The organism is Paraburkholderia guartelaensis (genome assembly GCF_004353905.1).
In the GTDB taxonomy this organism is placed as follows: Bacteria; Pseudomonadota; Gammaproteobacteria; order Burkholderiales; family Burkholderiaceae; genus Paraburkholderia; species Paraburkholderia guartelaensis.
This window is the reverse complement of the sequence record NZ_SMOD01000037.1, coordinates 1-55,351: the sequence shown is the minus strand read 5'-3', so window position 1 is coordinate 55,351 and position 55,351 is coordinate 1. Positions and strand designations below refer to the sequence as shown.

The 55,351-nt window shown below is 63.1% G+C and carries 55 protein-coding genes, 2 tRNA genes and 1 pseudogene (1 of these 58 cut by a window edge); 18 read left to right on the top strand and 40 right to left on the bottom strand.

Annotated features, from left to right (window positions below; all coding sequences use genetic code 11):
• The 3 genes in view from gpM to E1N52_RS33445 are tightly spaced (at most 52 nt apart) and all read right to left on the bottom strand, a layout consistent with a single transcriptional unit that may run on beyond the window.
• Window positions 1-663 carry the 5' portion of a phage terminase small subunit gene (gpM, locus tag E1N52_RS33455; protein ID WP_133187945.1) on the bottom strand. Its footprint begins 60 nt before the window's first position, so the window shows 663 of its 723 coding nt (coding positions 1-663); it begins with the start codon at window positions 661-663; the stop codon falls past the left edge of the window.
• Complete coding sequence (locus tag E1N52_RS33450; RefSeq protein WP_133187943.1) at window positions 660-1,673, bottom strand: phage major capsid protein, P2 family; 1,014 nt, start codon at window positions 1,671-1,673, stop codon at window positions 660-662. The genes gpM and E1N52_RS33450 overlap by 4 nt, the downstream gene beginning before the upstream one ends.
• Before the next feature lie 52 nt (window positions 1,674-1,725).
• Entirely contained in the window at window positions 1,726-2,793 is a 1,068-nt protein-coding gene (locus E1N52_RS33445) for a GPO family capsid scaffolding protein (RefSeq protein WP_342777924.1), read from the bottom strand.
• Between the two features lie 160 nt (window positions 2,794-2,953).
• On the opposite strand from E1N52_RS33445, the gene E1N52_RS33440 reads away from it, so the two are divergent.
• The 6 genes from E1N52_RS33440 to E1N52_RS33415 all read left to right on the top strand — a co-directional run bounded on the left by E1N52_RS33440 (window position 2,954) and on the right by E1N52_RS33415 (window position 8,230).
• Window positions 2,954-4,720, top strand: coding sequence for a terminase ATPase subunit family protein (locus tag E1N52_RS33440; RefSeq protein WP_133187941.1), 1,767 nt, complete (start codon window positions 2,954-2,956; stop codon window positions 4,718-4,720).
• On the top strand, window positions 4,717-5,787 hold the full coding sequence (locus E1N52_RS33435; protein ID WP_133187939.1) for a phage portal protein: 1,071 nt from the start codon (window positions 4,717-4,719) through the stop codon (window positions 5,785-5,787). Before E1N52_RS33440 ends, E1N52_RS33435 begins: the two co-directional genes overlap by 4 nt.
• Before the next feature lie 453 nt (window positions 5,788-6,240).
• Window positions 6,241-6,537 carry a hypothetical protein gene (locus E1N52_RS33430; RefSeq protein ID WP_133187937.1) on the top strand — a complete coding sequence of 99 codons (297 nt, stop codon included), beginning with the start codon at window positions 6,241-6,243 and terminating at the stop codon, window positions 6,535-6,537.
• A gap of 65 nt (window positions 6,538-6,602) precedes the next feature.
• Window positions 6,603-6,857 carry a type II toxin-antitoxin system HicA family toxin gene (locus tag E1N52_RS33425; protein WP_133187935.1) on the top strand — a complete coding sequence of 85 codons (255 nt, stop codon included), beginning with the start codon at window positions 6,603-6,605 and terminating at the stop codon, window positions 6,855-6,857.
• Window positions 6,854-7,213, top strand: a complete 360-nt coding sequence (locus tag E1N52_RS33420; protein WP_133187933.1) for a type II toxin-antitoxin system HicB family antitoxin — start codon at window positions 6,854-6,856, stop codon at window positions 7,211-7,213. The genes E1N52_RS33425 and E1N52_RS33420 overlap by 4 nt, the downstream gene beginning before the upstream one ends.
• 150 nt (window positions 7,214-7,363) lie before the next feature.
• The gene (locus tag E1N52_RS33415; protein ID WP_165979496.1) at window positions 7,364-8,230 is read left to right on the top strand and encodes a S1 family peptidase; all 867 of its coding nucleotides are present in this window, start codon (window positions 7,364-7,366) and stop codon (window positions 8,228-8,230) included.
• A 54-nt stretch (window positions 8,231-8,284) separates the two neighbouring features.
• Here E1N52_RS33415 and E1N52_RS33410 read toward each other — a convergent pair whose 3' ends face one another.
• From E1N52_RS33410 to E1N52_RS33380, 7 genes are all read right to left on the bottom strand, one after another.
• Window positions 8,285-8,524, bottom strand: coding sequence for a ribbon-helix-helix protein, CopG family (locus E1N52_RS33410; protein WP_133187929.1), 240 nt, complete (start codon window positions 8,522-8,524; stop codon window positions 8,285-8,287).
• A gap of 95 nt (window positions 8,525-8,619) precedes the next feature.
• Window positions 8,620-9,261 (bottom strand): AAA family ATPase, encoded by a 642-nt coding sequence (locus tag E1N52_RS33405; RefSeq protein WP_133187927.1) that lies wholly within the window; start codon window positions 9,259-9,261, stop codon window positions 8,620-8,622.
• A gap of 75 nt (window positions 9,262-9,336) precedes the next feature.
• Window positions 9,337-9,549 (bottom strand): Ogr/Delta-like zinc finger protein, encoded by a 213-nt coding sequence (locus tag E1N52_RS33400; protein WP_124261711.1) that lies wholly within the window; start codon window positions 9,547-9,549, stop codon window positions 9,337-9,339.
• Window positions 9,546-9,809 (bottom strand): ogr/Delta-like zinc finger family protein, encoded by a 264-nt coding sequence (locus tag E1N52_RS33395; protein ID WP_165979495.1) that lies wholly within the window; start codon window positions 9,807-9,809, stop codon window positions 9,546-9,548. The genes E1N52_RS33400 and E1N52_RS33395 overlap by 4 nt, the downstream gene beginning before the upstream one ends.
• Window positions 9,806-11,272 carry a replication endonuclease gene (locus E1N52_RS33390; RefSeq protein ID WP_425468179.1) on the bottom strand — a complete coding sequence of 489 codons (1,467 nt, stop codon included), beginning with the start codon at window positions 11,270-11,272 and terminating at the stop codon, window positions 9,806-9,808. Before E1N52_RS33390 ends, E1N52_RS33395 begins: the two co-directional genes overlap by 4 nt.
• Before the next feature lie 561 nt (window positions 11,273-11,833).
• Window positions 11,834-12,118, bottom strand: coding sequence for a hypothetical protein (locus E1N52_RS33385; RefSeq protein ID WP_133187925.1), 285 nt, complete (start codon window positions 12,116-12,118; stop codon window positions 11,834-11,836).
• Window positions 12,119-12,123: 5 nt separating this feature from the next.
• The gene (locus E1N52_RS33380) at window positions 12,124-12,387 is read right to left on the bottom strand and encodes a hypothetical protein (protein WP_133187923.1); all 264 of its coding nucleotides are present in this window, start codon (window positions 12,385-12,387) and stop codon (window positions 12,124-12,126) included.
• A gap of 238 nt (window positions 12,388-12,625) precedes the next feature.
• Between E1N52_RS33380 and E1N52_RS33375 the strand changes: the two genes are divergently transcribed.
• The 3 genes from E1N52_RS33375 to E1N52_RS45360 all read left to right on the top strand — a co-directional run bounded on the left by E1N52_RS33375 (window position 12,626) and on the right by E1N52_RS45360 (window position 13,939).
• Window positions 12,626-12,955, top strand: coding sequence for a helix-turn-helix domain-containing protein (locus tag E1N52_RS33375; RefSeq protein WP_133187921.1), 330 nt, complete (start codon window positions 12,626-12,628; stop codon window positions 12,953-12,955).
• A gap of 115 nt (window positions 12,956-13,070) precedes the next feature.
• On the top strand, window positions 13,071-13,505 hold the full coding sequence (locus E1N52_RS33370; RefSeq protein ID WP_133187919.1) for a hypothetical protein: 435 nt from the start codon (window positions 13,071-13,073) through the stop codon (window positions 13,503-13,505).
• Window positions 13,506-13,810: 305 nt separating this feature from the next.
• Window positions 13,811-13,939, top strand: a complete 129-nt coding sequence (locus E1N52_RS45360) for a hypothetical protein (RefSeq protein WP_281282793.1) — start codon at window positions 13,811-13,813, stop codon at window positions 13,937-13,939.
• Between the two features lie 35 nt (window positions 13,940-13,974).
• On the opposite strand, the gene E1N52_RS33365 is transcribed toward E1N52_RS45360, so the two are convergent.
• From E1N52_RS33365 to E1N52_RS33350, 4 genes are all read right to left on the bottom strand, one after another.
• On the bottom strand, window positions 13,975-15,618 hold the full coding sequence (locus tag E1N52_RS33365; protein WP_133187917.1) for an ABC-F family ATP-binding cassette domain-containing protein: 1,644 nt from the start codon (window positions 15,616-15,618) through the stop codon (window positions 13,975-13,977).
• A gap of 162 nt (window positions 15,619-15,780) precedes the next feature.
• Entirely contained in the window at window positions 15,781-16,818 is a 1,038-nt protein-coding gene (locus E1N52_RS33360) for a porin (RefSeq protein WP_133187915.1), read from the bottom strand.
• 139 nt (window positions 16,819-16,957) lie between these two features.
• Window positions 16,958-19,489, bottom strand: a complete 2,532-nt coding sequence (locus E1N52_RS33355; protein WP_133187913.1) for a glucose/quinate/shikimate family membrane-bound PQQ-dependent dehydrogenase — start codon at window positions 19,487-19,489, stop codon at window positions 16,958-16,960.
• A 54-nt stretch (window positions 19,490-19,543) separates the two neighbouring features.
• Window positions 19,544-20,647 carry a porin gene (locus tag E1N52_RS33350; protein WP_133187911.1) on the bottom strand — a complete coding sequence of 368 codons (1,104 nt, stop codon included), beginning with the start codon at window positions 20,645-20,647 and terminating at the stop codon, window positions 19,544-19,546.
• A gap of 133 nt (window positions 20,648-20,780) precedes the next feature.
• Here E1N52_RS33350 and E1N52_RS33345 point away from each other — a divergent pair, with 133 nt between their 5' ends.
• On the top strand, window positions 20,781-20,990 hold the full coding sequence (locus E1N52_RS33345) for a hypothetical protein (protein WP_133187909.1): 210 nt from the start codon (window positions 20,781-20,783) through the stop codon (window positions 20,988-20,990).
• A 42-nt stretch (window positions 20,991-21,032) separates the two neighbouring features.
• On the opposite strand, the gene E1N52_RS33340 is transcribed toward E1N52_RS33345, so the two are convergent.
• The 12 genes from E1N52_RS33340 to E1N52_RS33285 all read right to left on the bottom strand — a co-directional run bounded on the left by E1N52_RS33340 (window position 21,033) and on the right by E1N52_RS33285 (window position 32,429).
• Entirely contained in the window at window positions 21,033-21,719 is a 687-nt protein-coding gene (locus tag E1N52_RS33340) for a trimeric intracellular cation channel family protein (protein WP_133187997.1), read from the bottom strand.
• Window positions 21,720-21,751: 32 nt separating this feature from the next.
• Window positions 21,752-23,020: a M20 family metallopeptidase gene (locus tag E1N52_RS33335; RefSeq protein ID WP_133187907.1), complete on the bottom strand. Its 1,269-nt coding sequence runs from the start codon at window positions 23,018-23,020 to the stop codon at window positions 21,752-21,754.
• A 56-nt stretch (window positions 23,021-23,076) separates the two neighbouring features.
• The gene (locus E1N52_RS33330; protein ID WP_133187905.1) at window positions 23,077-23,505 is read right to left on the bottom strand and encodes a MarR family winged helix-turn-helix transcriptional regulator; all 429 of its coding nucleotides are present in this window, start codon (window positions 23,503-23,505) and stop codon (window positions 23,077-23,079) included.
• 202 nt (window positions 23,506-23,707) lie between these two features.
• Window positions 23,708-24,868: a porin gene (locus E1N52_RS33325; RefSeq protein ID WP_133187903.1), complete on the bottom strand. Its 1,161-nt coding sequence runs from the start codon at window positions 24,866-24,868 to the stop codon at window positions 23,708-23,710.
• Between the two features lie 488 nt (window positions 24,869-25,356).
• Window positions 25,357-26,091 (bottom strand): ABC transporter substrate-binding protein, encoded by a 735-nt coding sequence (locus tag E1N52_RS33320; protein WP_133187901.1) that lies wholly within the window; start codon window positions 26,089-26,091, stop codon window positions 25,357-25,359.
• A gap of 83 nt (window positions 26,092-26,174) precedes the next feature.
• The gene (benD, locus tag E1N52_RS33315) at window positions 26,175-26,951 is read right to left on the bottom strand and encodes a benzoate diol dehydrogenase BenD (protein ID WP_133187899.1); all 777 of its coding nucleotides are present in this window, start codon (window positions 26,949-26,951) and stop codon (window positions 26,175-26,177) included.
• Window positions 26,948-27,970, bottom strand: coding sequence for a benzoate 1,2-dioxygenase electron transfer component BenC (gene benC / locus E1N52_RS33310; RefSeq protein WP_133187897.1), 1,023 nt, complete (start codon window positions 27,968-27,970; stop codon window positions 26,948-26,950). The genes benD and benC overlap by 4 nt, the downstream gene beginning before the upstream one ends.
• Before the next feature lie 52 nt (window positions 27,971-28,022).
• Window positions 28,023-28,511, bottom strand: a complete 489-nt coding sequence (benB, locus tag E1N52_RS33305) for a benzoate 1,2-dioxygenase small subunit (protein WP_133187895.1) — start codon at window positions 28,509-28,511, stop codon at window positions 28,023-28,025.
• A complete protein-coding gene (locus tag E1N52_RS33300; protein WP_133187893.1) occupies window positions 28,508-29,878 on the bottom strand; it encodes a Rieske 2Fe-2S domain-containing protein in 1,371 nt (456 codons plus the stop codon). The genes benB and E1N52_RS33300 overlap by 4 nt, the downstream gene beginning before the upstream one ends.
• 114 nt (window positions 29,879-29,992) lie before the next feature.
• A complete protein-coding gene (gene catA / locus E1N52_RS33295; protein ID WP_133187891.1) occupies window positions 29,993-30,928 on the bottom strand; it encodes a catechol 1,2-dioxygenase in 936 nt (311 codons plus the stop codon).
• A gap of 44 nt (window positions 30,929-30,972) precedes the next feature.
• Complete coding sequence (catC, locus tag E1N52_RS33290) at window positions 30,973-31,263, bottom strand: muconolactone Delta-isomerase (RefSeq protein WP_069268896.1); 291 nt, start codon at window positions 31,261-31,263, stop codon at window positions 30,973-30,975.
• A gap of 29 nt (window positions 31,264-31,292) precedes the next feature.
• Window positions 31,293-32,429: a muconate/chloromuconate family cycloisomerase gene (locus E1N52_RS33285; protein ID WP_133187889.1), complete on the bottom strand. Its 1,137-nt coding sequence runs from the start codon at window positions 32,427-32,429 to the stop codon at window positions 31,293-31,295.
• Window positions 32,430-32,623: 194 nt separating this feature from the next.
• Here E1N52_RS33285 and E1N52_RS33280 point away from each other — a divergent pair, with 194 nt between their 5' ends.
• Window positions 32,624-33,544 carry a LysR family transcriptional regulator gene (locus E1N52_RS33280; protein ID WP_133187887.1) on the top strand — a complete coding sequence of 307 codons (921 nt, stop codon included), beginning with the start codon at window positions 32,624-32,626 and terminating at the stop codon, window positions 33,542-33,544.
• A gap of 13 nt (window positions 33,545-33,557) precedes the next feature.
• Here the strand turns inward: E1N52_RS33280 and E1N52_RS33275 are convergent, their stop codons facing one another.
• On the bottom strand, window positions 33,558-34,454 hold the full coding sequence (locus E1N52_RS33275) for a haloalkane dehalogenase (RefSeq protein ID WP_133187885.1): 897 nt from the start codon (window positions 34,452-34,454) through the stop codon (window positions 33,558-33,560).
• Window positions 34,455-34,537: 83 nt separating this feature from the next.
• Between E1N52_RS33275 and pdxR the strand changes: the two genes are divergently transcribed.
• Window positions 34,538-36,004, top strand: a complete 1,467-nt coding sequence (gene pdxR / locus E1N52_RS33270; RefSeq protein ID WP_133187883.1) for a MocR-like pyridoxine biosynthesis transcription factor PdxR — start codon at window positions 34,538-34,540, stop codon at window positions 36,002-36,004.
• Window positions 36,005-36,013: 9 nt separating this feature from the next.
• Here the strand turns inward: pdxR and E1N52_RS33265 are convergent, their stop codons facing one another.
• The 3 genes from E1N52_RS33265 to ssuD form a co-directional block, all read right to left on the bottom strand.
• The gene (locus E1N52_RS33265) at window positions 36,014-37,339 is read right to left on the bottom strand and encodes a type II toxin-antitoxin system HipA family toxin (protein ID WP_133187881.1); all 1,326 of its coding nucleotides are present in this window, start codon (window positions 37,337-37,339) and stop codon (window positions 36,014-36,016) included.
• A gap of 2 nt (window positions 37,340-37,341) precedes the next feature.
• Entirely contained in the window at window positions 37,342-37,587 is a 246-nt protein-coding gene (locus E1N52_RS33260; RefSeq protein WP_133187879.1) for a helix-turn-helix domain-containing protein, read from the bottom strand.
• A 150-nt stretch (window positions 37,588-37,737) separates the two neighbouring features.
• Entirely contained in the window at window positions 37,738-38,883 is a 1,146-nt protein-coding gene (ssuD, locus tag E1N52_RS33255; RefSeq protein ID WP_133187877.1) for an FMNH2-dependent alkanesulfonate monooxygenase, read from the bottom strand.
• A 218-nt stretch (window positions 38,884-39,101) separates the two neighbouring features.
• On the opposite strand from ssuD, the gene E1N52_RS33250 reads away from it, so the two are divergent.
• Window positions 39,102-39,479: a DUF427 domain-containing protein gene (locus E1N52_RS33250; RefSeq protein WP_133187875.1), complete on the top strand. Its 378-nt coding sequence runs from the start codon at window positions 39,102-39,104 to the stop codon at window positions 39,477-39,479.
• Between the two features lie 235 nt (window positions 39,480-39,714).
• Window positions 39,715-41,217 carry a sensor domain-containing diguanylate cyclase gene (locus tag E1N52_RS33245; protein ID WP_165979493.1) on the top strand — a complete coding sequence of 501 codons (1,503 nt, stop codon included), beginning with the start codon at window positions 39,715-39,717 and terminating at the stop codon, window positions 41,215-41,217.
• Window positions 41,218-41,446: 229 nt separating this feature from the next.
• On the opposite strand, the gene E1N52_RS33240 is transcribed toward E1N52_RS33245, so the two are convergent.
• The 7 genes from E1N52_RS33240 to E1N52_RS33210 all read right to left on the bottom strand — a co-directional run bounded on the left by E1N52_RS33240 (window position 41,447) and on the right by E1N52_RS33210 (window position 47,109).
• Window positions 41,447-41,725 carry an HU family DNA-binding protein gene (locus E1N52_RS33240; RefSeq protein WP_028207645.1) on the bottom strand — a complete coding sequence of 93 codons (279 nt, stop codon included), beginning with the start codon at window positions 41,723-41,725 and terminating at the stop codon, window positions 41,447-41,449.
• A 622-nt stretch (window positions 41,726-42,347) separates the two neighbouring features.
• The gene (locus E1N52_RS33235) at window positions 42,348-42,905 is read right to left on the bottom strand and encodes a helix-turn-helix domain-containing protein (RefSeq protein WP_133187873.1); all 558 of its coding nucleotides are present in this window, start codon (window positions 42,903-42,905) and stop codon (window positions 42,348-42,350) included.
• A gap of 13 nt (window positions 42,906-42,918) precedes the next feature.
• Window positions 42,919-44,214 (bottom strand): NAD(P)/FAD-dependent oxidoreductase, encoded by a 1,296-nt coding sequence (locus E1N52_RS33230; protein WP_133187871.1) that lies wholly within the window; start codon window positions 44,212-44,214, stop codon window positions 42,919-42,921.
• A gap of 182 nt (window positions 44,215-44,396) precedes the next feature.
• Window positions 44,397-44,723 carry a DUF4148 domain-containing protein gene (locus E1N52_RS33225; RefSeq protein WP_133187993.1) on the bottom strand — a complete coding sequence of 109 codons (327 nt, stop codon included), beginning with the start codon at window positions 44,721-44,723 and terminating at the stop codon, window positions 44,397-44,399.
• A gap of 124 nt (window positions 44,724-44,847) precedes the next feature.
• Window positions 44,848-45,492, bottom strand: coding sequence for an amino acid ABC transporter permease (locus E1N52_RS33220; protein WP_425468180.1), 645 nt, complete (start codon window positions 45,490-45,492; stop codon window positions 44,848-44,850).
• A 35-nt stretch (window positions 45,493-45,527) separates the two neighbouring features.
• Window positions 45,528-46,259, bottom strand: a complete 732-nt coding sequence (locus E1N52_RS33215) for an amino acid ABC transporter permease (RefSeq protein ID WP_133187867.1) — start codon at window positions 46,257-46,259, stop codon at window positions 45,528-45,530.
• Between the two features lie 16 nt (window positions 46,260-46,275).
• Window positions 46,276-47,109: an ABC transporter substrate-binding protein gene (locus E1N52_RS33210; RefSeq protein ID WP_133187865.1), complete on the bottom strand. Its 834-nt coding sequence runs from the start codon at window positions 47,107-47,109 to the stop codon at window positions 46,276-46,278.
• A gap of 498 nt (window positions 47,110-47,607) precedes the next feature.
• On the opposite strand from E1N52_RS33210, the gene E1N52_RS33205 reads away from it, so the two are divergent.
• Both E1N52_RS33205 and E1N52_RS33200 read left to right on the top strand, forming a co-directional pair.
• The gene (locus tag E1N52_RS33205) at window positions 47,608-48,027 is read left to right on the top strand and encodes a hypothetical protein (RefSeq protein ID WP_133187863.1); all 420 of its coding nucleotides are present in this window, start codon (window positions 47,608-47,610) and stop codon (window positions 48,025-48,027) included.
• A gap of 377 nt (window positions 48,028-48,404) precedes the next feature.
• On the top strand, window positions 48,405-49,613 hold the full coding sequence (locus tag E1N52_RS33200; protein WP_133187861.1) for a GNAT family N-acetyltransferase: 1,209 nt from the start codon (window positions 48,405-48,407) through the stop codon (window positions 49,611-49,613).
• A 16-nt stretch (window positions 49,614-49,629) separates the two neighbouring features.
• On the opposite strand, the gene E1N52_RS33195 is transcribed toward E1N52_RS33200, so the two are convergent.
• Window positions 49,630-50,385: a pyridoxamine 5'-phosphate oxidase family protein gene (locus tag E1N52_RS33195; protein ID WP_425468178.1), complete on the bottom strand. Its 756-nt coding sequence runs from the start codon at window positions 50,383-50,385 to the stop codon at window positions 49,630-49,632.
• 182 nt (window positions 50,386-50,567) lie between these two features.
• On the opposite strand from E1N52_RS33195, the gene E1N52_RS33190 reads away from it, so the two are divergent.
• Together E1N52_RS33190 and E1N52_RS33185 are read left to right on the top strand one after the other, a co-directional pair.
• Window positions 50,568-50,643, top strand: a tRNA-Asn gene (locus tag E1N52_RS33190).
• A gap of 5 nt (window positions 50,644-50,648) precedes the next feature.
• A tRNA-Gly gene (locus tag E1N52_RS33185) sits at window positions 50,649-50,724 on the top strand.
• A gap of 27 nt (window positions 50,725-50,751) precedes the next feature.
• On the opposite strand, the gene E1N52_RS33180 is transcribed toward E1N52_RS33185, so the two are convergent.
• Window positions 50,752-55,029: an AAA family ATPase gene (locus E1N52_RS33180; protein WP_281282794.1), complete on the bottom strand. Its 4,278-nt coding sequence runs from the start codon at window positions 55,027-55,029 to the stop codon at window positions 50,752-50,754.
• A gap of 72 nt (window positions 55,030-55,101) precedes the next feature.
• A pseudogene (locus E1N52_RS33175) lies at window positions 55,102-55,351 on the bottom strand (IS5/IS1182 family transposase); the annotation flags it as partial.

Here is a 55,351-nt window from a genome sequence, read left to right as displayed (position 1 = left end):
GTTCTGTTTCACTCCGGCGCGTGCGTCGAGCTTCAAAGCCGTTTCGAGGCATTGCAGGGCAGCACGCGCGCGGCCGTAGTCGGTCAGATCGTCGAGGCTGTCGTCGCCGATTGCCTTCATGAATGCGAGGCCAAGCGCCTTGTGCAGCTTCGCGCGAATCTGGTCGTGCATGTCGGTGCCTTCGGTCAGCTCGCGCACTTCGTTGAGCTGGTCGGCGTCGAACGTGCCGCCGTCGCGCAGCGCAGTGAGCGCAGCGTCGGCGAACTGTTCGGCGAGCACGGCGGCCGTGCTGCGGTCGTAGCGCGCGGGCAGCGACAGCCCGTGTTGCAGCGCGTAGCGAGCGATTTCGAGCGCGCCGACGTAGTCGCCTGCGTCAATACGCCAGATCATCACCGTGGTGAGCACTTCGTCTTGCGCGCCCCGCCCGCCCTTGAGCGAGCCGGTCACATAGTCGGCGTACTCGGGCAGCACTTCGCGTTTCACGTCGATCTTGCGGGCGACAGACTGAATCGCGTGCAGGCGGCGAATGTCGGTGAGCAGCTTCGCAAGCATGAGCTCGTAGTGGCTCGCGCCTGCCAGCGACTCGCCGGGCGCCGCCGATGCGGCCGCGCGTTCGGCGCGAATGCGTGCCTGGTGTCGGCGTGCGGGGCTCGTCATGCTCAGGCCGCCTCAGCCATTTCGATGTTCTCGACAACCGCGCCGCAGCCGTAGTCCTCCACGACATAGGCTTCGTTGCTCGACTCGTAGTTCTCGACCTGGTCGCGCTTCGGGTTGTCGATCACCGAACGACGGCGGCCGCCGTTCTGGAAATAGATCGACAGGTTGTCGAGGCGCGTAATGAGCATCTTGTCGGCGGGCATGAACGGGGCGCTCACGGCCTGCTTGCCGCCGATGCGCTTGCCGCTGATGACGAGATCGAGCGCAGCCTGTTCGGTCGCGACGTTGGCGTTGCTCACGATCGGGAAATACTTGTCGTGCAGCAGCGAACTGCCGAGCACGACGACGACGGACGGATCGTCGCGATACCACTCGTCGAGCAGTTGCAGCGCGTCGAGCACGAGCGCGTCGAGGTTTTCGAAGTCAGCGCCCTTGCCGATGGTGATCTTGTTCGAATCCTTCGTGACTTCGTGCAGCACGCGATCGGGCGCGTTATCGCGGAACTTCTGGAGCCAGCCCTTGTTCACGTCCTGCAAGAGCGGATTCTTTGCGCGGTCCGACGTTGCGGCGCGGCTCGTGCCGTTAAAGCCGATGCAGATGCGATCGAGCGCGGTGCGCTTGAGAATCGCGTCGCGGATCAGGGTCTGAAAATCCGGCTTGTGCGCCCACGCATCGAGACGCGCATAGGACAGCGCCGTGTCGAAATTCGTCTGCGTGCAGAAGTAGCCGTTGTCGTCGAGGCTCGCCGGATCGACCGGCGTGCGGTCTTTCGTGCTCGTGTCGGTCGTGCTCGCGATCGGTGCGCCGATGCCGAGGCCGATTTTTGAGCCTGCCTGCGCGTCGACGCCGATCATGCTGATGCGTTTCAGAAACTCGCTCGACGCCTGAATGCGGCCTTCGAGCGTCTGCTGTACGGACGGATCGACCGTGAATTTCACGGCGGCATTCGGCACGCCGTTGAGCTTCGCGATGTCGCCGAGATAGGCGTCGAACTTCGCGCGGGTATCGTTGCGCATGAGGGTGATTCTCCGATTCGTTGAGGGGTGAGCCAGCCGGTAATGGCCGCGATCAGCAGTCCGTTTTGTGGCCTTCGCTCGTGCCGGTGGCGGTCGGTCGCGTCGTGCCGCCCGGTTCCGTCGAGAGCTTCGTCGTCAGCTTTTCGAGCGCCTGCGCGGTCGCGGTGTGTGCCTTGCGCTCGGCGTCGAGCTCAGTTTCGAGCTTCGTGAGGCGTTCGGCGAAGGTGTCGGCGCGCGTGGCCTGCTCGCGCGAGAACGTCGCGAGCATTTCGACGGCCTGCGTGATATCGCCGAAGCGCTTTTCGTCGGCGGCGCCCTTCTCTTTCGTGATGCCGAGCAGTTCGCCCACGCGCTTGAACAGGGCCACGCCCGCGCCGATCGGCGTCTGCGTCGTGGCTTCGAATTCGAGCGTGGTTTCTTCGCTGGCCGTGAACAGGTTGCCCGGAGACTGTTTGCGGTGCGCAAGCGGATTGTTGTCGCCCTGCGTTGCAGCGAACGACAACATCTCAGTGCCGAGGCTGGCCGGGCTATCCGTGATGGCGAGGCCGATCAGATACGCCTGCTCCGTGTCGGCGAATGACGGGTTGATTTCGATCGACGTGTACACCTTCTGGCGCGCCTTTGCGAGGTTGATCAGCGCTTGTGTCGGCGCAACCTGCGCATACAGCCCGAGCTTGCCCTTGAGCGGGCCGTCTGCGATTTCTTCCGCGCTGAGCCCGATAACATCGCCATACGAACCGAAGGGGCTCGAATTGGCGTTGTCGGTCATAGGCGCCATTCCGCGAATGTGTTCGCAGTTGACGCGTGCGCCGTACAGTTCAGCGCTGTACTGCGCGGCCATCTGCTGAATCCACGCCCGTTCGATCTTGCGACCGTCCGTCGTAGCGCCTTCAACCGCAACGCGGAACTTCTTCGACGTGATGGCGTGATTGCCACCCGTCGCTGCGATCTGGCCGACGCCAAGCGCACCCGCTGCTGCGGTGCTGGCTGCACCGATCACATCGGCGTGCTGCATGCCTGCCGTGATCGTGGTCGTGGCTGCATGTGCGTCGATCGCAAACAGCGAAGCGATCGAGCCGACTGCGGCCGCGAGGAAAGTCAGCTTGCGCTTGAACATCATAAGCACTCCAATGGAAAGTTTCAAATCGTCGATACGGCGTAAATCGTGTAACTGAATGTTGCCGGTGATGGCGCGTGGCGGCAATCAATTGAAAACGTGATGCGGCCGGGTACAAACCGAACTTCTGCGCGCGCGCGCGTTGGCCGGTTACGCTTCGGCCATGCTTGAAATCACGGATAACGCGGCCACGAATGCCGACCCAAGAAAGGCAGCGCGCGCCCTGTACTGGCAGGGGTGGCGCGTGTCATCTATTGCGCGTCATCTTGAGTTGAATCGTTCGACGGTCGAGACGTGGAAACAGCGCGAGAACTGGGATAAGGCATCGCCCATTGATACGGTCGAAATGACCATCGAAATGCGCGTGAATGCGCTCGTGGCGAAAGAGAAAAAGGAGCCCGGCGATTACAAGGAAATCGACCTGCTCATGCGGCAGCTCGAACGCTCCGCGCGCGTGCGAAAGTATTCCGAGACGGGCAAGGAATCGGACCTGAATCCGAACGTCGAGGCACGCAGCGCGGCGCCGAAGAAAAAAGCCGCGCGCAATGAGTTTTCCGACGCGCAGGTTGCGAGGCTGCACGAGGCGTTTCTCGATTGCCAGTTCGACTATCAGAAGGTCTGGTATCGAAACGGGCATCACCGTACGCGCAATATTCTCAAGTCACGCCAGATCGGCGCAACGTTCTATTTCGGGCGCGAAGCGCTGGACGATGCGCTACAGACTGGCCGCAACCAGATTTTTCTTTCTGCGAGCAAAGCACAGGCGCACGTATTCAAGCAGTACATCACGCAGTTCGCGCGTGAGGCCGCCGACGTTGATTTGACGGGCGACCCCATTGTCTTGCCGAACGACGCCACGCTCTATTTTCTCGGCACGAACGCACGCACAGCACAGAGCTATCACGGCAATCTGTACGTCGACGAGTATTTCTGGATCGCGCGATTCAAGGAACTCCAGGCGGTCGCGTCAGGCATGGCGATGCACAAGAAATGGCGTGAGACATATTTTTCTACGCCATCCAGTCTCGCGCACCAGGCTTACACGTTCTGGAACGGGCAGCACATCAATCGCGGCCGCGCGAAGGCCGATCACGTCCACTTCGATGTAACGCATGAGGCACTTGCGCGCGGTCGGCTTTGCGAGGATGGCCAGTGGCGCCAGATCGTGACGGTTGAGGATGCTTTGCGCGGCGGGTGTTCGCTTTTCGATCTTGAAGAGCTACGGCGCAAGTACAGCCCCGAGGATTTCGCGAACCTGCTGATGTGCCAGTTTATCGACGATACCGCGTCGGTTTTCACCCTGGCCAATCTACAGCGCTGCATGGTGGATTCGTGGGAGGTCTGGACCGACTTCGAGCCGCTGCTGCTGCGTCCGTTCGGCTATCGCGGTGTGTGGGTCGGGTATGACCCGGCGCTTACGGGCGACTCCGCGGCGCTCTCCGTCGTCGCGCCGCCTGTGGTTCCCGGCGGCCCGTTTCGCGTGCTGGAAAAGCACCAGTTTCGCGGGATGGATTTCGAGGCGCAGGCCGCGAAGATCAAGGAAATCACGCAGCGCTACCAAGTCACGTACATGGCGATCGACACGACCGGCATGGGTCAGGGTGTCTATCAGCTCGTGCGCCAGTTTTACCCCGGTGCCGTCGCGCTCAATTACTCGCCCGAGGTCAAGGGCATGCTCGTGCTCAAAGGCCTTTCTGTCGTCAACGGCGGCCGGCTGCAATTTGACGCGGGCTGGACCGATATGGCCGCCGCCTTCATGGCGATCAAAAAGACCGTCACGGCAAGCGGCCGGCAAGTCACCTACACGGCGGGCCGTAGCGAGGAAACCGGACACGCGGACCTTGCGTGGTCGGTCCTGCACGCGATTTCAAACGAGCCGCTGGAAGGCATGGCGGCCCGCAATTCTGGATTTATGGAGATTTCTACATGAAAGCGAGCCACAGGCGCGCAGCGCGCCACGAGCGCGGCACGGTAGCGGCCGCAGAGCCGAAAAGCACGGCGGGCGCGAGTGCGTTCACGTTCGGCGATCCCACGCCGGTGATGAATCGCGCCGAGCTGCTGGATTACGCCGAGCTCGTCACCTACAACGGCTGGTATGAGCCGCCGATTAGCTGGTCGGCGCTCGCGAAGTCGTTCCGCGCCGGTACGCACCACGCGTCCGCGCTTTACTTCAAACGCAACGTGCTCGCGTCCACGTTCATTCCGCACAGGCTCATGTCACGCGACACGTTCCGCCGCTGGGCGCTCGATTTCCTGATGTTCGGCAATGGCTACATGGAACGCCAGCGAAACCGGCTCGGCGACACGCTGCGATTCGAGGCGGCGCCCGGCAAATACATGCGCCGCCGCACCGACATGGTCAGCTACGCGCAGACGAACGGCTGGCAGGTCGTTCACGAATTCGAGGCGGGCGACGTGCATCACCTCATCGAGCCCGACGTAAATCAGGAGGTGTACGGCTTGCCCGAATATCTCGGCGCCCTGCATGCCGCCTGGCTCAATGAGAGCTCGACGCTGTTTCGCCGCCGCTACTACGAGAACGGCAGCCATGCGGGCTTCATCCTGTACCTGACGGACCCGGCCGCCGATCAGGACGACATTGATTCACTGCGCGAAGCGCTCAAGAGCGCCAAGGGGCCGGGCAATTTCCGCAACCTGTTCTACTACTCGCCACAGGGCAAGAAAGACGGCCTGCAACTCATTCCGGTGAGTGAGGTCGCGGCAAAGGACGAGTTTTTCAACATCAAGAACATCACGCGCGACGACCTGCTCGCCGCCCATCGCGTGCCGCCGCAGCTACTCGGCATCGTTCCGAGCAACACGGGCGGCTTTGGCGCCGCCGACACGGCAGCCAAGGTGTTCGGGCGCAACGAAATCACCCCGCTCCAGACGCAGTTTCTCGCCTTCAACGAATGGGCTGGCGACGAAATCGTGCGATTCGCACCGTACAGCATCGACCCGATCGAGCCGTCCGGGAAAAAATCGGTCGTTTCCTGACGCGCGGGCGCGCGATTTTGCAAATTTTGCGCGCCGCCCTGCTCTACACGCTCGCCCGCAAGTAAACGTTGCATCAAAACGCCGTTTTTTTGCGTTTACGTGCGTTAACCGCGAGCCGCCCGAAAACCGCCGAGCCCCGCCAGTGGCGGGACTTGCGCGCCGCTCGCCGTCTGCATCAAAACGAGCCCTTTTAGAAACGGGCAGGCGGGGAGGGGGACTGCGTTTTTTGGGGCTGCGTCATGGTGCGCGCGCGCCCGAGCCCCGGCCCTGTTTTCGCCCCGCCCGGCCGCCTGCCAGCCCCGACACACCCTTGCCGCGACTGCGCCGAGCCCCGCCGCACCGTGTTCACGCGCGGCCGCTCTGGAGCCCTCTGGCGCGCCCGGCCGCCGCCCCGCGTTGTGTCACGCGGCGCTATACTGTATATCCATACAGTGTTTGCTTTGAGTCAATGCCATGCCGCACCGCCCGCCGCTCACCGCCGCCCGCCTTGCTGAAATATGGGAGGAACGCCCAGACGCGCTCGTGCTGGAGCTGCTTTGGGAGATTCACCGGCTTCGCTCGACCATCACGCGCGCGCAGCAGATACGCAGCCTGCTCGGCTCCGGCGGCTCGGGCGTCGTGCCTTCTACGGTCTGGAGTTGCTTCGAGCGCGAGCTGGACAATGAGCCGTGTTTGACGGACAAGCCCACGCCGCGCCAACAAGCCGTAATCGACCGCATCGTGAGCCGTCGAGGCGCATCGAAAGAATGAAGCAATACGCGAGTGATATCACTTTCTGATTGCATATTGATATCACTTTTTGCTATCATAAAGGCATGAAAACGAAACACGCCCGCACCCTCGCCGCGATCTACACGAAGCCGACTTTGGGCGCGATCGTGTTTTCGGACATTGAATCGCTTGTCGTCGCCCTGGGCGGCGAAATCCACGAAGGCGCCGGGTCGCGCATCGCCTTCGAGCTGAACGGCCAGCGCCGCTACCATCACCGCCCGCATCCGGGCAAAGAGGCAAAGCGGTATCAGGTTGAAGACTTGCGCGACTGGTTTAGCGAAATGGGGATAAAGCCATGAGCAATGCAATGAGCTACAAGGGATATTTCGCCCGCATCGACTTCGACGGGCGCGACAACATTTTCGTCGGCCATGTGCTCGGCGTTGACGACAAGATCAGCTTTCACGGCTCGACCGTCGAGGAGCTGATGACCGACTTTCACGCGGCCGTCGATCACTACCTGACGGACTGCGAGCAAGCCGGGCGCAAGCCGCAAAAGCCCGCATCGGGCAAGCTGATGCTCCGCATTGATCCCGACGTGCATGCGCGCGTTGGCATCGCGGCGGCCGTCTCGGGCGAGAGCGTGAATCAGTGGTCAGAGGAAGTGCTGGGCCGCGCCGCGCGCGAAGTGCTGGAGCGTGCCGCGCACGCATGAAGCGCGGCTGCCCACCCAGACGCGTCTCGCGCCTTGCAACGTGGCGGCCCTACTGTGGTCGAGCGAAACGCTTGAAATTAACGCCATCATTTCATCGCAATGTCGATTCCCCAAAAATCAACTTTCGCAAAAGAGCCAGCAGACACACTGATGTCTGAATTCGCCCTACGGGTCTTGGTCGAATTTGGAGGCGGTGAAACTTACGTCATTGGTACAGCCACACTCATCGCGCCATACGTTGTTCTAACCGCGAAGCACGTTCTCGATGAAATTACGACAAGGTTCGGCACCGAAACAGACGAGGATGGCACGCCCGTGATCGCGGACTACTCGATTCGACTGTATCAATGCTTGCCCGGCCCAACCTATATCATCTACCAAGTTGTGAAGGCATGGAGTCACCCCGACACAGACATATCCGTCTTGCATCTCGCTCTATTTCGAAGCAGCTCACGAGAGTTGTTGCGCAATTCTGGCGCGAAGATGAAGTGGCGGCACCCTCCGCTAGCGTTTGGTCCGCCGCGTCTTGGCGAAAGACTCGCAGCCTTCGGTTACCACAGCTCGAAGGTCGACACACGACCCGCGGAGAATGGGAACTATCATTTGGAACTGACCGACGCGCCCACGACCTCTACAGGTTTGGTGGAAGAAATCTTGCCGCAAGGTCAGCCTGCCGGAAATTTCACGTTTCCCTGCTACCGAATCGCGGCCCGATTTGACGGGGGAATGAGTGGAGGCCCCGTTTTCGACCAAGAAGGTGCGCTGTGCGGCATCATTTCCGGGTCGCTTTCTCCGGGCGATGACCAAGACGAGCCGATCAGCTACGTATGCATGCTATGGCCGATACTGCGGCTTACTATTTCAGTAAATCGTGGTCCGAAGTTTCCGAGGAACGTGAAATATCCGATGGCCCATCTCGTCAGAGACGGACAGCTTCACGTCATGCCACATAGCTTCAATGGCATTGATCCCAAATTGATTTGGGCCTGGTACAGCGGCACAGTAAGCGACTCTTAACACGACCGTCCGTCTTATCCATGAAAAAAGCCGCACCCAAGTGCGGCTTTTTTACTATTCGTGAAGAAAACGCGCGATCGCGAGATTGATCGCAGCAGCGCGCGAAAGACCGAGCTTGGTGGCTCGCTCGTCGATTCGTTTCAGCAGCTCGCCATCGACACCGAGGCTAATCACCTCCTTCCTGCGTCGCGCCGGTTCGGCTTCTTGCTCGTGCGCCGCGTCGGGCGCACCCGCGATAAAGGCATTGGCGCTTTGCGCCTGGCTTCCGACTGCCGGCCGTTTCGTGATCGTCATCTTTTCGCCCTTCCCTTTTCGATATCGATTCGATATCGACTTGCTACTAACTTGATATCAAACCGATATCTAATAGATGGCAAGTCGATATTGCATTACACGCCGAACACCGCCGCAGTGAGCCGGTCGATTTCGGCGCAAGCCACGGTGTCACGTCGCGGCATTTCTTCGACGTGTAGCCCTGCACCGCTCGCGTTCGCGTAGGCTTTGCGGCGGCCGAGTCGGAACGGCAGAAGCTCGACCTGTTTGAAATCCGCGATGGCGGCCGCCGCGTCGCGGTTGTCGGCGCCGTTGGCGTCTGCTGAATTGAGGAAGGCGAACGCCTTGAGGTCATGGACGGCGCGCGCATCGTCAACAAGCTGCACCATATCCTGCATCGCCCACACGTCGAACGTGCGCGGCAGGCAGGGAATTACGACGGCGTCGCAGACGGTGAGCGCGGCGCGCAGCGCGCTCGAATCGCGGCCGCCCGCGTCGATCACGACGAAATCGTATGCGTCACGCTGCTGGAGTACCTGGGCGCGCAGCGTGGCGCCGTTAGCGTAGGCCGACGCAGCAATCGGCGCCCGTCCGCTTTGAGCCCGCATGGTGATTGCAGTCACGCTCGTTTCCTGCCGGTCGCCGTCAACCAGCCACACGCGCGCGCCTTCGCGCGCGAGCCCGATCGAGAACTGCAACGAGCTCGTCGATTTGCCCGTGCCGCCCTTCGAATTTCCGATCACTACGATTTTTGACATTTGCTCCCCCGAGCATGATGAAACAGACCGCCGATATCGACCCGATATCAGCCTGATTGCAATGAGGCGGGCCGCCTATTCGTCGAACTGGAGCGCGCCCGTCTCGCGCCGCTCGCGGCGCGGTATCGGCGTCTCAGGCGGATACATGTCGAGCTGCGTGCGGTACGTGTGGCCGCACGTCACGTCGTCGCACTGGAAATCGAGCAGCCACGACGTTGGCGAGACCTTTTCAATCGACCGCGCGATGCCGCGCGCGCCGCAGTGCGGGCATTTGATGGTGAACCTCATGCCGCCCTCGCGAGTGCGACGGTCGTGCGCGCGTTGACGCCGCCGCGCAACATCGGCGACGGCCGCACTTCGAGCGCAATGTCGGCGCGCGGTTTCGCCGACGCCGACAGCGAGTACAGGATTTCGAATCCGGCGGGCGTGCGATAGCCGCAGTCGTCGCAGACGAAGTACATACGGCGCATCGTGTCGGACAGGCCTTCCGTGTGCCGCGCGTCGATTTCACCATCGCAGCAAGGACACTCGATTTTCATGGTCGTCATTCCGGTCTCCGGTCAGTACGAATAGCGCCGCCCCCGGCGAAATTCAGGGCCGCGCCGTCGAAATCTGCGTCGATCGGTGCGGCCGCGTGGTGGTCAAATACCGGCTCTGCGGCCGGTCGCGTACAGTTATTCACACAGGTCCGAGGCGCGCGCTGCGCGCGCTCAAAACCAAACTCCCAATCCCGAGCCGCGTCGGGATACTTTGCGGCCCATTTAGCGTAGGCGTCGCCCGACAGCCACAGGTCAGGCTGTTCGATGCCTGCCATGTCCGTCGCGCCGCCGCCTTGCATCACGCGGCCGTCGAACGTACCGCGAACGGTCGCACCGGCCGATTGCGCCACGCGAACGACTTCCCACCGATAGCGTTTCGACTCGATCGTGACGGTGCGCGGCATCACGTCAATCCAGTTACCGATCGCGTCGCGAATCTTCGCGACTTCGAAATACTCAATGCCGACCGGCTTCGCGGCGGCTTCTTCGCCGTAGGCCGTGCGCGAGCCGTCGCGGAATGTCGCGAGACGCACGAGGTAATCACGGCCGCAATGCACGCCGCCTTGCGCGTTGACGTAGTGATCCCAAGCAACAGACGCGTTTTCGCGCCCTTCGAGCTTCGCGACGCGGTTCACGGCGTTGTGCGCCGCCCGCACATGTGCGGGCGCATCGGCCGGAACAGATTCGACGCGGCGCAGCTCGCGCCAGATCGTCACCGGCGGCCCGCCAATCTGCTGGAACTGGCGAATGCGCCAGCGCGACGCCCACGCTTCCACACGCGCCGACGTTTCGAGCGCATCGTTTCCAATCAGATCTTTGTCGAGCTTGTAGCCGTCGATGTTTTTCGCGACGTACTTCGCGATGTAGGCAGCGGCCGTGCCGAGTGCGGCGTCCATGCGCTTGAAATCGCAGCGCTTCTTTTGCGCGCCGAGCTCATCACCGTCCATTGCGAGCGCGTAGCGGCGCACCGTCGATTCGACGGTCGCATCGTGCTGCGGCGGGTAGAAAACGAGCAGGTGCCAGTGCGGCGTACCGTCGTGTTGTGGCTCGGCGATACGGAAGCCATAGAGTTTGATTCCGCGTCGCGCGAGAGCCGCGCGGATACAAGCCCAAACGCCGCGCAGATAGGCTTGTGCGTCGTCGGGTTTCGTGCCGTCGTACCTCGTGTTTCGAATTGCCTTTTCGCGGCCTTCCGGGCCGACGAGCTTGAACGCGTGCATTTTCGACGGACAAGTGATCGTCAGGAACAGGCCCGCATGGCCCGAGGCGATGGCGATGCGCTCGAAACCGGCGATGCGCGTCATGAGCTCCGCACGGCGCACGGCCTTGTTGGCCGGTCCCTTCGCCGACAGCTCGGCAAGCGTAAATTCTTGGTCGGTGTCGAGGTTGTGCGCGATCGTTGTTTCGAGCATCGCCGCGTTGCGCGTTCTGCGCTTCGCGCGCCGCGAGCCCTTCGTTAGACACGTACACATCGCGCAGGCGGTTGACGAGCCCGAAGTCGATAGCGGCCGCCTCAACGGCGCGGGCGTGCGCGCGGCGCATGCGCATCGTCCACCACTTCGGCGCAATCATCCGGCGCACGGCGCCTTCGTCGTCAATTCGGCCAGTCGCGGGCGCGACGCCGCGCGACACGCAGAAGTCGGCGAGCATCACGCGCGCTTCGAGGACTTCGAGCGGCGCCAGCTCCAGCGCCGAAATTCCCGCGGCTCGCGCTGCGCATCGCCCTGCTTCCTGCCATGCCTCAAGCGAAAGCGTGCGCACGCGTGCCTGTTCAGCGCATTCGCGTGCGTGCGTAATCACGTCATGGTCGAGCGCATCGAGCGGCAGCTCGTCGCTCACGGCGTGGCTCGCAAGCGACGCGACAGCATCACGCAATGCGACGTTAGCCGCGCGCTGCGCGTCGTTCTCTCCCGTGACTTTCTTCGGGTTGAACGCTGCGCGGCGGCGATCCCATTCGCGCATCATGTTCGCCTGCCAGCGACGCGGGAACGGCGCGACCAGCCCAGCGGCCCATACGTCGTTTCTGCCGAGCATTACGCGAAGCCCCGCACTGTGCGAGAGATTGCCGCCCAATAGGCGTCAGGCGTCACGTCCACGCGGCGCGGCGTCGTGCTCTGCCCCGCGCTGCGCGTTGCCTTCGTCGTGGTGAGAATGGACTTGATGCGGGAGAGCTCCGCGTCGCCGCGCGCGGTTGCGCGGATATGCGCGACGCTCGGCGCGGTCTGCGGCTTGAACGACAGGTGCGTACTGCCCGCATATCCGATATCGCCATCATCGACGCGATACCCGATTTCCCCGAACGCGGTTGACGAGCGCATAGCAGTTACGCGCCGAGCCAGTAGAAAAAACGATCGAGCGCACGGGCGATGCGCGACGGGCGGCGATTGAACGGACCTTCGATGGTGTAGCCGCCGAGCGCCGAGGGATGAATGGGCGAGACGGTTTTAAGGGAGGGTTTGCGATGGGATTCGGCTTGCTTGCCAGTCGAGTGATCGGCGCCGAAGTGGCTGATTGCGCCCTTTTCAAGCGTTGCCAGCCGTTGCAAATCGGTGAGACCTGTAACGATATGTTGCTGAGAAACAGCCATTTTTGCACCCCCTGTTCAACCCCGAGAACGATGTTTTTGAGAAACATCGCCCCGGTGGCCGGGTAGCAAGTCCAGCACTGGCGGGGTTGAGAGCCAGTTACCGGGGCGACAGCCGGACTATAGTTCGACCCCACCGAACATGTCAATATGGGTCGAACGTTCGGACCGTCCGATCGTTGCGAGGGGTCGAGCGTTCGGATACCCTTGACATCGGGTTGAATTAACAGGGGTTTTCTCAATGAAAACAACGATCGAATGGCTCGACGCCGTCAAGATCAAGCTTGATCTGCCGTCGGATTACGCTGCCGCCAAAGTGTTGAACGTCACCCGCTCTACCGTGAGCGCGTACCGAAATGGGAAGTCGACGTTTGATGAGGACACTTGTTTTCGTGTCGCTGAAATCTTGGGAGTGCGGGCGTTTGAAGTCGTCGCCGCGACGCATGCCGAACGTGCGCGAGACGATCGTCACCGCGCGTTTTGGGTAGACGCCCTGGAAAATTTTTCCAAGGGTTTTCGGTGGCTGGCGCTACCCACTAACGCTTGCGGGGCTTGGTTCCCGCAGGTGTAACGCCAGCTAAAGTTAGTGCACTGTCGTGCTAGTTTTTATGTTATGTAAAATCAAATAACATCAACCAGGCACACCTCCTGCGCCGCGAACCCATGCCGCTTCAAAGGAGGAACCGATGACGTCCGCCCCGACATCCGGGCAACCAACCGGCGCCGGCTCGCAGCCGACGCGCGCACAGCGCGTCGCCGCCTGGCTCGGTCTGTGCGCGGTGCCGCTCATCTGGCTGCTGCATCTGGCGCTCGGCGTCACGCTGGTTTCCACGGCGTGCGCCGACGCCGTCACGCAAGATCCGCTGCCAGGCTGGCACGGCACACAGTGGATCCTCGGCATCGCCTCGGTCTGCGCGCTAGTGCTCGCGCTCGCCATTACCTACGCCGCGGGCCGGGCCTGGCGCAAGATTGCCTACGTCGCGCACGAAAAGCGCGACGCCAGGCGCTTCATCGCTTGGTGCGGAGCGACGACTTCCGTAGCCTTCACCTTCGGGCTCGCTTTTTCGATCTGCATACTGATCGCCGTGCCGATCGAGCGCCTCTGCACGGCCTTCGATTAGCCATCCGCGATTAACTCCACCCAACCGTTGCGACTGCACCAAGTGCATCGCCGCAACGGATCATCCGCTTCTCGAACGCGCGCCAATTCGCAGATTCCCTCTTGAATAACGGACTAATCCGCTCGGAGCGTAGTCTGAGGAAACACAGGCGAAGCAAGTTTTACCGGGTTTTGGCAGCCGCAGCGTCAGGGTCGAAGCGGCATAAAGCAACGGAGCAATTTAGCCGTGCAAGGCCCCGTATCTCGCCCAACGGCTTCGCGGCCGACCTCGGCGTTGCCTATGGCCGCCCTCACCTCACGTATAACGTGCCCGAGATCTATCAGCTTTTCGTCGGACCGGATGACATTCAGGACGAGGAGCAAAAGCTCACAGAGAAGATCGAACGGTATCGCTGGTATCCCGTGGCGCAGGTGGCGTTGACGTATCGCTTCTAGGCGCGCCTCCGTTAATCGATTCGTTACCCGATGGATCAGATGACGGGATCGTAGCGCCATCCGTCGCGGCTCCACTGCATCGTATGCGTCGGCGCGAGCGCGGCGATGAAATCTGCGTCGTGCGACGCCACGACCAGTGCGCCCGGGAAGTCTGCCAGCGCCCCTTCGATCGCGCGCACGGATTCCAGATCGAGGTGGTTGGTAGGCTCGTCGAGCAGCAGCAACTGCGCCGGCGCGCCGCGCCAGAGCGCACAGGCGAGCGCGGCCTTCAACCGCTCCCCTCCGCTCAGGTGGCGCGACGGTTGAGTCACGCGCGCGGCATCAAGTTGCAATAGCGCGAGCCGGCTGCGCAACTCCCCTTCTGCGAGCGGTGTGTCGAGCAACCCGAGTTGTTCGACGATCGAGCGGTCGGGATCGAGCTGCGCGAGTTTCTGGTCGATGTATGCGCTGCGGACATGCGTCACGCTGCGCCCCGCGTCGGGCGCGAACTGTCCCGCAAGCAGGCGCAGCAGTGTCGACTTCCCGCATCCGTTCGGGCCCGTCAGCGCCACGCGAACAGGGCCGCTGCACGACCAGTTGAGCGTGGCGGCGGGATCGTCGTGCGCGAGCCATGGCAGCCTCGCCTCTTCAAGCGTGAAGACCTGGCGGCGCGCGCTAATCTCGGCGCCAGGCAGCGCCACCAGCACGGGCGCGTCGGGTTCGACGCGTGCGACAGCTTCGGTCACGCGCTCATCGAGCGCCTCCTTGCGCTCGCGCTGCTCGGCCCTGACCTGCCCCATCACATTGCGCGCACCGCCCTTGATCCCCTCTTTCGCCATCGAGGATAGATTGGCCGTCTTCGCGTAACGCAATGTGCCGGCGGCATGTCTTTGTATCGTGTCGTGTTCGCGCTGAAGCCTGCGCGCGGCTCGCTCGCGTTCAGTGCGCGCATGGCTGAGCGCGCTTTTTGCCGCTTCGTGTTCTGCATCGCGCTGCGTGCGGTAGCTGGCATAGTTGCCGCCATAGGCTCGCAGGCCCTTGGGCGTGACCTCGATAATGCGCTGCATTTGCGCAAGCAGCGCACGGTCATGGCTCACGACGACGAGGCCACCGCGCCATCCCTCAAGCGCCCCGCGCAGCCACGCGCGGCCAGCGGCGTCGAGGTGATTGGTCGGCTCGTCGAGCACGAGCAAGCCGGCGTCCGCCAGCAGCGCGCCGATCAAGGTAACGCGCGCAAGTTCGCCACCACTAAGCGTGCGCGCCAATGCATCGGACTCCAGATGATCGAGCCCTGCCGCATCAAGCGCCATACGCAGGCGCTCAGCGAGATCCCAGCGCTCGCCGATCAAGTCGAAATCGCCGGTGTCGGCCACGCCGTTTGCTAGCCGCGCCAGGGCCGCGAGCGGCGCATCGAGCCCCGCGACTTGCGCAACAGTCTGGCTATCGTGCGATGCGTCGACATGTTGCTGGGCCGCGAACGCGACCCTGACGTGCCGGTCGATCGAACCGGACGTCGGCTCGATTCGCCCGGCGATCAGTTGCGCGAGCATGCTTTTGCCGACGCCGTTGCGGCCGACAATGCCAGTGGGCACGCGATCGAGAACGAGGTCTAGCGAGTCGAATAGCGTAACGCCGCTATCGAACCGGAACGAAATATGATGGAGTGCGACAAGCGTCGCGGCTGGCGTGACTCGAGCCATAAGCTTCTCCCGAATGTATGAAACCACTCGCGCAGCGTGTATGACGCTGGCGCGAAAACATTTATTGGGGAAAGCTTAGTTGTCCACTTTGGCTGGAGTCCGGTGTGCAGGTATGGAAGGCGCATGATAACAACGCGCGATGCCTGGCACAAGCCGTACGCTTCAAAAGCGGTCGATCATGCCAAACTGCACGCCGCGCACTGGCGCGCCCGGCCATGACGGCGGCAGGCCGGTGACGTTCACGCCGCGCAGCGTGAAGGTCGCCTCATTACGATTGCGCAGCCACCCTGCGCTCGCGTAGAGCAGCACGCGCTTCGAGAGGTCGTATTCGCACGCGGCGCTGAACTGGTCGGCGTCGTTATCGGCGCCCGAGAGGTCGTGCACCCACGCGTAACCGAGCGAAGCGCGAAACCGCGAGGTGATCGCATAGCGCGCCGAGACCGAGACGCCGTTGTTGTGGTTGCGCGGCGTGCCGCCATCGCCGTTGAAATACGCGAGAAATCCGGTCACCTGGCCGAGGACGTACGACACGCCTCCCAGATTGGCTCGCAACGCGCCATCGCCGTTTTGCTGTTGATGCGCATATGAAATGCGAAACGGTCCGTGCCGCCACTCGACGGTTTCGATGTTGCCGGCCAGCCCGTTGCTGCCCGCGGACGGATCGCGCAGCGAGGCCATCAGCGTGGTCGAGAAACCGTAGATGTCGGGAGACAGATAAGTGATCGCGTTGCTTTCGTATGGCGTGATCTTCGATAGATTGTTGAGGCCCGAAGCGATGGTGCCCGCGCCGAACGCGTCGAGTTGTCCCTTGAACGGAATATAGATAGGCGAGTATTGCCGCCCTACGCGCACCGTGCCCCATTGCGTGCCGAGGCCTATCCATGCCTGGCGGTTGAAGATCGTGTTGGCTACGGCAAAGGTCCCGTCGTTGGAGCCGAAGCCGTTTTCCAGCTCGAACAATATCTTGATGCCGTCGCCGATATCCTCCACGCCGCGCAACCCGAAGCGCGAGCCGCGATACGCGCCCGAGTCCATGCGCGCGACCCAGCCCGCGCCCGGATTCGTCACCTCGATGCTCGTGTCGAGCGCCCCGTACAGCGTGACCGAGCTTTGCGCGTGTGCGCTTATCGTGTGCAACGTGGCGAATGTTGCCGCGGACAACACCGCCCAGGCGCGCGCCGCGCGCAATGTTCGACTCATGAGGGAAAAGCGGGTGAGGCGCACGAGCGGTGCGTCGCATGCTGCGTGAGGGGCGGCAGGTGCTGTGCTTCTTGCCTGCCGCCGCGTGGAAAACGCACAAACCGCGGCCGCCCGGTGTTGCCAGGCGACCGCGCCTTGCTCATTGCTTCGGCAGCGCGTAGGCAATCACGTAGTCGCCGAGCTTCGTGCCGAACGAGCCGTGCCCGCCTGCCGCGATCACGACGAACTGACGGCCATTCACCGCGTACGTCATCGGCGTGGCTTGACCGCCGGCGGGCAGCCGCGCTTGCCAGAGCCGATTGCCGTTGTTGACGTCGAAGGCGCGCAGGTAGTTGTCTGCCGTCGCGCCGATGAAGATCACGCCGCCTGCCGTCACCATCGGACCGCCCAGCATCGGCATCCCCGTGCGGAAGGCCACGGGAATCGGCGAACTGTCACGCGTCGTGCCGATGCGCTTTTTCCAGACGATCTTGTTGGTCTTGAGGTCGACCACGGAGATGTAACCCCACGCCGGCTGCTTGCAAGGCAGCCCGATCGGCGACATGAACGGATTGAGCGTCACGCCATAAGGCACGCCGTATTGCGGCTGGATGCCCGCCTCCGTGCCGCTGCCCTTCGCGCCCGGCTGCGGTTCCATCGGATTGCCCGGTCCGCGCGGAATGAGCCGCGAGACGAACGGCAGTGCGATGGGGTTCGCCACCGCGATCTGCCGGTCGGTGTCGATGGCGAGGCCACCCCACTCGAACATGCCGAGGTTGCCCGGGAAGATCAGCGAGCCCTGCAGCGAAGGCGGCGTGAACGTGCCTTCATAGCGCAGCTTGTGGAACATCACGCGACAGATGAGCTGGTCGTACATCGTGGCGCCCCACATGTCGGCGTCGGTGAGATTCTTCGACGGCCGGAACGTGAGTTCCGAGAACGGCTGTGTGGGCGAGACGTGGTCGCCGGGCGCCGCGCCCTGCGGCACCGGCATTTCGGGTGCGGGCACGACGAGCTCGCCGGTGCGGCGGTCCAGCACGAACAGGTTGCCCGTCTTCGCGGGCGCATACACCACCGGCACGGTCTTGCCGTCCTTGTCGGTGATGTCGGCGAGCGTGGGCTGCGAGGGCTGATCCATGTCCCACAGGTCGTGGTGTACCGTCTGGTAGAACCAGGCGAGTTTGCCGGTCGAGGCGTGCAGCGCGAGCAGGCCCGTTGCGTAACGCTCCAGGTCGGGCGTGCGGTCGCCGCCCCAGATGTCCGGCGTCTTCACGCCCATCGGCAGATAAACGATATCGAGCTTCGCATCGTAGGCGGCCGGCGCCCACGAGTTCGGTGAATTCCACACGTAGTGCTCGCCGGGGCCCGGAATCTTGTTCGGGTCTGCCGCGCCCGGATCGAACGCCCACAGCAGTTCGCCCGTGCGCACGTCGAAGCCGCGAATCACGCCCGAAGGCTCGCGCGTCGAGAAGTTGTCTTCCACCGCGCCCGCCACGATGATCACCTTGTTCGTGACGATGGGCGGCGAGGTGGGCTCGTACATGCCCGGTGTCGTGACCGGCATGGCGTGCTGCAGGTCGAGGTCGCCGTTGTTGCCGAAGCCCGCGCAACGCTCGCCCGTCAGCGCATCGAGTGCATAGAGATGGCCGTCGTTCACGGGCAGCAGGATGCGGCGCATGCAGGTGCCGTTCGTGGCGGCAGGCGTTGCTGCGGCCGCGGGTGCGCTCGCGGGCGCGGCGGCTTCCGTTGCTGACGCAGGATCACTGGCTGGCGCAGCCGCTTCGGTTCCCGAAGCCGCCGCGGCGTCCGATGCGGCCGCGGGCGTCGTCGCTGTCGCTCCCAGGTCCGCCGCCGCGGCGTTCACGGACGCCGCCGAAAGATCCACGAACGACACGCCCCGGCAGGTCACGTGCTGGAACGAGGGATCGGCCTGAAGCTTCGGATCGAACTTCCATTTGAGCTCGCCGGTTTGCGCGTCGAGCGCGAACAGGATCTGGTGCGGCGAGCACAGGTAAAGCAGATCGCCGATCTTGATCGGCGTGACTTCGTTGGTGATCTCGACCGGATCGTTGGGGCCTTTCGTGTCGCCGGTGCGGAAGGTCCAGGCCACCTGGAGGTTATGCACGTTCTCGGGCGTGATCTGCTGCAGCGGCGAATAGCGCGTGCCTTGCTGGTCGCGTCCATAAGCGGGCCATTCGGACGGCTCGATGCCGTCGACGTTCGGCGCGGGCGTGGCCCTCACCGCCGCGAGCGAGCCGTTGATCTGCTGCGGGTCGTTGAAATGCGCATACGCGAGCACGCCGCCCCATACGAGCAGCCCGACCACGAGTGAAAGCACGCCGAACTGGCGCGGGCGCTCCAGGTGCCAGCTCATGAGCACGAGCAGCCAGATGCCGAACACCACCAGCACGCCCGAGCGCGGCACGAGCGCCCAGAAGTCCGGCCCTGACTCCCAGAGGCCCCAAATCGCGGTGCCGATCAGCACGATCGCATAGAGCACGAACGCGGAGGGGCTCGCGCGCCATAGCAGCCAGGCGAAGACGAGCAGCAGCACGCCCGTCACGACGTAGTACGGCGAGCCGCCGAGAGAAATGAGCCACGCGCCGCCAGCCAGCAGATACACCGCCGTGAGCAATGTGAACAGTACGGAGATGACTCCGATGAAGCCCAGCGGTTTCGATAGTCTGGCCATGATCTCAACCTTCCTCGAAGAATGCCGTCTGCGATGGCGGAAAATAGCGTGGCGTCAGAACACGTGCATCATCCCGACGTAGGCGCCCGTTTGCGATTGGCCAGCCATGGGGCTGGTCGGCGTGCTCGAGTCGCGCGGCGTGGCGAACACGGAGAACGTACCGTTCTTGCTGTTGTCCACATAAGCGACCGTGCCATACAGGAACGTGCGCGCACTCAGGTTGTACGTCGCGCCGAGCACGTAGAGCATGGCGTGGCTCGCGGGGTCGTGCGCGGCGTCGCCGCCGCCCTCGCCTACGTGAATATAGAAACCCGCGGTGGTCACCGCCCATTTCGGTGTGGCCTGCCAGGTCGCGCCCAGCCAGTAGTGATCGGCGGTATCGGAAATGCCTGGCGGCGAATCGGGTGCGGAGTAATGCGTGTACGCAGCCTGGATCTTGAACTTCTGCACGCGCAGGTTGCCGCCCACGAAGTACTCGCGCGAGGCCGTGAAGATGTTGGAAAAGCGGCCGCTCGAATCGCGCAGTTCGTCGTAGATGCCGCGCAAATCGAAGAGCGGCGAGTGATACGAGAGCATGATGCCGTCCGAGCGGCCGAACTCGCCTTCGGCGCCGGCGTTGAAGTTGCCTGGCTGGTTGCCGAACGAATACTGCCCTTGTACATCGAGGCCGTTCCACACCGGGCTGTGATATTCGATGTTGTTGCTCGTTTGCTGCCAGTTGCGCCCTCGCACAAGTGAGGCCGACGACACTGCCTGCTGCACGAACGGATCGAATGCCCACACGCCGTCGCTGTCGATGAAGAGGTTACGGCCGGCTTGCAGTTGGCCCCATGTGTCGTTCTTCAACCCCACAAACGCGCGGCGCGACCAGAGCCGGCCGCCGCCCGTCGTGCCGTTCATGATCTGCACGGCGGTCTCGAGGTTGAAGATCGCGGCGCTGCCGCCGCCCAGGTCCTCAGTGCCCTTGAGGCCGAACATGCTGGTACCCCAGTCGCCGCCTTCGGCGCTCCAGCGGCTCGAACTGCCGCCGTTGCCATTCGCGATGTGATTGAGGTATTCGATGCCGCCATCCACGCGGCCATACATCGTGACACTCGATTGCGCGCACGCGGCCGAACTGGCGGCGAGCAGCACCACTGCGCCCAGAGTCGCTTTCACGTTGGCTCCCTCGTGGAGTCTTCTTTCTTGGTCCGGTCCATGCCGGGGCGGATAGCGTGATTGAACGTGCGGACAGCCGGCGCGCGTGGTCTCATGCCGGCCAGCCACATCGCGCACTAAAAAAGCATAGCGCGTGGTGAAAAAAGCCGTATTTTGGCTGGACGGCGAACAGTTGCAGGCGCGCGACGGCGCCGGTGGCAGAGCATATTGCGTGCCGCGCCGCACCATGCGCGGCGCATCGCGGGGCGAAAGCCGCGCGCAAACGCAGCGTCGATCCGCGCGAATCACAAACGCGACGCTTTCGAATATCCAGCTTCGCCCCGAAGATCAGCGCGGTGTGTAACGCCGAAATCGCTTTCGATCCAGCGGTGTAATGCGGCTGACGCTAGCGCGCGTCGTGCCGCGAATCTGCTTTCGTGACGTCACCACTCTGGGCAGGCTGCGGCTGAGTCGCGCGCACAGCGTGAAAAACCGGCAAACGCCAGCCGAAATAGAGCGCGGCCAGCCGCAACGCCACGCACGAAACCACGGCCACCCAGGGCGTCCAGAACGTCGACCAGCCCGCGTACGTGAGCCCCACCTGCACGGCGGCCCCAAGCAGCGCCGCCGAAGCATAGATCTCGCGCTCGAGAATGGCGGGCACGCGTGAGAGCAGCACATCGCGCATCACGCCGCCGCCTACCGCGCTCACGATGCCGAGGATGATGGCCGGCTCCGCGCTCTGGCTGTACGCAAGCGCCTTCTGCGCGCCCGCCACCGCAAAGAGCCCGAGACCGATCGCATCGAACAACAGCACGGGATGACGCAGCCGCCGAACCTGCGGGTACGCAGCAATGGTCAGCCCCGTAGCCAGCAGCGTGACTGCGAGATAGGCCCAGTTCGCGAGCCCAGCAGGCGGGACTGCGCCGATGCACAGGTCGCGGATGATGCCGCCGCCGCAAGCCACCATGAAGCTCACGACGACGATGCCGAACAGATCGAGCCGCCGCTGCCGCGCGGCCACAGCGCCGGAGATTGCGAATGCGAACGTACCGATCAGGTCGAGTACCGTATAGGCCGTGTGAGCGTTGATATGCGCGCCCACGTGCGCCCCGAGTGCCACGCTCACGCCGCCTCGCTTTCGCGGCCGAGCCACGCGGCGGCCGCGCACAGCATCGCTTCGAGGCCGGCGCGCAACGTAGGGTCGAGCACCGGCGCGAACTTCGGCGAGTGATTGCTCGGGATTTCGTTGAGCTTCTTCGCGGCCCTGGCTTGCGCGTAGACCTCGGGGTCGGTGCCGCCCACGAACCAGAACGCGTACGGCACGCCCCATTCGCGGCCGAACACGCTGAAGTCCTCGCTGGCGGCGGCCGGCTGCGTTTCATAGGCGCGCTCGCCGAACCACGCTTCGAAGGCCTTGCGCAGGCGCGCCGTGGTGGCGTCGTCGTTCACCGTGAGCGGGTAGCTCGACAGCGTCGTGAATTCCGGCTCACGCGGCGCATTCGAGGCCGTGCATTCAGCGCAACAGATGCGGCGGATCGCGCCCAGCATGTACTCGCGCACGTCGTCGTCGAAGGTGCGCATGTTGAGCTTGAGCGTGGCGTCGTCGGGGATGATGTTTTCCTTCGTACCCGCCTGCAGCGAGCCCACCGTGAGCACGGCCGCCTCGCGCGGCGAGATTTCGCGCGAGACGATCGTCTGCAAACGCAGCGTGGTAGAAGCCGCCATGATCACCGGGTCGATCGAGGTTTGCGGCTGCGAGCCGTGCGAACCACGGCCGAACAGCTTCACCTTGAGGCTGTCGCCGGCCGAGAGGATCGTGCCGCTGCGATAGCCCACGGTGCCCGCCGGGCCCACCATCACGTGCTGGCCGAGGATCACGTCGGGCCTCGGAAAGCGCTCGATCATGCCGTCGTCCATCATGCTGCGCGCGCCGCGCCCCACTTCCTCGCCGGGCTGGAACACGGCAAGCAGCGTGCCGCTCCATGCGGCGCGATGCGCGGCCATCAACTGCGCCACGCCAAGGAGCCATGTCACGTGCAGGTCGTGGCCGCACGAGTGCGCCACGCCCACCTGCACGCCCTCTTCGTCTTTGGCGGTCACGGTGCTCGCATACGGCAGGCCGGTGGCTTCGGCCATGGGCAGCGCGTCCATGTCGGCGCGCAGCATCACGACCGGGCCCTCGCCGTTGCGCAGCAGGGCCACGACGCCCGTCACGCCCACTTCGCGGGAGACCTCGTAACCGAGCTTTTCCATGCGCTCCGCCACGAGCGCCGCCGTGCGGAACTCCTGCATCGAGAGTTCAGGATGCTGGTGCAGATCTTTGTAGAGCGCTTCGAGCTCGGGCAGCAGCGCGCCAATGGCGGGCGCCACGGTTTCGACCAGATTGGGCATGGACGACTCCTTCATGCGTATTTCATTGTGCAACGTGCGGCGTGTGGGCCGCGATCTCAAACACCGTCGATCAGGCTCTGCGCAAGCTTGGCGAGCAACTGGTCGAGCGTTTTGCGTTCGTTTTCGGTGAGCACGGCAGCGAGTTCGGATTCGAGCTTCGAGCCGGCTTTTTCCGAGGCATTCGCCACTTTCGCGCCTTCGGGCGTGACGCGCAGCACGACGCTGCGCCGGTCCTGCGCATGCGTGCCGCGCCCAATCAGGCCACGCGACTCGAGTTCGCCGAGCGTTTTGGAAAGCAGCGTTTTTTCGATGAGCGCGCGCTGCGAAACGGCCTTGGGCGTGATGCCCGGCTCGGCACGGATGATGCGCAGCACGCGCATGGCGCGCACGTCGAGATCCCAGCGCTCGCGGTAGACCGCGTTGGCGCGATCCATCAGCAGTGCGCTCGTTTGATCGAGCCTGAAGGTGAGGAAATCTGAATACAAATGCGTGCTCCCATCCGTACGCTAGCTGGACGGCAGTATAGCCAAATAGTTGAAAATTTCAACTATCTGAATTCAGAGGAGACACGATTGAGCAGGCGCAGATATGACAGCGCGGCGGGTCCCCTTTTTACAGGAAGCCCGCCGCGCAGAAGGAAACGTCCGGCGGGGACAGATGCCCCGCCGACGTCATTGCCGAATTGACTTAGAACGCGTGACGCATACCCACCGTCACGGCGACCTGCGTATCGGTCGACGAAGGCGAGAGCGTATTGATCATGGCGTGCGAAAGCACCGAGCCTTGCGGTGCGCCGTGCACGTTCTGGTACACGCCTTCGAGGTAGAAGTCGGTGCGCTTGCTGATGGCGTAATCCGTTTGCAGCATTGCCGTGTTCCAGCCCGGATTCGTACCGTTGTAGGCGCCGTGCGTGTACGTGTACGCACCCGAGACGCTCCATGCCGGCGTGAGCGCGTATTTCACGTTTGCTTCGAAGTTGTCGAGGCGCAGCGAACCGGCGAGCGAGCCAGCCGAGTCGTCGTTCGAGCCAAGATAGGTGCCCGTGCCGAACGAGTAGACGCCGGAGGCGTTGTCGATCTGCGAATGGCTCCAGACCAGACCCACCGTGGCGGGACCGTACGTGTAGTTGCCGCCGAGCGACCAGACGCGTTGACGCTCCGCCAGGAAGTTCGCGCTCGTGTCGCTGGAGGTGACCGCGCCGCTGCTGTTGCCCGCATTGTTGAACTGCAGGTAGCCGGCTGCGAGGTTCAGCGGGCCCTGGGTGTACGAAACGGCGAAGCCGTACGAGCGGTTGTTCGCGAAGTCGCCGGCTTTGTTGCTGAACGAGTACATCGTCTCGAACGTCACGCCGTACCAGGTCGGGCTTGCGTACTTGACGGAGTTGTTGATGACCACCGAGTTCGCGGCGAGGTTGTCGTTCTCGAACGGGTGAGCCGCGAGGCTGCCGCCCCACGTGTTGAATTCCGCCGTGAGCGGGCCCACGAGGTCGTTCATCACGTCGAACTGGCGGCCGAACGTCAGCGTGCCGTACGGATCGCTTTGCAGGCCCACCCACGCTTGCGAACCGAAGCCGAGACCCGAGAACGCCTGCGCGCCGTTGTTGAGGAGGAAGCCTTGTTCGAGCTTGAAGATTGCATGCAGACCGCCGCCCAGATCTTCCGAACCCTTGAGGCCGAACACCGTGTTCTGCGTGGAGCTGCTGTTCAGCTGCCAGTTGCTGTGGCCGAACTGGTTGTTCGTGTAGACGAGACCGGTGTCGATCAGGCCGTAGAGGGTCACGCTGCTTTGCGCGTGCGCCGAAATAGCAAAGGCGCTCAGAAGTGCCGCGGCGAGTAGCGATTTTTTCATGTTTTCAAGCTCCGGATTGGGCGGTGGGTCAATGCATCGAATTCAGGCAGCCGGCACCATCGACGTGCAATCTCATAGGCGTGCATTCCATTTCGGTGCGGATTCAAAATCGAAAAGCTATCCATCGACGATTATTGCGAATTGCGCAATTCATCGGTGTTGAAAATGCAATGCCAAAATGGGAGTCGTGCGGTGAGTGCGGCGCGAATCGAACACCGGCATCATAGGGTGTCGAAAATAAAAATGGTGTCGAAATTCGAGTGACGTGGCGTCGATGGCACAACCGCGCCGGGCAAGGGTCGACGCGCGTCGTGGAATGTGCGGGGCGTGAATATCGCCGAGCAAATTACATAACGCTTTCGAAGTGATGCATTAAGCCAGGTGAGAAAGGCCGATTATCCACATCGAGAATCTCTGAAGTAATCGGCCCTCGGAGCCTGTTGATTGTTCTATTAATCCGCTTTCTCTTTTGGCTTGACGTGATTCGTTTAGGCGGCCGGCGCAACCGATGCGCCCGCTATTGCGTGGCGCTCCAAAGCCTCTGCGACGAATCCCGATGCCTTCATCGTTTCGACAAACGCACCGAGCGCTTCGGCGGCCTGCGGACCGCGGCTCTTCGCGACGCCCATGGCCTGGCGAATCACCATGAAGCGTTCGTCGAGCAGACGCAAGCCGCTGGCTTTAGCGGCATCGGCTTCGAGTTGTTGCTTCACGCCCGCAGCGACTTCGAGCCCTTGTTCGAGGAACGTTTGCACGACGGTGGGCGAAGTCGGTGCTCGCACGATTTGCGCTTGCTTCAACTCGCGCGTGAGAAAGAGATCGTACGCACTGCCCTTGCCCACGGCCACGCGATTATGCGGTTGATCGACATCGGCATTGGTACGCACCGGAGAGTCGTTGCGAACCAGATAGAAGCCTTCGATCAACACATAAGGCGCGGTGAACGCGATCGTCTCGCCTCGCTTGGGATCGACGGCAAAGAAGCCGAAGTCCGCGCGTTCGTCGCTCACGGCTTCGACGGATTTGCCCGCTGCGTCGAATACGACAAGTTCGAGCGGTACGCCCAAATGCTGCGCGAAGGCGCGCGCGAGATCGACGGAAACGCCGAACGGTTCGCCCGACGCCGCGTCGCGATTCGCGAGTATCGGATTGCCGAGATTGATGGAGGCGCGCAACGTGCCCGTGGGCGCGAAGGCTTTGACGACAGCGGGATCGATGTTCATGGGGAGCGCGGGGCGAAATCGGGTCTTTCGAGCATATCATCCCGCTCGCCTGTGCGCGCCCACCATCACCATGCGTTCATCGCTCAGCCCGTGTCCCCACCGGCGACTGGCAAGATCGAGCCGGTGATATAGCTCGCCTCGTCCGAAGCGAGAAACAGGATCGGCGCGACCTGCTCGTCAAGGCTACCGTAGCGCTTGAAGAAGGTCGATGCGGTGACCTGGCGCACGGCCTCGCCCATCCACGACTTTTCCTGCTCGCTGTCGCCCGCGGCATTGCGCGGAATGCGGCGCGGCGGTGCTTCGGTGCCGCCCGGCGCCGTCGCGACCACGCGGATATTATGTTCAGCGTATTCCATAGCCAACGATTGCGTCATCGCATTGACGCCGCCCTTCGCTGCCGAATACGGCACGCGGCGAATACCGCGCGTGGCGTTCGACGATACGTTGACGATGGTTCCGCGTCCGCGCTCGAGCAAATGTGGCAGCACGGCATGGCACGTGTATAGCGTGGGCATCAGCGAGCGGCGGATTTCCGCGTCGATCTGCGCAGGCTCGAATTCCGCGAACGGCCGCATGCGGATCGCACCGCCCACGCCGTTGATGAGAATGTCGATGCCGCCGAACTTTTGCGCGGCGAAATCCATTGCCGCTTTTGCGCCCTCATACGTCTCGAGGTCGGCGACGAATCCCGCTGTTTCCGCGCCCTGCGCTTCGGCCGCGACTTCGGCTACGAAATCCGCGCGATCGACGAACACCACCCTGCCGCCTTCGGCCGCCGCACGCAACGCCACACCGCGGCCAATTCCCTGCGCCGCCCCGGTGACGACGACGACTTTGCCTGCGAATCGTTGCATGATCATGCCGCCTTCGGGACTACGTTGGGAGTGAACTTCTCGTAGTGGAAGCTGTTGGGCTTCACGCCTTCGTCGTCGAAGTACTTGCGTACGGCGTCCACCATTGGCGGCGGGCCGCACAGATACACGTCGACGTCGCCATCGTTCAAGGCGTCGGCGGGAATATGCTGCGTGACCCAGCCCTTGCGCGGGTGATTCGAATCCGCATCGGCGATAACGGTAGCAAAGCTGAAGTTCGGCAGCTTCGCCGCGTAGGCTTCGACGGCTTCGACCAGCACCAGGTCGAGGTCGCGCGTCACGCCGTAAATCAGATGCACCTTCTGCTGCGCGTTGTTGCGCGCGAGTACTTCCAGCATGGAGAGGAATGGCGCCAGACCCGTGCCGCCCGCGAGGAACAGCAGCGGCCGCTGCACGTCGCGCAGATAGAAGCTGCCGAGCGGTCCCGTCAATTCGAGCTTCGTGCCCGCCTGCGCGGCTTCGAGCCACGTGCTCATCACGCCGCCCGGAATCTTCTTGATCAGGAAGCTGATTTTCGATTCGCCCGGCGCGGAAGATAAGGAATACGAACGATGCTGGCCGCTGCCCGGTACGTCGATGTTGACGTACTGGCCCGGCAGGAATACGGGGCCCGCTGCGTCGACGTCCAGTTCGAGCACAACGGCGGCGTCGTTGTGCTGTTCGACCTTCGTGACCGTCGCCGCAAACTTGCCATGCGCTGTTTTGCACACCGTGGAAGACGCGGGAATCGCGATCACGCAATCGCTTTCCGGCACCATCTGGCAGGTGAGCACGAGACCGCCGTCCTTTTCGTCTTCGGTCAGCGCGTCCTCGATATAGTCTTCGCCCAGGTCGTAGCTGCCGCTTTCCGCACGGCACTTGCAGGTGCCGCACACGCCGTCTGAGCAATCCATCGGCAGGTTGATCCGCGCGCGAAAGGCCGCATCGAGGACTTTTTCGCCCGCCTTGCATTCGATGAAGCGCGTTACGCCGTCTTCGAAATTGAGTGCAATCTTGTAGCTGGACATGGTGTCTCCTTCTATCCCATGTTGAAACTGAGGCTCGATGTCAAACGTGATTTCACACGTGATAAACGTCGAGCACCTGCCGGATGTAGTCGTTCTTCAGCACGATCTTTTTGTAGGCAATCAGGAAGTCGTCGCCGGATCGGCGCAAGGTGACGAACATCGTGCCGAAGAAATGATCCGTGGTCCGGTAGCGGTGACTGAGTGTGTGGAAGTTGTAGCGCAACTCCACTTCTTCGCCGCGGTCCGCCAGCACTTCCACGTTCGTGACGTTGTGGCTCGTGCGCGGCTCTGGCATCGAAGCGCCGCTGCGTTCGGTCTTGATGCGAAACACGCGGTCTTCGAGGCCGCCGCGATCCGGGTAGTACATCAGCGAGATCTGCGATTCGTGGTCGTCGGTGAGCTGGTCATCGTCGTCCCACGCGGGCATCCAGTACGTGACGTCTTCTGCGTAGCAGGCGAGCCATTCTTCCCACTGGCGATCGTCGAGCAGGCGCGCTTCGCGGTAGAGCGCGGCGCAGATTTTCTGGTAATCGTTGCTCATGCCTGCGCTCCCGCTTGTTCGTGATTCAGTTCCTGCTTGAGGGCGTCGCGCATGGCGTGCACCCAGTACTCGTGCTGAACCACGAACAACCCTTCGTCTTCGCTGCGTTCGCCGGAAATGACGGGTTTGAGGCCCATCTTCTTCGCGTTTTCGTCCGCACCTTCGACCCACAGCGGCGCGCCGCGCGAGAGATCGTTCCACATCGCCGTGGTGCCGGCGTAGCCCGCCTGGCAGGCGCGGAACTCTTCCAGGTCGTCGGCGGTGCCCATGCCCGAGACGTTGAAGAAGTCCTCGTACTGGCGAATACGCGTCGCACGATCTTCCGCGCTCTCACCCTTCGGCCCGAAGCAGAAAATGTTCACCTCGGTCTTGTCCACGCTGATGGGGCGCACGACGCGAATCTGCGTGCTGAACTGGTCCATCAGGAACACGTTCGGGTAGAGGCACAAGTTTCTCGTCTGATTGACGATGAAGTCGGCCTGCACTTCACCCACGCGCGTCTTGATTTCGTCGCGATGCTTGTAGACCGGCCGCACTTCCGGGTTCATCGTGTTGGTCCATAGCAGGATGTGGCCATGGTCGAATCCGTAGACACCCGCCACCGACTTGCTCCAGCTATTGGCGTCTACTGCCTGGGTGCCGTCTTCCTTGCGGCGGCCCATCGTCGCGGCGTAATTCCAGTGCACGGTGCTGACGTGGTAGCCGTCGCAGCCGTTCTCCATCTGCATCTTCCAGTTGCCGTCGTAGACATACGAGGAGTTGCCGCGCAGCACTTCGAGCCCGTTGGGCGACTGGTCGACGATCTGGTCGATGATGATCTTCGCTTCGCCGAGGTAGTCTTCCAGCGGCTGCACGTCGGCATTGAGGCTGCCGAACAGAAAGCCCCGGTAGTTCTCGAAGCGTGCGATCTTCTTCAGGTCATGCGAGCCCTGCTTGTTGAATTGCACCGGGTATTCCGTGGTCTTTTCATCCTTCACCTTGAGCAGCTTGCCGGTGTTGGAGAACGTCCAGCCGTGGAACGGACAGGTGAAGCTCCCCTTGTTGCCGTGCTTACGCCGGCACAGCATGGCGCCTTTGTGCGCGCAGGCGTTGATCACGGCGTTGAGCGTGCCGGTCTTGTCGCGCGTAATGACTACCGGTTGACGACCCAGCCACGTGGTGTAGTAGTCGTTGTTTTCGGGAATCTGGCTTTCGTGCGCGAGGTATACCCAGTTCTTCTCGAAGATGTATTTCATCTCCAGTTCGAACAGGTCGGCATTGGTGAAGATGTCGCGTCGGCAACGGAACACACCGTTTTGCTTGTCGTCCTGCACGGCGGTGGACAGCAGGTGATCCAGGTCACTGGCTTTGTCGATGATGGCTGACATATTAGCTCTCCTATGCATACTCCACACGCGGTACGGAGTTCCTGCATCGGTGTCGATTGATGATCGCGGGGAAACGGGGGGCGGCGGCAACATGCCGCCGCCATGCTGGGGCGGTTACGCCGTCGCTGCGGCGCGCAGGCGGTGAACGAGCTGGTTGTCCTTACCCTGGACCAGCGGCGTGAGCGTGAAGTTGAACTCGATGTCCTTGTACGTGTCGGCTTTCAGGCCGAGCGCGGTGCCACCGGTCTTTTCTGCCACATGCGGAATCAGTTCTTCACGCGTCGCGTAGGCGAAGTCATCCCAGATCAGCGGGTCGCCTTCAATATTGAACTGCGTGGTGAGCTTGCGGCTGTTGTCGGCGGTGACGAAGAAGTGCACGTGCGCCGGGCGGTTGCCGTGGCGGCCAAGGCCGTCCAGCAGGCGCTGGGTCGAGCCCTGCGGCGGGCAGCCGTAGCCCACCGGCATCAGCGTGCGGAATTCGTACTTGCCGTCTGCGCCAGTCTTGACGGCGCCGCGCAGGTTGAAGTCGTCCTGCGCGCCGGTCGGGTCGAAGTGCGAATAGAAGCCCTTCGAATTGGCGTGCCAGCATTCGACCAGGGCGCCGGCGAGCGGCTTGCCATCGAGGCCGGTCACCGTGCCGTGAATGACGAGCGGACCCGCATCGGCGTCGGCGTTGAGGTCGATGCGCGAAACGCTCTCGCGCACCGGTGCGCCTGCCACATACAGCGGCCCTTCGATCGTGCGCGGCGTGCCGCCTTCGAGACCCACCGCCTTGTCTGCGGCGTCCATGCGGATGTCGAGGTACTTCTCGAGGCCGAGGCCGGCGGCGAGCAGCGCCGCTTCGCCGTCCTGGCCGAGCTTGTTCAGATAGTTCACGCCGGCCCAGACTTCATCGGGCGTGATGTCGAGATCGTCGATGGCCTTGAACAGGTCGCCCAGCAGCCGATAGACGACCTGCTGGAAACGCGCGTTGCCGCTGCCGCCGTTGAGATTCGCAGCGGCCTTCAGCAGGTCCTGCACTTCCTTCGTGTCGAATACTTTTGCGCTCATGGTCTTTGTCTCCTGGTGCTTGCTGGTATTGAGGGGGAATCAGCTCAAGCGTCGTTGGCCCTGACGGAGGACGGGTGGCGACACAACGGCGTGACCGTTATCTTCATGTACGGAAAAAGCGGCAAGGCGGTGAGAATGTCGTGCAGCTCTGCATTACTCTCCACATCGAAGATGCTGTAGTTCGCGTACTCGCCCACCAGTCGCCAGATATGGCGCCACTTGCCGCTGCGCTGCAGCTCCTGCGAGTACTCCTTTTCGCGCGCCTTGATTTCGTTGGCGACATTGGCCGGCATGTCGGCCGGGATGTTCACATCCATGCGTACGTGGAAAAGCATCGTCAAATTCCGTTTATCAGGTGTCCGGATTACTTCGTGACTTTCATCAGGCCATCGCGGGTGAAGCGCTTGACCTTCGCTTCGTCCAGCTCGATGCCGAGACCCGGGCCGTTCGGCACCGTCAGCTCGAAGTTGCTGTAGTCCAGCGGGGTAGTCAGAATTTCTTCGGTGATCAGCAGCGGCCCGAAAAGTTCGGTGCCCCACTGCAGGTTGGCGAAGCTCGCGAACAGGTGCGCCGACGCCACCGTGCTGAACGCGCCTTCGAGCATCGTGCCGCCGTACAGCTCGATGCCCGCGGCGTCCGCAATCGTGGCCACGCGCTGCGCCGCGAACAGTCCGCCGCTTTGTTCGATCTTGATGGCGAATACATCGGCGCCCTCGTTCTTCGCGATCTCAAACGCGCTTTCCGGTCCCTGCAGGATTTCGTCGGCCATCAACGCGACCGGGAAGCGGCGCATGAGGCGCGCAAGCGCTGCGGGCGAAGCCACCGGTTGCTCGACCAGTTCGCAGCCGGCTTCCGCCAGCGCCGGAATCGCCCATGCCGCCTGCGTCTCGCTCCAGGCCATGTTGACGTCCACGCGCACGGCGGCACGATCACCCACCGCCTTCTTGATGTCGGCAACGTGCTTGATGTCGGTCTTGAGGTCTTTCGCGCCGATCTTCAGCTTGAAGATCTTGTGGCGGCGCACTTCGAGCATCGCCTCGGCTTCGGCGATGTCTTTGGCGGTATCGCCCGAAGCGAGCGTCCATGCCACCGGCAGGCGCTCGCGGCGGCGGCCACCCAGCAGTTCGCTCACCGGCACGCCAAGGCGCTTGCCCTGCGCATCGAGCAGCGCGGTTTCCAGCGCGCACTTGGCGAAGTGATTGACCTTCACGAGCTTGCCCAGGTGCGCCATGAGCGCCTGGATTCGCGTGGCGTCCTGGCCGATCATCGCCGGGGCGAAGTAGGCGTCGATCGAGAGCTTCATCGCTTCCGGGCTTTCGGGGCCGTAGGCCATGCCGGCAATCGTCGTACCTTCACCGATGCCGGTTACGCCATCGCTGCAATACACCTTCACCAGCATCAGGGTTTGCCCGTACATCGTGGCGACGGACAGCTTGTGAGGGCGAATCGTCGGCAGATCGACGAGGCGGGTTTCGATACGTTCGATCGTGGCGGAAGTCATGTCGAATGCTGCGTAAGTGAGGAAGGTATGGTGGATTTATACACGCCGCGCCTGAGCCCGATCCAATACTATTTGCGTCCAATTCCATACCTTTATAATATGGAAACCCCGCAATCCCCCATAAATAGGCGGATATTGCGGCGCATCATATTCTCAGAGTATTGATAATTTGATGCTTCATTTGGGAACAGACCATGGATCTTCGCCAGCTTCGCTACTTCGTTGCCGTCGTGCGCGAGCGCAATTTCACGCGCGCCGCGGAACAGCTTTGCATTGCCCAACCGCCGCTGAGCCGGCAGATTCAGTTGCTCGAACAAGAGATTGGCGTGCCCCTTCTGATTCGCAATACGCGACCGGTGCGCACGACCGATGCGGGGCGTCTCGTCTATGAGCAGGCCATGCAGATTCTTGGGCGTGTCGAACAGCTGCAGGCGACCGCCAAACACGTGGGACTGCATCACCGGACTGTGTTGTCGATCGGCTTCGTCGCTTCCGTTCTGTATTCGGGGCTGCCGCCATTGATGCGCAAGCTGCGCCAGAATGCGCCGGAACTCGACATCCAGATGGTCGAACTCATGTCGGTGCAGCAGATCGAGGCGTTGAAGGAAGGCCGCATCGACATCGGCTTCGGACGCGTGCGCCACAGCGACCCGAACGTGGCCGGCATCGTCCTGCGCGAAGAGCCGCTGGCGGTGGTAGTGCCGATCGGCAGCGAGATGGCGCAGGAATCCACGCCCATCCCCATCGAGCAACTGGCCGGGCAGAAACTGATTGTTTATCCCAAGGAGCCGCGCCCCAGTTTCGCCGATCAGGTATTGAACGTGTTGCACGGCGACGGCGTGCAACCGGGTGAAGTGCTGGAAGTGCGGGAAATCCAGACGGCGCTGGGGCTCGTCGCGGCCGAGTTCGGCGTATGCGTGATCCCCGCTTCAGCGCGGCAGTTGCGCCAGGACGTGCACTACCGGCTGATAGACAGCGACCACGCGACTTCGCCGATCATCCTGAATCACCGCGTGAACGACAATTCCGTTTACGTCGATCTCGTGAAGCAACTGGTCAAGGAAATGTACGCCGAGCCTCAAACGTGGCTGCCTTCGAAGAAGAAAAAGCCGTGAAGCAATGTGCCGTCTAAGCCAGTTCGTTCAGGAATGCGCGCACGGCGGCGCCGATCTCGTGCGGCGAATCCTCCTGAACGTAATGGATGCCCGCTACCACCGTTTCCCGCTGGTTCGGCCAGTTGCGGCACGCATCGAGCGCACGGCCCGTGAGCAACGCGCCAGGCTCGGCGCGGATCAGCAGCTTGGGGATATCGCTCGCCGCGAGCCAGGCTGCGTAGGCTTGAACCGCTTGCGTCACGTCGGCGGGCTCGCCTTCGATCGGCAGTTCGCGTGCCCACACGAGCGTCGTTCTGCGCGATTCGCGCGTCGCAAACGGCCTGCGCCACGCCTCCATCTCTTCCTGCGACAGCGCACGTAGCACGCTGTGCGGCAACACCGTTTCGACAAAAAAATTCTCGTCGAGCACGAGACGCTCGCCGGCCTCGCCACGCAGCGCGCGAAAGAGCGGTTCGCGCTCGGGCGGAAAATCACGCCACAGGCGCGGTTGCACGATGGCCTCCATATAGGCAATCGCCTTCACGCGCTGCGGATGGCGGCGCGCCCAGTCGAAGCCCAGTGCCGAGCCCCAGTCGTGCAGCACCAGCGTGACGCGGCCATGCGGAAGCACGGCGTCGAACCACGCGTCGAGATATCGCGCGTGATCGACGAAGCCGCACGCGCCATCGGGCGCGGCCGGCGAATCGCCCATGCCGGCGAGGTCTGGCGCGAGGCAACGGTAAGCGTCGCTCAAATGCGGAATGACGTTGCGCCACAGGCGCGACGAGGTGGGGTTGCCATGCAGCAGAACGACGGGTTCGCCCATGCCCGTATCGACGTAGACCATAGCGCCGCCTGGAATGGCCGCGCGGGCACGCGGATGCGGATCGCTGGCGCCGATTGCGGCGGCTGAAGGGGTGACGGCGTTCATGGCGCGGCTCCTGTGCGGTGAGGGAATGAGCCGATGCTAGAATCGGAACCGGCCCAGGAACAGGACCAGATTCGGCAAAGGTTATGGAACCAGTCTTGCAGCTCGAAATCGCCCTGCCCGTGCATGGATCGCGCGAGATCTTGCATGCACTGCATCGCCAGTTGCGCGGGGCCATCGTCGAAGGCCGGCTCGCGGCCGGGCTGCGTTTGCCATCGAGCCGCTCGCTCGCGCTTAGCTGCGGCGTCGCGCGCAATACGGTGCTGGCGGCTTACGATTTGCTCCTCGCTGAGGGCTACATCGTCACGCGCACGGGCGGCGGGACGTTCGTGGGCGAAGTCGCGGCACGTGGCAGCGCGGCGCCGTCCGGTCCAGCAAGACCGTCGATAGCGGCTTCAGAAGGCGACCCACGCCTGAACGAGCGTTGGCGCACGCCGCCAGCGCTCGTGCGTCTCGATCCCAGCGCGAACTACGATTACGATTTCATCCTCGGCCTGCCCGACAAACGCACGTTTGCCTTCGACGTCTGGCGGCGTCTTTCGGCTCGCGCGCTGCGTGGACTTTCCAGGGCGCCTGCCGTGTATGCGGAACCGGAAGGCCGCGCCGCGTTGCGCGAGGCCATTGCGCATCACGTTTCCTATGCGCGCGCGGTCGCCTGCGAGGCGGAGGATGTCGTCGTCACGGCCGGCGCGCAACAGGCGTTCGACCTGCTCGCGCGCGTGCTCGTCACGCCGGGCAAGACCGTAGTTGCGCTGGAGGATCCCGGCTACCCGCCGCTGCGCCGCGCGTTTGCGCTGGCGGGGGCGCGTATCGTGGGCATAAGGGTCGACGCCGAGGGTATCGTCGTGGACGACCTGCCGCCCGATGCGCGCGTGATCTGCGTGACGCCCTCGCATCAATTTCCGTTAGGTATCCCAATGTCGGCGGCGAGGCGGCGCGCGTTGCTCGCGTTCGCGCAGCGCCATGGCGCGGTCGTGATCGAGGACGACTACGACGGCGAGTTCCGTCACGACGACCGCCCGCTCGACGCGCTGCAAACGCTCGATCGCCATGCGAGCGTCTGTTACGTCGGCACGTTTTCCAAATGCCTCTTTCCGGGCCTGCGCATGGGCTATGTCGTCGCGCCGGCCTGGGTGCGCGATGCACTGGTCGCCGCGCGCCAGTGTGCGGACTGGCACGGCAATCTGCTGGCGCAGGACACGCTTGCGGCATTCCTGCGCGAGGGGCATCTGGTCCGGCACATCCGTAAGATGCGCACGCAGTACCGCACGCGCCGCGACGCACTGCTCGCGGCGCTCACACGCCATTGCGGCGCGTTCGTGCGGCCCGTCGCGCCCGCCGCCGGACTGCATCTCGCCGCCGGGCTCGACGCTGGCGTGCGCGCCGATGCACTGGTCACCGCCGCCACGCGTGCGGGCGTCCGTGTGCAGGCGTTGGCCGGTTTCGCGGTCGCGCCGGAAACGGCGCTCGAAGGACTCGTGTTTGGTTTCGGCATGATCGAGGCCCAGCGCATCGACGCGGCCGTCGCGCGGCTGGCCGCCTGCGTGCGCTGAAGCCTGCCGTCACTGCGCCGCCAGCCGCTCCGCCGAAAACCGCAGGCCGTCGAAGAGCCGTTCGGCCACCCGCTCGGGAAAGCCTTCAGGGAGTGCCGCGGCGACTTCCTCTATCGCACCGGGCGTACGCGCCAGCACGCGCTCGATCAACGGCCCCGCATCCGGGCCGTAGTGGCATAGCCGCGCGGTGGCGTCGAAATGCGTGCGCTTCACGTCGCGCATGCGATAGTGGCGAGCCTTGCCCCACACCGCCATGGCAAGCGACGCCTTGTGCCACGACCATTGATTGCCGCCGTCGCCCTCCACGGGCCAGATCGACATGACGTCATAGAGCGGCGCGAGCTGAAAGCGCCCTGCCGGCAACAGGCGAATGCTGAAGTTTTTCGCGTGGCCGTCCGGCGCCGCGAGCATCCAGAAGACGATCTGCGCAGCGAGAAACGTTTCGATGTCTTCCCGCGCCTGCTGCGACTGGCGTAAGAGACCCGCAATCTCGCGCACGCCGGGGCCGCCATGCGCTTCGTACTTGCGATGCGGCGGCACGCCGAGCGCCTGGCAGAAGTCCTCCTGCGGCAGGCGCAGCAACCCGCCGGTGCGCGAGCGCGTACGATCGAAGCGCTCCACGCAGAGCACCTTCTGCGCGCCGAACTCGATGATCTGCGCCTGCGAAGCGGGCAACCCGAACGCCCTCAGCAGTGCCAGGCAAAGCCATTCGTTTTCGACCGAGGTATTGAAGTCCACCTTGCGATGGCCGATCAGCCCCAGCGGCAGCTTGAGAATATGCGTGGTGGGCGTCGCGCCGCGCGGCAGCAGCCATTTGCCGCGGTGGCGCAGGAGCGCAGTCTTCTCCTGCGCGCCCGCCAGCGAAATGCGCAGATCGTCGGCCTCATGCGCGCCACCGGGCAGCGCGCCGGCCGTTTCGAGCAGCAGGCGCTCGATGACGGCATCGCTCAGCGCGGTGCCTTCGATGCGGTCGACGCGGCCCGGCGTTTCGTCCTCGCCCAGCAGTTGCACCGCACCCACGCAATCGCGCCCGATGGCCTTGAGCAGGTCGAAGGCCTCGAGCGTATCCGTGCGAAAGCGCGTGGCGATGCGGCGGCGGATGGGTTCGCTGTCGGGCAGGAGATTGTCGAAATAGTGCTTCACGCGCTCGCCGCGCAATGGTACGTCGCCAATGCCGAACGGCAGCGAGAGCGAAAGCGGCCGGCCCACGGCCGAGCGCTTCCAGGCGTCGTCATAACGCAGTTCGGCGTCGCCGGCGGGCGTCATCACCCACGTGCCCACGCGCTCGCCGTTGGCCCAGATCGATAGCGCGCGCGAATGCGATTTGCGGCCCATACTTACCACTCCGGCGTGCCGGCCGCCGCCTCGCGCGACTGCACGCAGAGTTCCAGCCCGTAGAGCGCGAACAGCGCGAGCATCTGCTCGAGCGAAAGGCTGGCGGCGCCCGTGGTTTCGAGTGCGGAAAGGCGCGGCTGGCCGATGCCGAGATTCGCCGCAGCCTGCGCCTGGGTCATGCCGCGCGCCTTGCGGGCCGATTGCAGAATCTCGCCAAGCCCGCCTGGCGTCTGGACGATGATCTTCATGGCATATTCCTGTGAGGCATAAACCGATTATATGCCTGTGAAGAATATTTCGCCAATATCACTCACGCCAATAAATCGAAAATATCGCTCACACGAATAATCGCCAGGCAGGCCCTCGGTATCCGGCCCAGTCGCCACATATTGCGGTGCTCACGCGCGCCCGGCCTCCTGCGCCCGCTCACGCGCACGCACGTCGAACGCGCCGCCCGTCAAGGCTTGGTCGCGCAGCGTCACCGGCTTCTTGCCCGGCAGCAGCGGGAACACCAGTTCCGCGAAGCGGATCGCCTCTTCGAGGTGCGGATAGCCGGAGAGCACGAAGCTGTCCGCGCCGGCGTCCACGTATTCCTTGAGGCGCGCCGCCACGGTTTGCGGATCGCCCACGAGCGCCGTGCCCGCGCCGCCGCGCACGAGGCCCACACCGGCCCACAGGTTCGGGCTGATCTCGAGCTTGTCGCGGCTGCCGCCGTGCAGATCGGCCATGCGGCGCTGGCCCACCGAATCCATGCGCGCGTAGTTTTCCTGGGCGCGGCGGATATCGTCGTCATCGAGCTTGCTGATGAGGCGCTCGGCGGCGGCCCACGCTTCGTCGTTGGTCTCGCGCACGATCACGTGCAGGCGCACGCCGAGCTTGAGCGTGCGTCCATGGCGCGCCGCCCGCTCGCGGATATCGGCGAACTTCTGCGCGACGGCTTCGGGCGGCTCGCCCCACGTGAGATAGGCGTCCACGTGCTTTGCCGCCAGTTCGTGCGCCGCCGGAGATGAGCCGCCGAAATACAGCGGCGGATGTGGCGTCTGAACCGGCGCGTGAAAATTCTGCGCGCCCTGCACTCGCAAATGCTTGCCCTCGAAGTTCACCGTGTCGCCGCGCAGCAGATCGCGCCAGATCGTCAGGAATTCGTCGGCGGCTTCGTAGCGCTCGTCGTGCGCGAGGAACACGCCGTCGGCCGCGAGTTCGGTGGCGTCGCCGCCCGGCACGACGTTGAGCAGCAAGCGGCCGTTCAGCGCCTGGTCGAGCGTGGCCGCCTGGCGCGCCGAAGCGGTGGGGCCGCCGAGCGATGTGCGCAGCGCCACGAGCAGCTTGATGCGCTGCGTGACCGGCGCAAGGCTCGCCGCCGTCACCCACGGGTCGAGACAGCTGCTGCCGGTGGGGATAAGGAGGCCGTCGTAGCCGAGTTCTTCGGCGGTCACGGCTATCTGGCGCATGTAGGCGTTCGTCGGCGCGCGGCCGAAATCGGATTTGCCGAGGTAGCGGGTGTCGCCGGAAGTCGGCAAGAACCAGAAAATATCGAGGCTCATCAGTGATCCTGCTGCGGGTAAATGAAGGCGCGGCTAGAGACTGGAAGCGCGAATGCACGCGGCGCAATCGCGTGACTATCGCCGCCCGTGCGTCGAACTCAGTCGCGCCCTCATTGAAACAGCCTGCAGCGTTTTCCCCTACCAGTTAATCTGCAATTGCATATGATGTATTCGGCTAAACGTCCGCATTTCCAACCCCTTTCGCGAGGAACCGAGCCATGGACACACGGACCGTCAAGATTCCCGGCCCCGATCATCCGATCACGGTCGAACCGGCGCACACGCACGTGGTGGTGAAAGCAGGCGGCCGCGTGATCGCCGACACGCGCCGCGCGCTTACGCTGCGCGAGGCGAGCTATCCGGCCGTGTTCTACATACCGCGAGAGGACGCCGACATGTCGCTGCTCTCACGCACGGAACACAAGAGCTGGTGCCCATACAAGGGCGAGGCTTCGTACTACTCGATTACGCCAGGCGGCGCGCGGGCCGAGAACGCGATATGGAGCTATGAAACGCCGCATGAAGCGGTGTCGGCAATCAAGGACCATCTGGCGTTCTACCCGGATCGCGTCGATTCGATCGAAACGTCCGACTGAGTGCCCGCGCAGCCTTTCGATGCGAAACGTATCGCCATCCGACGTTACGCTCGCGTTTTGCCCCGAGCCGGCCGCGATGCAGGTCGGCTCGCTGAACACCTCAACGGCCGCCACCGACGCCGCGGCGACGTGACATCTGCATCGTCGACGCCCACTCCGGCCCCAAGGTGTGCCAGGATTCGGTTATTCCGTGCGGCGCAGCCCGCCGCGCCCCGCTCCCTTACATCCAACCGACATGCAACAAGGCACCCCGGCCACCGCGGCCAGCTTTGCCAACATGGGCGTCGATCTGCTCGATTTCTTCGACGTGACGCCCACTTCGCTGTGGCTCGAAGACTATAGCCAGCTGCGCGCGCTGTTCGATCGCTGGCGTGCACAAGGCGTGACCGATCTGCGCCGCTTCCTCGAAGACGATCCGCGCCGCGTGGCCGAATGCTCGGCCTGCATCCGCGTGCTCAAGGTCAATCGCCATACGCTCGATCTTTACGGTGCGCGCGACTACGAAGAACTCGCCGCGCATCTTCCGCAGGTGCTGCGCGACGACATGTTCCAGGCGCACGTGGGCGAACTCGAGCAGATGTGGGCCGGGCACAGCACGTTCGAGAGCAAGAGCGTGAACTACACGTTGCGCGGCCGGCGCATGGATATCTTGTTGCGCGGCGTGATTCTGCCGGGCCACGAAGCCGACTGGAGCCGCGTGCTCGTGGCGATCGAAGACGTCTCGGCGCTCGAAGAAGCGCGCCATCGGGCGGCAGCGAGCGAGCAATATGCGCTCGGCGTTTTCGAGCACTCGCCGGTTTCGCTGTGGGTCGAAAACTTCTCCGCCATTCGCGAGTTGCTCAACGAGGTGCGCGAGCAGGGCATCGTCGACTTTCGCACCTTCACCGACGTGCATCCCGAATTCGTCGAGCGCTGCATGAGCGAAATCCAGGTGCTCGACGTGAATCACTACACGCTGGGCATGTTTCGCGCGCCGGACAAAGCCACGTTGCTCGCGCGCCTGCCCGAAGTGTTCCGCGACGAGATGCGTCCGCACTTTCGCGAGCAGTTGCTCGATCTCTGGGAAGGCCGCCTCTTTCAGCAGCGCGAGGTCGTGAACTATGCGCTCGACGGCAGCGAGGTCAACGTACACCTGCAGTTTTCCGTGTTTCCGGGCCACGAAGCGCAATGGGACCTCGTGTTGCTCGCGCTCACCGACATCACGGCGCGCAAGAAAGCCGAGGCCTACCTCGAATTCCTCGGCAAGCACGACGTGCTCACGAAGCTCAAGAACCGCTCGTTCTATGTGGACGAACTCAATCGCCTGCATCGCAAGGGGCCGTTCCCGGTAAGCGCGATCGTCGTCGATATGGACAACCTGAAGACGGTGAACGATCAACTCGGCCACGCGGCCGGCGACGCGTTGCTGCGCCGCGCAGGCGAAGTGCTCGCGAAAGCGATCCAGAAACCGTATCAGGCGGCGCGCATCGGCGGCGACGAATTTGCCGTGTTGATGCCCGGCGCCGACCTGCGCGATGCGGAAACCGTGGTGGACAGCATCAACAAACTGGTGGAATTGAACAACCAGTTTTACGGCGGACCGAAGCTGAGTTTTTCAATGGGCTTCGCGAGCTGCGAGGAAGGCGAAAGCGTGGAAGCGATGCTGCGTGAAGCGGACGCGGCGATGTACGAGGCCAAGCGCCGCCGCAACGAAACGAGCCGCACGTCGCTGGAAGCCGACGCAGCGCGTGACGCCTGAAGCCCGATGCGCGAGAAACGCTTCGGATACCGTAAGAAAAGCAGGGAAGAAAAAGCGGCCGGCATGTGAACATGCCGGCTTGCCGAGGGCCTTGCGCCCTCGTTTCACACACTCAGGCTAGCGGCCTGAAGCCACGTGCCCGAGTGCAGGCCACCGCACTGGCGTGATGCTGCGTCGCGCGCCAGCAAGCGAGCCGGCAGCGCGCGTCCGCCATGGCGGCGGCTTGGCATCACGACGCGTTGACAGCGTCCTTGAATGCCTTGCCAGCGGTGAACTTCACCGTCTTGGCGGCGGCAATCTGGATCTCCGCGCCCGTGGCAGGGTTGCGGCCCACGCGGGCGGCACGCTGGCCAGTCGAGAACGAGCCGAAGCCGACGAGTTGCACGGAGTCACCCGAGGTGACCGCACGCGTCACGACGTCGAGGATCGCGTCGATAGCTGCGCCCGTGGCTGCCTTGGTCTCGCCCGTGCTAGCGGCGACTGCGTCAATGAGTTCCTGTTTGTTCATCTGCTACCTGTGTTGAGTTGAGAAAACCTGCATACCCTACCTCACGCGGGCAAAACAGGCAAATCGCGTTGCATATGGAAACGCGCCGATCGCCCGCCCGGCACGTGTTTTGCCTCCCACGTGCATGACGGCGAAAGCCGAATCAATAGCACAACACGGAGTCAGTGTGTAGACAAAAACACGTTAAAAATTGGCAAAAATGCACAAAAACGACATTGCGGCGGTTTTAAACGGGTTTATACAGGAACGATTCGTGCAGATCAGCTCTGAGGCATAACCAAAATCGGCAATATTTCCGATTTTGACCAGGCCTGAAAAAATGTCTCGCCGGGACAGCCGGCTGCCTGCTGTCACCCTCGGGAACGCCGCCTTCGCGGCATCCGGCGAGCCAGCCGGGAGGTTCGAGCGGGGCGAACGGGGCGCCACGCAGCTTCGAAGCCGTCATCCAAACCGGGGACGGCGGCCGGCCGAATCGCGTGCATGTCTTTCAATTGCGCAACGTAAGACAGCATGAACGCCTTTCGTGTCGTCTGCGCGAAAGGAAATCGCCCGGTTAGCCGATGTATTGATCAGTGATGCTGATTACCAGCCTACTCGCCGCGTTCGGTCGCGACAGCCAGGCTCAGGTGAAAACCCATAGCACGCGCGCGGGTGCATCGGCGAGATTGGCGTAGCGAAAGCGGCGACGGGCCGGCAACTGGAAGCTGTCGTTGGCCCGCAGCGACACAGGCTCGTCGCTCCCCTCCACCCAGATCGTCAGTTCGCCTTCGAGCACGAAGCCGCCCTGCTCGTCGCTGTCGTCCACGGGGCGCTCGCCGCTCGTCGCGCCGGGATCGAGCCGGCTCTCCAGCATCGAGAAACCTGACGACATGCTGGGCGAAACGAGCACGTCCGTAATGCCGCCGCCGTAGTAAAGCGTGCGCCGCTCGCCTGGCCGCGTGACCCACGGCAGTTCGCGCGGCATGCTCACACTATAGAAGTAAGTGGTGGGCGTCTGCAGCGCCTCGCCGATGGCCGTGAGATCCGCCACTGTGGGCCGCGAAAGCCCCCGCTCGACCTGAGAAAGAAACCCCACCGAGCGGCCGATCTTTTGCGCGAGTTCGGCGAGCGTCACCTTCTTGTGCTTGCGCAGATCGCGAATGAGGATCGCGAGGCCTTCGATTTCGTCCTGCTGGTCCATGCGGTTCTCTCTGTCACACGACGTCGCGCAGGCGATACCACAGCTTGCCGAGCGCCTCGAGCGGCGCGGCGAAGCGCTCGCCGCCCGGAAAGCGCGGATTATGAATGCGCTCATAGAGCGAGAGCAAGCGCGGCTCGCCGAGGATGGCGTCGGCAACGGCGCGCGCCGCAGCGAGCGTCGGCAGAATGCCGTGCCCGGAAAAGCCCTGCAGCCAGTAGCGATCGCGTTGGTGACCGACGTCTGGCGTGCGGCGGATGCTGATGTCGATGTGACCGCCCCACGCGTATTCGAATTCGATGCCGCGCAGTTGCGGAAATGCACGCTCGAGACTCGGGCGGATCGCGGCGCCGATGTCCTTCGGGATGCCGCCAAGATATGTGCACGCACCGCCGAACAGCAGGCGATCGTCCGGGCTCAGGCGAAAGTAGTCCGGCACGAACTGATTGTCGATCACGCAACTGTTGCGCGGCAGCAGCGAGCGAGCAAGCGCAGGGTCGAGCCTGCGTGTGGCGATCTGCCAGGTGCCCACGGGCAACACACGGGCAGCCAGATCGCTATCGAGCCGGTCGATGTAGGCGTTGCAGGCGAGCACCAGCGTGCCGGCGCGCACCGAACCTTCGCGCGTGCTCGCCACGTAGCCGCCCGGCGTTTCGCGGTACTCGAGCACGCGGCTCTGCTCGAAGATCGCTCCGCCCGCGCGCTCAATGGCGTCGGCGAGGCCGAGCGCAAGCTTGAGCGGGTCGAGATGCCCCGCCTCGGGGTCGTAGAGCGCCGCGCGATAACGGCGGCTGGCGATCCACTCCGGCATCTCCGGCTCGGTGATGAGGCGCAGGCGGTCGTAGCCCCACTTTTGCTCGGCCTCGTCGCGCGCGGCTTCGAGCATGGCGACACGCGAGCGCCGGACCGCCGCCCACAGGCTGCCTGGCCGGTAGTCGATGTCGAAACCGTGCCGCGCGGGCAACTCGCGCACTTCGGCGGCAGCCCAGCGCATGCTGTCCCACAACTCGCGCGCGCCCGCCAAACCCAGCGCCTGCTCGAACGGCGGCATGTCGCACGACCAGCCGAGGAGCGCCTGACCGCCGTTGCGCCCCGAGGCGGCCCACGCCACGCGGCTCGCCTCGACGACCGCTACGCGCCGGCCGGCCAGCGCCAGCCGCAACGCCGTGTGCAGGCCGCTGAAACCCGCGCCCACGATCAGGACGTCCGCGTCGTAATCGCCCGCCAGCGCGGGGCGCTCGGGCAACGCGCCGCTCTCTGCGTAGTGACGTGCGTAATAGCTTTCGATATGACGAGTCGATTGAGCGAACATGAGCGCGCGTGAAATTTTTCATGTTAAATTTCATGAAAAATTAGCACGAGAATTTCATTCGCGCAAATCGGCATATTCCCGGGGGCGACACTCCCGGATCCTGCTGATCCGAGACCGGGCCGAGCAGCAACTGCCCGGGCCGGTGTTCGCAGTTATGTCGTCATCCTCATCAATCCAGTGAGTCATTGGCCGGAATAGATCGGTCGCAGACCCGGCACACCCGCTTGGGGTGCAGCTGCCGTCGCTTCCCCGTATGCGGAAGTCCCGCTGGCTACCCCGCCATAGCCGCTCGACGCCGCAGCTGTACGGGCCACTCGCGCTTCGGCCTGCTGGATCTGCTGAGGGTAAGTCGTCTGATCACCGTCTCCGGGGCGATACCCCGCTTTTTCCAGCTGGATGAGCTGATTGCGAACCTGCGCGCGGGTGAGCGCGCCGTTTGATTGAGCAAATGCGACAGCAGGCGCGGCGAGCGCCACAGCGATTGACAGGGCCGAAGCCACAACTTTCAGTTTCATGATTCACCTCGATGTCTATGAAGGGCTGCATACGGTTGTATGAAGCTGGCCAACGCATCGTAGTTAGGTGAGCACTCAAGATAAAGAACTGCACGGGAACAACATTTGTGCGCGTCGGTCAAAAGCCTGGCTCACGGCCCGCGAGCAGCGCATTGGCGATCCACTGCAACGCCCCGCACAGCAGCAGATACACGAGCCCGACGAACAGGAAGATTTGCGCCGGGTACACCAGCAGACGGTTATTGAGCTGATTGGCCAGGAACGTGAATTCCGGCACGCCGACGATATAGGCGAGCGACGTGTCCTTGATCAACGCCACCCACTGATTGACGAACGACGGCATCATCACCCGCACGGCTTGCGGCAGGATGACTTCGCGTAATGCCTGCCAGCGCGTCAAGCCCAGCGAAAGCGCTGCCTGCCGCTGCCCTTCGCTGATCGACGTGATGCCGGCATAGACCGAATGCGACAGATACGCGCCGCCGATCAACGCCAGCGCGCACACAACGGTCGCAAGGCCGGGAACGTCGACGTGCAGCAGAATCGGCATCAGGAAGAAGGTCCAGAAAATCAGCATCAGCACGGGTATCGCGCGAAAGAACGCGATCCCGGCGGTCAGCGCGAGACGTACGACGCCGCGCGTCATCGCGAGCGCAACGCCAAGCGCGAATCCGATCAGGGCCGCCAGCAGCGCCGACACGACTGAGAGCGCGATCGTCAGCGCAACGCCTCCCAGCGGTCCCGCCGGAAACGCGCCGATCATCAAATAACGCAAAGCAGGCCACCACTCGAACTCGTTCACGCACGGCCTCGCTGCAAACCGCGCAGGCCGGCGCGTTGCCAGAGCACCAGCGCAACCTCGATGATCGCGATGGCCAGCACATAGAATACGGTCGCAGTGCCGAATGCCTGGAAGGTCCTGAAGCTTTCGGTATCGACCTGCCGTGACATATACGACAACTCGCCGACGCCTATCGCCATCGTCAGCGACGAGTTCTTTATTACGTTCATGTATTGGCCGGCGAGCGGCGGCGTCGCAATGCGCAGCGCCTGCGGCAGGATCACGTAGCGCAGGGTCGCGTAACGGCTCATGCCCAGCGCCGCAGCCGCCTGCCACTGTGCGTGCTTCACGCCGCGCATGCCGGCCAGAAACTCTTCGCCGATGAACGCCGTGGTGTAGCACGTCAATCCAACCCAGCCGGCGAACAGTTCGAAACTCGGCCAGCGCAGCATGAGCGGCCCGAACGATGCCACGTGCGGCGTGTTGAGCCAGGTCATCCAGTCGGAAGGCAACACAGCCGCGGCTCCGAAGTACCAAAACAGCAATTGAACGAGCAGCGGAGAATTGCGGAAGACGAACACGTAGAGTGCCGCAGCGCGCGCGATCGCGCGGGTGCGGGCCGTGCGCGCAACCGCCAGCAGAAAGCCCAGCGGCGTCGCACACGACGCCGCGCAGGCAGAGAGCATCAGCGTGACGAAGAAACCCTGTTCGAGCCACGCGAGATACTTCGGTTCAAGCCAGTTGTGCATGAATCAGGCGCGGCGCTCAACTGTTCTTTTGCGGGTCGCCGATCTTGAAGAGACGGGGCAGCGGCGCCGCACTCTTCGGGCCGAACCACTTGTCGTAAATCTGTGCGGCTTCGCCGTCGCTTTCCAGATGCGTCAGCGTGCTGTTCACTACATCGAGCAAACGCGTCTCGCCTTTGGGCACGCCAACGCCTTCATAGTCGTTCGAGATCGTGAACGGGGAAATCTCATAGCTCGCCTTGTCCGGCGAGCGTGCAAGCAGCGCGACGAGCTTCGGGCCGTCCTGCGTGATCGCCTGCACATTGCCCGTGCGCAGCGCAGCGAACGCGAAAGGCGTGTCATCGTAAGCGACGATGGTTGCGCTCGGGAATTTCGCGCGCACCTGCTGCTCGTTGGTCGTACCTTTATCCGCGCCGATACGCAGACCATTGAGCTGCTCCGGAGACTTCAACACGCCCTTCTTCGCAATGAACTGGGTGCCGGACGCGAAGTACGGCGTGCTGAAATCGACTTCCTTCTTGCGATCGTCGGTGATCGTAAAGTTGGCGAATACCAGATCGACCTTGCCCGACTTCAGAAAGGCAATGCGATTGGCGGGATTGGTGGGTTGAACTTCGAGCTTTACACCAAGGCTTTTGGCGACGGCGCGCGCATAATCCACGTCGAGCCCGACGATCTGATTGTCTTTCGAGTCGACGAAACCGAACGGCGGATTGCTGTCGAATGCAGCAACGCGCAACACGCCCGCCCGCTTGATGTCGTCCAGACGATCCGCATTTGCGGAAGTCGATGCCACGACCAGAAGTGCCGTCAACAGTGCGCCTGGCACTGCGCCCCAGATGCAGCTTTTCATTATGGTATTTCCTTCTTTTCTCGTTGCCCTTGCGCTGCCTTGAACCTTCGCGCTGGCGAAGTACGCAGCGTATCTGCATCGCGTGTGCGAACGAACCAAGTATTTTTCAGATCGAAAGCGCTGCTGGCGATATGGACCAACTGCACGCTATTCAACGTCCAACTCTCGACCCGAGCGCGGGAAGTAATGTTGACGCATGTCTCTTCGCATGCAGGCATGCCCTGCAACTCTTGCCGCGAAAATCGCATCGACCCGGTAATGTCGACTAGCGCCAATACCATCGACTCGCATTTCTTTCGCGCGCAAAAATTGAATGCGAATATGTTCCTAAGTTCTTACAACTTCGAGGGGTTATCACTCTTGACCTGGGCACATCGGCTGCTTAGCATCAACGTGGGACTTTGCAATGAGCTTCTTCATCGATGATTCGATGAGTCAATTTCAGACTTCAGTCATGCTCGCTGCAAAGCCCGGTTTGTCTGCATTAGGGGGACTTTTATGTCTTACCGCCGCTGGACGTCTCCTGCCGAGACCGCAGAATGGATAATCCTCGTCGGCGCAGCTTTCGCAGTGCTGGGCGGGTGGATACCCTGGATGGGCCACGCGCCTTACTACTTTGTTGCCGGTGTTGCACTGATCGGCGCTGGCATCCTCATGCTATGGAACCGCTCCGCGGGACTATGGTGGTATTTCGGCATGTTCGCCGCCGCCCTGAGCTGGTCGATCTTCAAGGTTGGGCTGGATGGCTGGAGTCTGCTGCCGCGACTCTTTGTGCTTGCGCTGATCGGCATAGGGATAAGCCTGGTCATTATCACCAGTAGTTCGGCAGTTGGCCGGCCACTGCGCGTGGCGGCAATCATCACGGGTGTGTTCTACGTCGTCGCCATCGCCAGCATGCTCTGGTCCGCCATCTCCTGATCGGAACCGGGCGCATCCAATCACAGGCAAGTCTTGCGGGCTCGGCAATAGCCGTGTCCGCCTTCGGTCGGATCTCCACCTGGTTGATGATTCAACCGATTAATCCGCAGGCAACTCATGCCGAGCGCCAAACGCACTCATAAGATGGTGCGGTGCGTTTTACCGCAAGCACGCATTCCTCCTACCACGCTTCTACCACGCATTAGTCGTCCGCCGCCAATTTCAAGCAATCGGAATACTTCCCTGCGCTGCGCGTCTTATTTCGATGGATCATATCGATATGTCTCCGATGTTCATACGTATCTCGTTCGGAGTGCATATCGATAAGGAAAATGTGAGATTGACGCTCCGCCGAATCGGACTACCGGGACAAGATAATGCGAAATTCACCGACCGAGACTGTTTTCCTTCCCGACGTCGCTGCCCGCGCGGACACGGGTAGTATTCGTCACGAGATTCGCGTATGCAGCACCCACGAGGACTTCCTGAAGCTGCAACCCTCCTGGGAGGCCGTCTGCACCGCGTGCCCAGCCACGCTCGAATTCACCTACTGCGAACTTGCGGCGGCCAAGGCATTTTCCCGCGGCGCGTCGGTCAGTGTCGCACTCGTCTACGACGGCGCCGCGCTCGTCGCGCTTTGGCCGCTGTCCATTGCGCGCGAAGGCGCATGCCGGGTCGCGCGCGCACTTGGCTGCGGAAGCAACGAGGAATACGGTGGCCCGCTCGTATCCGATCGCGGTGACAGGCGCTTCTACGACGCCGCCGTCGATGCATTGCGCAGCGTCGACGCCGACGTGCTGGAAATACGGTTCGTCGAGTGCAAGAGCCCTCTACACGAGGCGCTCTCGCGTGCGTCGCTGTCATGGGTATTGCGCGCGCTTCCGGAACGCTGGCGTCTGCTGTCCGGCTACTCCATGGAGCTGTCCCGGTTCCCCACCTTCGACGCCTTCATTGCCACGAGGCCCGACTCGCTGCGGCGCCCGTTGCGACGTCTCGCAAGGCGGCTTTCGGAGGACGGTGCGGTTGAGTACGGCTGGTGCAAGGACGTCAGCGACGCCCGAGCGGTGCTCACGTGGCTCTTTGCGACAAAGCGCAACTGGGTGCTCTCACGTGGCCTTGACGCGCCTTTTCTCATGAATGACGACGTCCGTGACTTCTTCATCGAACTCGCCGAGCGGACCAATCTCGTCACGACGCCATTGGTCTCGTTCGTCAAACTGGACGGCGTTCCCATTGCGGCAGCCGTGAACCTGACCGGGCCGCGCAAACTCGAGTATTTCGTCACGACGTATGACGAAGCCTATGCTGCCCGTTCCGTCGGCAACCTGCTTGTCGACAACATGGCGCGATGGGCGCTCGCGAACGGCCGTGATTTCGACTTCCGGCCATACTTCTCGAGCTATAAGGAGCGGTGGTCAAATCATAAGAGCTGGTACGAATCGCATTTCGTCGTACTCACATGGCGTGGCAGGCTCGTCGAGTTTCCCCTTGCCGCGGAGCAGTTGCGGCGCGTCCTTCGCCGTGCGCGCGAGTTTGCCATCGACCCGCTGCGCGCGAAGGTGCGCGCCCTCACGTCGGCGCGGTGAACGCCGCAATCCGTGGTCAGCCGTCGTGCCGGTTTGACCAGGTCTTCACGTAAGCGGGGGCCTCGCGTTCCGGCATTGCGGTATCGGCCACGGGCGGCAACGGTGCGAGCGTCAACGGCAACACGCCTGCCCAGACGGGACGATCCATGTCCTCCTCGTCGTCCTTCGGGCCGCCCGTGCGGATCTTCGTCACGAACTCCGCGAGCGAAATGCGCATGACCGTGGTCGCCGCCAGTTCCTTGTGATTGCCCGCGCGCACTTCATGCCTGCGGCCCGGTGCGATGTGCTCCATGAAGGCATCGAGCACGGCAGCCTTGTGCTCCTCGGCCACCACCTCGAAGACGCCGTAGATCACCGCGGAACGATAGTTCATCGAATGATTGAACGCCGAGCGCGCGAGCACGAGGCCGTCGAGATGCGTAACCGTCACGCAAACCTCGGCGCCATCGGCCGCGAGGCGCAGCATGCGGCTGCCGTTCGAACCGTGAATGTAGAGATGATCGCCCTCGCGCCAGCATGCGGTGGGGATGCAATGCACGCCGTGCTCGTCGCTAAAGGCGACGTGGCAGACGTAGGCTTCGTCAAGAATCGCATGCAGCGTCGCCGCATCATAGTGCGCGCGCCGCGCGATCCGGCGCACACGGGTGCGTTGCGAAGGTGCCGCGCTGGTGTCGGCGGCAGGTTCGTTGACGGCATCGGCAAGGGACATCGTTTGGCTTCCTCTACGGTTCGGGTTGAGATGCCGCCTACGATAGACAAGCAGTGGCCCCATGGGTAGATCCAGACTTGCGTGGCGCGGTGGAGCCACGAAACGATCCAAAGCCGATTGATCGTAAGTAATACATCGTAAACCGTTAAATTTCTAACCAAATCGCCCGCAATCTGCCTCATCGAAATTTGTCAGGAAAAAGCTGCAGGATCAAAAAATCTCCTGTACAATCCGGCCTCCTTGATTCCCCGATAGCTCAGTCGGTAGAGCGCCGGACTGTTAATCCGTAGGTCCCTGGTTCGAGCCCAGGTCGGGGAGCCAGATATGCGGGAGTAGCTCAGTTGGTAGAGCGCAACCTTGCCAAGGTTGAGGTCGCGAGTTCGAGACTCGTCTCCCGCTCCAGCATCCAGGCAGGCCATCCGCCTGCGATCAGCACAGCGTCCGGTCGCGCCTGCCGCTGCCTTGAGGCAGCGAGAACCGGAAGCACGCCCCTTTCCCCTCCAGCGAACTCGCTTCGATCTGTCCGCCGTGTGCTTCGACAATCGACTTGCAGATCGACAACCCCATCCCCATGCCCGCGTCTTTCGTGGTCGCGAGCGAGTCGAATAGATTGTGCATGACCTTCCCGGCAATACCCGGGCCCGTGTCGGTGACCGACACCCACAGCGCGGCGCACGCATCGCCGGACGTCTGGATCTCGATCTGCTTATCGCCTCCTGACGCCTCGCTCATCGCTTCGAGCGCATTCAATATCAGGTTCATGATCACCTGCTGAAGCAGGATGCGGTCGCCTTCGATGCGCAGCGCCTGTGTCGCGAAGTTGCCGGTCACGCGCACGCCCCCGCTGTGTAGCTGCTCACGCAGCAGCCCCACCACTTCGCGGATCGCTTCATGGATATCCATGGGGCCGAACTTCGGCGGCGACTTTCTGACCATCGCCCGGATGCTCTCGACGATATTGGCCGCGCGCTGGCTGCTCGTCGAAATCTGTTCGAGCATTTCGATCGCCTCGCCCAGATTGGGCACATCGCGTTGAAGCCACTGCATGGCGGCGATCGAACTCATGCCGATCGCACTGACCGGCTGACTGACTTCGTGAACGATAAACGCAACCAGCTCGCCGAGCGCCGTGAGATTCGCGGCACGATCCAGCTTGCCTTGCGTGTCGCGAAGATGCCGTTCCGCCGCCGCGCGCCGTTCGTGCTCGGACTCGATATTCTGGTAAAGCTTCGCGTTTTCGAGCGAAATGGCCGCCTGCGAGGCAAGCACCTCGAGTATGCGCAGGCGCGCCAGCGTAAACGTGCCCGATATCTGGCTGTTCTCCAGATAAAGCAAGCCTGTGAGTTCACCTTGCTTGATCAGCGGCACGCACATGATTGAGCGCGAGCGGTGCGATCTAACGTACGCGTCGATGCCGTAGTGCGAGTCGGCCAGCGCATCGTCCAGCAGAACTGACTCCTTGGTCCGCAGCGTCGTGTACGCAATTGAGGCGGGCACAATGTCCGATAACGCTGTCGTGCGCTCGAAGTTCACCTCCACTGCTCCATTGCCAACAGTAGCCTGCGCAACGACATTGAGCATGCCCTGTTCGAGAAGGCACAGCACGACGCGGTCGGCGCCGGCGTACTGCAGCGCGATGTCCAGCAAAACCTGTATGAGCTGCGGCAGCGAGATTTCGCCCGACAAGGCTTGCGCTGCGCGGATCACCGCATCCACGTCGAACTGATGCTCGGTGCCGCCGAGCGTCAGGCCCGTGGCCCGAGGCAACGCGGCTCGCGCGACGACCAGCGAAGGGAATTCTTCTTCGAGTTGCCTGACTTTCGCGTCGGCGCCCCAGCAAGCGTACGCGCTGCGCGCCTGCACGAGGTAGCCCTGCTCCGCCGCATGCCAGCCCTGATGCGCGCAAAAGCGCGCGGCCAGTTCCCTGGAAAGGCCTTGAAGATGGAATGCCCGCGTTTCCTCGGCAAGCGCTATCGCTTCCTCGTAGAGTCCTTGCGCGCTCGCCGTGTCGCCCTGCGTGAACGCCAGTTCGGCGCGCACCAGCCGCTCGCGCGAGCGGAAGTTATTGGGCGACTCGTCCGCCCATACGTCGAGCACCGCCAGTTGCTCCTGCACGACCTGCAGATGCACGTCGCGCGCTTCGCCCGTCGACTGACGGCTCAGCGCGAGCCTGAGCAGCGCGCGGTAGAAGATGAAATCCACCATCTCGATGAACGCCGGCGACGACCAGGCCGTGCGGCTCGCTTCATCTTCGGCGCGCAATGCCGTCGAATAGTGGCCGAACAGATAGGCGGTCTGAAGCTGGTAAGTCCAGAACGAAAACGCCGCGAGGTCGCGATTCGACTCTCTGCTCAAACACTCCTTGAGCAAAGCCATGTAATCGGCGTTGGGGTCTTCCACCCCCACGTCGACGGGCACGCCGCGCATGGCGCGAATCAGCCACGCCTGGGCGAGAACGGCGTCGATGATCAGCGAGAATCCCGCCTGGCGCGCCACCTTGATCGCGTCTTCCACGCACTGCTGCGCGTCTGAAAGCGAGACGCCCGCGAAGATCAGGTTCGCCGCCAGGTTGCGCCGAGCGTAGACCGAGAATGTGATGTCCCCTTCCTGCGCAGTGCGCCGTATCGATTCCTCGATGTGTCGCCGCGCCGACGACGCCATCCCGGTCCAGGGCAAATTGACGGTGCCGTAGCACATCTGCACGCGCCCCTGATATTGCGCGATGCCGCGTTCCGCCGGCAAACGCATCGCCAGCTCGCCGAATCGCGCGACAGTTGCGTAGTCGCCGTATCGCGCCCCGACCACGCAGCTCAGGCAAACGTAGGCGTAACACGAGGCGTCGGAATGACCATGCTGCAGGCCCATATTCGTCATGCGGAGAATGAGCAGTTCGACGAGGCGCTGGCTGGTGAAGAGCGCCGCCGGAATCAGGTCGGCGAGCACGTCCATCGCATTGCGCATGCCTTCGTCCTGCAACATGGGCAAACCGAGCAGCGCGTCGATGCTGCGTCCCGCAAACAACAGGCGAAACCGCTTGTATTCGCGATCGACGTCTTCCGCTGTCGGCATCAGCGGCAGCATGACTTCGGCCTCTTCCGCGAGATAGCGCAGGCCGACCGCCACCGCAATATCGGGCTGGTCGTTCGTCACGTAGAGCGCCGCCCGAAGGCGGGCCAATGCGGCGCGACTCCTGAAGTCGAGCAAACCGGCGCGCACGTTATTCAGGCGGCGCAACGCCGGATTGATTTCCATGCAGAGAAACTCGCACTCGCCCCAACGCAGATCGATCAGCGCACCAACCTCGTCCGGCGCCGAACTCCCTTGAAGAAAGGTGCGTGCGTGCGAGAGATAGGAGATTGCCGAAGCGTAGGCCGTGGCCTCCTTGGCGCTGCGCGCGGCCTCGAGATTGACCATGGCGAACTGGTAGCGCTGCTCGGGCGACGTCACAATGGACACCGCTTCGTTCAACTGATTCGCAACGACGAATACGCTAATGGATTGCGCCTGATATTCGCGGCTGGCCAGCAATTCACGGCCAATCTCCAGGTGGCCGGTTTCGCGCTCGTCGAATCTCAATCCGTAGTACACCGCGTCTCGCACGCGGTCGTGCGCAAACGCGTAAAGCTCGTCGTTCAGATTGAGAAGCTGCGCTTCCACCGCTTCACTCAAGCCCGCCTTGACCTCCGCCCCGGTGAGCCGCATGGCCGCCACGATCGTATTGAGCACGGCCGGCTCTGCGAGCAACGCGAGGCACCGCAGCACCGCCCTTGCGTTGGCGCTCAATGTGGCGATCTTTCCCGAGATCAATTCGATCAGATTGGGCGTGCGCATACGCCCTTCGATGGCCGGAACGCTTGCCTGCCATTCCTGCGTAGCCTCGCTGCAGGCGAGCACGCCGTCTTCGATCAGCGCTCGCACGAACTCGATCGTGAAGAGCGCATTGCCTCCGGTGCAGCGCCAGATCGCACTGCTTAGCATGTCGAACTGATCGACCGTGCCCGGCAGCAATGCCGTCAACAAGGCGCCGACATCGTCTTGTGATAGCGGACCCAAGGGCAGTTTCTGCCAGAGGCCGTCCGCGCGCAGCGCGCCGCCGCGCGGACCGATACCGTTGCCTTCGTTCTCGCGCATCGCGCCCACGAACAGCACATGCCGGCCGGCGAGACTGCGCGCGGCGTGCGTGAGCACTTCCACCGTGCCTTCGTCGGCCCATTGCAGATCGTCGAGGAAAAAGATCAGCGGCCGCCCGCGTACGGCGAACGTGCCCAGCAGCCGCGTCATGGCGTCGAGAAAGCGCGGACGTTCCGCATGCGCCGACACCGCCGGCCGGTACGCGTGCTCTCCGACGATGCGTGCGAGTTCGGGAAAAATCGTGGTGACGATGGAGACTTCGTCCGCCAGCGTGTCGGCAATACGCCGCTGAAGCTGCTCGAAATCCGCGGGCAGATAGCCAAGGGCATTGCGCAGCAACGAATGAAGCGCGCGGCCGAGACTGGCGTATGGCTTCGCGCCGTCCGCCTGCTCGCATTTGCCTTGAGCGAATTCGTGCGGCGTATCGGCGAGACGCTGCCGCAAATGCTGAACCAGCGCGGTTTTGCCGATACCGGCCGGCCCCTCGACCAGCACGAGCGGCGTGGGTTCGCCCACCGATGCATCGAGCACCGCCTGCAGCAGCCGGTTCATCTCGCGCTCGCGGCCGAATAGCAGTTCCGACCGGCGCGCGCCGCTATCGAGTCGCCCCTGAACAATTCGTTTTGGCCGTCATCGGCAACATCGGCGTCAGCGGGCGGATGCTCTCTGATCGACAGCGAAGAACAGGGCGATGAGAACAAGGGCGTAAAAAAGCCGCAGCTTCCTCAGGATCATCCGCAGGTTGTGACCGGCGCCGCATAGCACAGCGTGCATCGCGTCACCGAGCGCTCCCTTCAGCCAGTTCCGATCGAGTTTGCCATCTGTCTTCATGTGGCCGATGGCTGGCTCGATCGCACTGCGCCGTCTGATCATCGCTCGTAGTCTCCGCGTGATGCCT

Coding starts and splice junctions, on each gene's coding strand:
- E1N52_RS33450 (WP_133187943.1), bottom strand. CDS start 1,673: ATGCGCAACGATACCCGCGCGAAGTTCGACGCCTATCTCGGCGACATC.
- E1N52_RS33445 (WP_342777924.1), bottom strand. CDS start 2,793: ATGATGTTCAAGCGCAAGCTGACTTTCCTCGCGGCCGCAGTCGGCTCG.
- E1N52_RS33440 (WP_133187941.1), top strand. CDS start 2,954: ATGCTTGAAATCACGGATAACGCGGCCACGAATGCCGACCCAAGAAAG.
- E1N52_RS33435 (WP_133187939.1), top strand. CDS start 4,717: ATGAAAGCGAGCCACAGGCGCGCAGCGCGCCACGAGCGCGGCACGGTA.
- E1N52_RS33430 (WP_133187937.1), top strand. CDS start 6,241: ATGCCGCACCGCCCGCCGCTCACCGCCGCCCGCCTTGCTGAAATATGG.
- E1N52_RS33425 (WP_133187935.1), top strand. CDS start 6,603: ATGAAAACGAAACACGCCCGCACCCTCGCCGCGATCTACACGAAGCCG.
- E1N52_RS33420 (WP_133187933.1), top strand. CDS start 6,854: ATGAGCAATGCAATGAGCTACAAGGGATATTTCGCCCGCATCGACTTC.
- E1N52_RS33415 (WP_165979496.1), top strand. CDS start 7,364: ATGTCTGAATTCGCCCTACGGGTCTTGGTCGAATTTGGAGGCGGTGAA.
- E1N52_RS33410 (WP_133187929.1), bottom strand. CDS start 8,524: ATGACGATCACGAAACGGCCGGCAGTCGGAAGCCAGGCGCAAAGCGCC.
- E1N52_RS33405 (WP_133187927.1), bottom strand. CDS start 9,261: ATGTCAAAAATCGTAGTGATCGGAAATTCGAAGGGCGGCACGGGCAAA.
- E1N52_RS33400 (WP_124261711.1), bottom strand. CDS start 9,549: ATGAGGTTCACCATCAAATGCCCGCACTGCGGCGCGCGCGGCATCGCG.
- E1N52_RS33395 (WP_165979495.1), bottom strand. CDS start 9,809: ATGACGACCATGAAAATCGAGTGTCCTTGCTGCGATGGTGAAATCGAC.
- E1N52_RS33390 (WP_425468179.1), bottom strand. CDS start 11,272: ATGTGTACGTGTCTAACGAAGGGCTCGCGGCGCGCGAAGCGCAGAACG.
- E1N52_RS33385 (WP_133187925.1), bottom strand. CDS start 12,118: ATGCGCTCGTCAACCGCGTTCGGGGAAATCGGGTATCGCGTCGATGAT.
- E1N52_RS33380 (WP_133187923.1), bottom strand. CDS start 12,387: ATGGCTGTTTCTCAGCAACATATCGTTACAGGTCTCACCGATTTGCAA.
- E1N52_RS33375 (WP_133187921.1), top strand. CDS start 12,626: ATGAAAACAACGATCGAATGGCTCGACGCCGTCAAGATCAAGCTTGAT.
- E1N52_RS33370 (WP_133187919.1), top strand. CDS start 13,071: ATGACGTCCGCCCCGACATCCGGGCAACCAACCGGCGCCGGCTCGCAG.
- E1N52_RS33365 (WP_133187917.1), bottom strand. CDS start 15,618: ATGGCTCGAGTCACGCCAGCCGCGACGCTTGTCGCACTCCATCATATT.
- E1N52_RS33360 (WP_133187915.1), bottom strand. CDS start 16,818: ATGAGTCGAACATTGCGCGCGGCGCGCGCCTGGGCGGTGTTGTCCGCG.
- E1N52_RS33355 (WP_133187913.1), bottom strand. CDS start 19,489: ATGGCCAGACTATCGAAACCGCTGGGCTTCATCGGAGTCATCTCCGTA.
- E1N52_RS33335 (WP_133187907.1), bottom strand. CDS start 23,020: ATGCCCAATCTGGTCGAAACCGTGGCGCCCGCCATTGGCGCGCTGCTG.
- E1N52_RS33325 (WP_133187903.1), bottom strand. CDS start 24,868: ATGAAAAAATCGCTACTCGCCGCGGCACTTCTGAGCGCCTTTGCTATT.
- E1N52_RS33320 (WP_133187901.1), bottom strand. CDS start 26,091: ATGAACATCGATCCCGCTGTCGTCAAAGCCTTCGCGCCCACGGGCACG.
- benD (WP_133187899.1), bottom strand. CDS start 26,951: ATGATCATGCAACGATTCGCAGGCAAAGTCGTCGTCGTCACCGGGGCG.
- benC (WP_133187897.1), bottom strand. CDS start 27,970: ATGTCCAGCTACAAGATTGCACTCAATTTCGAAGACGGCGTAACGCGC.
- benB (WP_133187895.1), bottom strand. CDS start 28,511: ATGAGCAACGATTACCAGAAAATCTGCGCCGCGCTCTACCGCGAAGCG.
- E1N52_RS33300 (WP_133187893.1), bottom strand. CDS start 29,878: ATGTCAGCCATCATCGACAAAGCCAGTGACCTGGATCACCTGCTGTCC.
- catA (WP_133187891.1), bottom strand. CDS start 30,928: ATGAGCGCAAAAGTATTCGACACGAAGGAAGTGCAGGACCTGCTGAAG.
- catC (WP_069268896.1), bottom strand. CDS start 31,263: ATGCTTTTCCACGTACGCATGGATGTGAACATCCCGGCCGACATGCCG.
- E1N52_RS33285 (WP_133187889.1), bottom strand. CDS start 32,429: ATGACTTCCGCCACGATCGAACGTATCGAAACCCGCCTCGTCGATCTG.
- E1N52_RS33280 (WP_133187887.1), top strand. CDS start 32,624: ATGGATCTTCGCCAGCTTCGCTACTTCGTTGCCGTCGTGCGCGAGCGC.
- E1N52_RS33275 (WP_133187885.1), bottom strand. CDS start 34,454: ATGAACGCCGTCACCCCTTCAGCCGCCGCAATCGGCGCCAGCGATCCG.
- pdxR (WP_133187883.1), top strand. CDS start 34,538: ATGGAACCAGTCTTGCAGCTCGAAATCGCCCTGCCCGTGCATGGATCG.
- E1N52_RS33265 (WP_133187881.1), bottom strand. CDS start 37,339: ATGGGCCGCAAATCGCATTCGCGCGCGCTATCGATCTGGGCCAACGGC.
- E1N52_RS33260 (WP_133187879.1), bottom strand. CDS start 37,587: ATGAAGATCATCGTCCAGACGCCAGGCGGGCTTGGCGAGATTCTGCAA.
- ssuD (WP_133187877.1), bottom strand. CDS start 38,883: ATGAGCCTCGATATTTTCTGGTTCTTGCCGACTTCCGGCGACACCCGC.
- E1N52_RS33250 (WP_133187875.1), top strand. CDS start 39,102: ATGGACACACGGACCGTCAAGATTCCCGGCCCCGATCATCCGATCACG.
- E1N52_RS33245 (WP_165979493.1), top strand. CDS start 39,715: ATGCAACAAGGCACCCCGGCCACCGCGGCCAGCTTTGCCAACATGGGC.
- E1N52_RS33240 (WP_028207645.1), bottom strand. CDS start 41,725: ATGAACAAACAGGAACTCATTGACGCAGTCGCCGCTAGCACGGGCGAG.
- E1N52_RS33235 (WP_133187873.1), bottom strand. CDS start 42,905: ATGGACCAGCAGGACGAAATCGAAGGCCTCGCGATCCTCATTCGCGAT.
- E1N52_RS33230 (WP_133187871.1), bottom strand. CDS start 44,214: ATGTTCGCTCAATCGACTCGTCATATCGAAAGCTATTACGCACGTCAC.
- E1N52_RS33220 (WP_425468180.1), bottom strand. CDS start 45,492: ATGATCGGCGCGTTTCCGGCGGGACCGCTGGGAGGCGTTGCGCTGACG.
- E1N52_RS33215 (WP_133187867.1), bottom strand. CDS start 46,259: ATGCACAACTGGCTTGAACCGAAGTATCTCGCGTGGCTCGAACAGGGT.
- E1N52_RS33210 (WP_133187865.1), bottom strand. CDS start 47,109: ATGAAAAGCTGCATCTGGGGCGCAGTGCCAGGCGCACTGTTGACGGCA.
- E1N52_RS33205 (WP_133187863.1), top strand. CDS start 47,608: ATGTCTTACCGCCGCTGGACGTCTCCTGCCGAGACCGCAGAATGGATA.
- E1N52_RS33200 (WP_133187861.1), top strand. CDS start 48,405: ATGCGAAATTCACCGACCGAGACTGTTTTCCTTCCCGACGTCGCTGCC.
- E1N52_RS33195 (WP_425468178.1), bottom strand. CDS start 50,385: ATGGGGCCACTGCTTGTCTATCGTAGGCGGCATCTCAACCCGAACCGT.